The 57486-nt window shown below is 68.0% G+C and carries 49 protein-coding genes; 36 read left to right on the forward strand and 13 right to left on the reverse strand.

Annotated elements, in window-relative coordinates:
* Positions 1–232: 232 nt before the first annotated feature.
* Positions 233–1534, reverse strand: a complete 1302-nt coding sequence (locus ACGF7Y_RS19790; RefSeq protein ID WP_393235756.1) for a lipase family protein — start codon at positions 1532–1534, stop codon at positions 233–235.
* A gap of 191 nt (positions 1535–1725) precedes the next feature.
* Between ACGF7Y_RS19790 and ACGF7Y_RS19795 the strand changes: the two genes are divergently transcribed.
* The 3 genes from ACGF7Y_RS19795 to ACGF7Y_RS19805 all read left to right on the forward strand — a co-directional run bounded on the left by ACGF7Y_RS19795 (position 1726) and on the right by ACGF7Y_RS19805 (position 3445).
* A complete protein-coding gene (locus tag ACGF7Y_RS19795; RefSeq protein WP_357117468.1) occupies positions 1726–2265 on the forward strand; it encodes a helix-turn-helix domain-containing protein in 540 nt (179 codons plus the stop codon).
* Positions 2266–2381: 116 nt separating this feature from the next.
* On the forward strand, positions 2382–3038 hold the full coding sequence (locus ACGF7Y_RS19800) for an SRPBCC family protein (RefSeq protein ID WP_393235758.1): 657 nt from the start codon (positions 2382–2384) through the stop codon (positions 3036–3038).
* Complete coding sequence (locus tag ACGF7Y_RS19805; RefSeq protein ID WP_393235760.1) at positions 3038–3445, forward strand: ArsR/SmtB family transcription factor; 408 nt, start codon at positions 3038–3040, stop codon at positions 3443–3445. Before ACGF7Y_RS19800 ends, ACGF7Y_RS19805 begins: the two co-directional genes overlap by 1 nt.
* A gap of 33 nt (positions 3446–3478) precedes the next feature.
* Here the strand turns inward: ACGF7Y_RS19805 and ACGF7Y_RS19810 are convergent, their stop codons facing one another.
* On the reverse strand, positions 3479–4738 hold the full coding sequence (locus ACGF7Y_RS19810; protein WP_062973381.1) for a KasA/KasB family beta-ketoacyl-ACP synthase: 1260 nt from the start codon (positions 4736–4738) through the stop codon (positions 3479–3481).
* Positions 4739–4844: 106 nt separating this feature from the next.
* Here ACGF7Y_RS19810 and ACGF7Y_RS19815 point away from each other — a divergent pair, with 106 nt between their 5' ends.
* The gene (locus ACGF7Y_RS19815; protein ID WP_393235762.1) at positions 4845–5813 is read left to right on the forward strand and encodes a GlxA family transcriptional regulator; all 969 of its coding nucleotides are present in this window, start codon (positions 4845–4847) and stop codon (positions 5811–5813) included.
* Here ACGF7Y_RS19815 and ACGF7Y_RS19820 read toward each other — a convergent pair.
* Both ACGF7Y_RS19820 and ACGF7Y_RS19825 read right to left on the reverse strand, forming a co-directional pair.
* On the reverse strand, positions 5810–6526 hold the full coding sequence (locus ACGF7Y_RS19820; protein ID WP_393235764.1) for an HAD family hydrolase: 717 nt from the start codon (positions 6524–6526) through the stop codon (positions 5810–5812). The genes ACGF7Y_RS19815 and ACGF7Y_RS19820 overlap by 4 nt on opposite strands.
* Positions 6523–7818 (reverse strand): cation:proton antiporter, encoded by a 1296-nt coding sequence (locus tag ACGF7Y_RS19825; protein ID WP_393235766.1) that lies wholly within the window; start codon positions 7816–7818, stop codon positions 6523–6525. Before ACGF7Y_RS19825 ends, ACGF7Y_RS19820 begins: the two co-directional genes overlap by 4 nt.
* Before the next feature lie 279 nt (positions 7819–8097).
* Between ACGF7Y_RS19825 and ACGF7Y_RS19830 the strand changes: the two genes are divergently transcribed.
* The 10 genes from ACGF7Y_RS19830 (at position 8098) to ACGF7Y_RS19875 (ending at position 18975) form a co-directional block, all read left to right on the forward strand.
* Positions 8098–8904: an SDR family oxidoreductase gene (locus tag ACGF7Y_RS19830; RefSeq protein WP_393235767.1), complete on the forward strand. Its 807-nt coding sequence runs from the start codon at positions 8098–8100 to the stop codon at positions 8902–8904.
* Positions 8905–8914: 10 nt separating this feature from the next.
* Positions 8915–10093, forward strand: coding sequence for an acyl-CoA dehydrogenase family protein (locus ACGF7Y_RS19835; RefSeq protein WP_393235769.1), 1179 nt, complete (start codon positions 8915–8917; stop codon positions 10091–10093).
* 5 nt (positions 10094–10098) lie between these two features.
* Positions 10099–11244: an acyltransferase family protein gene (locus ACGF7Y_RS19840; protein ID WP_393235771.1), complete on the forward strand. Its 1146-nt coding sequence runs from the start codon at positions 10099–10101 to the stop codon at positions 11242–11244.
* Between the two features lie 499 nt (positions 11245–11743).
* Positions 11744–12679 carry an L-tyrosine/L-tryptophan isonitrile synthase family protein gene (locus ACGF7Y_RS19845; RefSeq protein WP_393235773.1) on the forward strand — a complete coding sequence of 312 codons (936 nt, stop codon included), beginning with the start codon at positions 11744–11746 and terminating at the stop codon, positions 12677–12679.
* Entirely contained in the window at positions 12676–13479 is an 804-nt protein-coding gene (locus ACGF7Y_RS19850) for a TauD/TfdA dioxygenase family protein (RefSeq protein ID WP_393235775.1), read from the forward strand. Before ACGF7Y_RS19845 ends, ACGF7Y_RS19850 begins: the two co-directional genes overlap by 4 nt.
* Before the next feature lie 27 nt (positions 13480–13506).
* The gene (locus ACGF7Y_RS19855) at positions 13507–15303 is read left to right on the forward strand and encodes an NAD(P)/FAD-dependent oxidoreductase (RefSeq protein ID WP_393235777.1); all 1797 of its coding nucleotides are present in this window, start codon (positions 13507–13509) and stop codon (positions 15301–15303) included.
* A gap of 9 nt (positions 15304–15312) precedes the next feature.
* On the forward strand, positions 15313–16254 hold the full coding sequence (locus ACGF7Y_RS19860; protein WP_393235778.1) for a GlxA family transcriptional regulator: 942 nt from the start codon (positions 15313–15315) through the stop codon (positions 16252–16254).
* Positions 16255–16439: 185 nt separating this feature from the next.
* Complete coding sequence (locus tag ACGF7Y_RS19865; protein ID WP_393235780.1) at positions 16440–18119, forward strand: S8 family serine peptidase; 1680 nt, start codon at positions 16440–16442, stop codon at positions 18117–18119.
* Positions 18120–18123: 4 nt separating this feature from the next.
* Complete coding sequence (locus tag ACGF7Y_RS19870; RefSeq protein WP_393235782.1) at positions 18124–18534, forward strand: NYN domain-containing protein; 411 nt, start codon at positions 18124–18126, stop codon at positions 18532–18534.
* 90 nt (positions 18535–18624) lie between these two features.
* Positions 18625–18975: a hypothetical protein gene (locus tag ACGF7Y_RS19875; protein WP_393235784.1), complete on the forward strand. Its 351-nt coding sequence runs from the start codon at positions 18625–18627 to the stop codon at positions 18973–18975.
* A gap of 69 nt (positions 18976–19044) precedes the next feature.
* Here the strand turns inward: ACGF7Y_RS19875 and ACGF7Y_RS19880 are convergent, their stop codons facing one another.
* Together ACGF7Y_RS19880 and ACGF7Y_RS19885 are read right to left on the reverse strand one after the other, a co-directional pair.
* Positions 19045–20691, reverse strand: a complete 1647-nt coding sequence (locus tag ACGF7Y_RS19880; RefSeq protein WP_393235786.1) for an MDR family MFS transporter — start codon at positions 20689–20691, stop codon at positions 19045–19047.
* Positions 20684–21181, reverse strand: a complete 498-nt coding sequence (locus ACGF7Y_RS19885) for a MarR family winged helix-turn-helix transcriptional regulator (protein ID WP_393235788.1) — start codon at positions 21179–21181, stop codon at positions 20684–20686. The genes ACGF7Y_RS19880 and ACGF7Y_RS19885 overlap by 8 nt, the downstream gene beginning before the upstream one ends.
* 291 nt (positions 21182–21472) lie before the next feature.
* Here ACGF7Y_RS19885 and ACGF7Y_RS19890 point away from each other — a divergent pair, with 291 nt between their 5' ends.
* From ACGF7Y_RS19890 to ACGF7Y_RS19910, 5 genes are all read left to right on the forward strand, one after another.
* Entirely contained in the window at positions 21473–23140 is a 1668-nt protein-coding gene (locus tag ACGF7Y_RS19890; RefSeq protein WP_393235790.1) for a fatty acyl-AMP ligase, read from the forward strand.
* A gap of 30 nt (positions 23141–23170) precedes the next feature.
* The gene (locus ACGF7Y_RS19895; protein WP_393235791.1) at positions 23171–23437 is read left to right on the forward strand and encodes an acyl carrier protein; all 267 of its coding nucleotides are present in this window, start codon (positions 23171–23173) and stop codon (positions 23435–23437) included.
* Positions 23434–27732, forward strand: coding sequence for a type I polyketide synthase (locus ACGF7Y_RS19900; RefSeq protein WP_393235793.1), 4299 nt, complete (start codon positions 23434–23436; stop codon positions 27730–27732). The genes ACGF7Y_RS19895 and ACGF7Y_RS19900 overlap by 4 nt, the downstream gene beginning before the upstream one ends.
* 415 nt (positions 27733–28147) lie before the next feature.
* Positions 28148–29755, forward strand: coding sequence for a carboxylesterase/lipase family protein (locus ACGF7Y_RS19905; RefSeq protein ID WP_393235795.1), 1608 nt, complete (start codon positions 28148–28150; stop codon positions 29753–29755).
* Between the two features lie 349 nt (positions 29756–30104).
* Positions 30105–30791, forward strand: coding sequence for a PAS and ANTAR domain-containing protein (locus tag ACGF7Y_RS19910; RefSeq protein WP_393235797.1), 687 nt, complete (start codon positions 30105–30107; stop codon positions 30789–30791).
* Between the two features lie 13 nt (positions 30792–30804).
* On the opposite strand, the gene ACGF7Y_RS19915 is transcribed toward ACGF7Y_RS19910, so the two are convergent.
* Positions 30805–31881, reverse strand: coding sequence for a hypothetical protein (locus tag ACGF7Y_RS19915; RefSeq protein ID WP_393235799.1), 1077 nt, complete (start codon positions 31879–31881; stop codon positions 30805–30807).
* A gap of 817 nt (positions 31882–32698) precedes the next feature.
* Here ACGF7Y_RS19915 and ACGF7Y_RS19920 point away from each other — a divergent pair.
* Together ACGF7Y_RS19920 and ACGF7Y_RS19925 are read left to right on the forward strand one after the other, a co-directional pair.
* Positions 32699–32857, forward strand: coding sequence for a hypothetical protein (locus tag ACGF7Y_RS19920; RefSeq protein ID WP_157106603.1), 159 nt, complete (start codon positions 32699–32701; stop codon positions 32855–32857).
* A 515-nt stretch (positions 32858–33372) separates the two neighbouring features.
* Positions 33373–36093: a hypothetical protein gene (locus ACGF7Y_RS19925; protein WP_393235801.1), complete on the forward strand. Its 2721-nt coding sequence runs from the start codon at positions 33373–33375 to the stop codon at positions 36091–36093.
* Here ACGF7Y_RS19925 and ACGF7Y_RS19930 read toward each other — a convergent pair.
* Positions 36072–37547 carry an MFS transporter gene (locus tag ACGF7Y_RS19930; RefSeq protein WP_393235803.1) on the reverse strand — a complete coding sequence of 492 codons (1476 nt, stop codon included), beginning with the start codon at positions 37545–37547 and terminating at the stop codon, positions 36072–36074. The genes ACGF7Y_RS19925 and ACGF7Y_RS19930 overlap by 22 nt on opposite strands.
* Before the next feature lie 111 nt (positions 37548–37658).
* Between ACGF7Y_RS19930 and ACGF7Y_RS19935 the strand changes: the two genes are divergently transcribed.
* Positions 37659–38315 carry a hypothetical protein gene (locus ACGF7Y_RS19935; protein WP_393235805.1) on the forward strand — a complete coding sequence of 219 codons (657 nt, stop codon included), beginning with the start codon at positions 37659–37661 and terminating at the stop codon, positions 38313–38315.
* 5 nt (positions 38316–38320) lie between these two features.
* Here the strand turns inward: ACGF7Y_RS19935 and ACGF7Y_RS19940 are convergent, their stop codons facing one another.
* Positions 38321–39199 carry a LysR substrate-binding domain-containing protein gene (locus ACGF7Y_RS19940; RefSeq protein ID WP_393235807.1) on the reverse strand — a complete coding sequence of 293 codons (879 nt, stop codon included), beginning with the start codon at positions 39197–39199 and terminating at the stop codon, positions 38321–38323.
* Between the two features lie 71 nt (positions 39200–39270).
* Between ACGF7Y_RS19940 and dapA the strand changes: the two genes are divergently transcribed.
* Both dapA and ACGF7Y_RS19950 read left to right on the forward strand, forming a co-directional pair.
* The gene (gene dapA, locus ACGF7Y_RS19945) at positions 39271–40200 is read left to right on the forward strand and encodes a 4-hydroxy-tetrahydrodipicolinate synthase (protein ID WP_393235809.1); all 930 of its coding nucleotides are present in this window, start codon (positions 39271–39273) and stop codon (positions 40198–40200) included.
* A gap of 3 nt (positions 40201–40203) precedes the next feature.
* A complete protein-coding gene (locus ACGF7Y_RS19950; RefSeq protein WP_393235811.1) occupies positions 40204–41742 on the forward strand; it encodes a DHA2 family efflux MFS transporter permease subunit in 1539 nt (512 codons plus the stop codon).
* Positions 41743–41956: 214 nt separating this feature from the next.
* On the opposite strand, the gene ACGF7Y_RS19955 is transcribed toward ACGF7Y_RS19950, so the two are convergent.
* Entirely contained in the window at positions 41957–42511 is a 555-nt protein-coding gene (locus ACGF7Y_RS19955) for a TetR/AcrR family transcriptional regulator (protein ID WP_062973436.1), read from the reverse strand.
* 84 nt (positions 42512–42595) lie between these two features.
* On the opposite strand from ACGF7Y_RS19955, the gene ACGF7Y_RS19960 reads away from it, so the two are divergent.
* Complete coding sequence (locus tag ACGF7Y_RS19960) at positions 42596–43312, forward strand: SDR family NAD(P)-dependent oxidoreductase (protein ID WP_393235813.1); 717 nt, start codon at positions 42596–42598, stop codon at positions 43310–43312.
* A gap of 9 nt (positions 43313–43321) precedes the next feature.
* Here the strand turns inward: ACGF7Y_RS19960 and ACGF7Y_RS19965 are convergent, their stop codons facing one another.
* Positions 43322–43753 (reverse strand): SRPBCC family protein, encoded by a 432-nt coding sequence (locus tag ACGF7Y_RS19965; RefSeq protein ID WP_393235815.1) that lies wholly within the window; start codon positions 43751–43753, stop codon positions 43322–43324.
* 564 nt (positions 43754–44317) lie between these two features.
* Here ACGF7Y_RS19965 and ACGF7Y_RS19970 point away from each other — a divergent pair.
* The 11 genes from ACGF7Y_RS19970 to ACGF7Y_RS20020 all read left to right on the forward strand — a co-directional run bounded on the left by ACGF7Y_RS19970 (position 44318) and on the right by ACGF7Y_RS20020 (position 56188).
* Positions 44318–45688 (forward strand): sensor histidine kinase, encoded by a 1371-nt coding sequence (locus tag ACGF7Y_RS19970; protein WP_357039499.1) that lies wholly within the window; start codon positions 44318–44320, stop codon positions 45686–45688.
* Positions 45688–46113 carry a roadblock/LC7 domain-containing protein gene (locus ACGF7Y_RS19975; protein ID WP_357039496.1) on the forward strand — a complete coding sequence of 142 codons (426 nt, stop codon included), beginning with the start codon at positions 45688–45690 and terminating at the stop codon, positions 46111–46113. Before ACGF7Y_RS19970 ends, ACGF7Y_RS19975 begins: the two co-directional genes overlap by 1 nt.
* A gap of 73 nt (positions 46114–46186) precedes the next feature.
* On the forward strand, positions 46187–46537 hold the full coding sequence (locus tag ACGF7Y_RS19980; RefSeq protein WP_039805398.1) for a DUF742 domain-containing protein: 351 nt from the start codon (positions 46187–46189) through the stop codon (positions 46535–46537).
* A complete protein-coding gene (locus ACGF7Y_RS19985; RefSeq protein ID WP_040866287.1) occupies positions 46512–47117 on the forward strand; it encodes an ATP/GTP-binding protein in 606 nt (201 codons plus the stop codon). Before ACGF7Y_RS19980 ends, ACGF7Y_RS19985 begins: the two co-directional genes overlap by 26 nt.
* Positions 47114–48385 carry a cytochrome P450 gene (locus tag ACGF7Y_RS19990; RefSeq protein ID WP_393235818.1) on the forward strand — a complete coding sequence of 424 codons (1272 nt, stop codon included), beginning with the start codon at positions 47114–47116 and terminating at the stop codon, positions 48383–48385. Before ACGF7Y_RS19985 ends, ACGF7Y_RS19990 begins: the two co-directional genes overlap by 4 nt.
* A 14-nt stretch (positions 48386–48399) precedes the next feature.
* Positions 48400–49629, forward strand: a complete 1230-nt coding sequence (locus ACGF7Y_RS19995) for a cytochrome P450 (RefSeq protein WP_393235820.1) — start codon at positions 48400–48402, stop codon at positions 49627–49629.
* Positions 49630–49920: 291 nt separating this feature from the next.
* Positions 49921–51207, forward strand: coding sequence for a cytochrome P450 (locus tag ACGF7Y_RS20000; protein WP_393235822.1), 1287 nt, complete (start codon positions 49921–49923; stop codon positions 51205–51207).
* A gap of 201 nt (positions 51208–51408) precedes the next feature.
* Positions 51409–52671, forward strand: a complete 1263-nt coding sequence (locus ACGF7Y_RS20005) for a cytochrome P450 (RefSeq protein ID WP_393235824.1) — start codon at positions 51409–51411, stop codon at positions 52669–52671.
* 10 nt (positions 52672–52681) lie between these two features.
* A complete protein-coding gene (locus tag ACGF7Y_RS20010) occupies positions 52682–53911 on the forward strand; it encodes a cytochrome P450 (RefSeq protein WP_393235826.1) in 1230 nt (409 codons plus the stop codon).
* Positions 53912–54017: 106 nt separating this feature from the next.
* Positions 54018–55346, forward strand: a complete 1329-nt coding sequence (locus ACGF7Y_RS20015) for an MFS transporter (RefSeq protein ID WP_393235828.1) — start codon at positions 54018–54020, stop codon at positions 55344–55346.
* Positions 55347–55687: 341 nt separating this feature from the next.
* Positions 55688–56188, forward strand: coding sequence for a flavin reductase family protein (locus tag ACGF7Y_RS20020; RefSeq protein ID WP_040866291.1), 501 nt, complete (start codon positions 55688–55690; stop codon positions 56186–56188).
* A gap of 32 nt (positions 56189–56220) precedes the next feature.
* Here the strand turns inward: ACGF7Y_RS20020 and ACGF7Y_RS20025 are convergent, their stop codons facing one another.
* Both ACGF7Y_RS20025 and ACGF7Y_RS20030 read right to left on the reverse strand, forming a co-directional pair.
* Positions 56221–57087, reverse strand: a complete 867-nt coding sequence (locus ACGF7Y_RS20025; RefSeq protein ID WP_393235831.1) for a TIGR03619 family F420-dependent LLM class oxidoreductase — start codon at positions 57085–57087, stop codon at positions 56221–56223.
* Positions 57084–57458: a MerR family transcriptional regulator gene (locus ACGF7Y_RS20030; RefSeq protein WP_393235832.1), complete on the reverse strand. Its 375-nt coding sequence runs from the start codon at positions 57456–57458 to the stop codon at positions 57084–57086. Before ACGF7Y_RS20030 ends, ACGF7Y_RS20025 begins: the two co-directional genes overlap by 4 nt.
* Between the last annotated feature and the right edge of the window lie 28 nt (positions 57459–57486).

Genomic DNA, 57486 nt, shown 5'->3' on the forward strand with positions numbered 1-57486 from the left:
GGGGGGGGGGGGCCGGGGGGCCGGGGGGGGGGGGCCCCCCCCCCCCCCCCCGGGGCGGCGGCGGGGGGGGGGGGGGGGGGGGGGGGGGGGGGGTGGGGGGGGCCCCCCCCCCCCGCCCCCCACCACCGTGCATGGAGATCATGGCACTACGAGCCGAATCGCTACGCGAGGCGCCGTGCCGAGTCCCCGATTGAGATACCGACGGTATCCGAGCGGATCGCGCTTTCGCAAATCAGGGCAGCGCCCCGCAGTTGGTCGGCGCGGGCTGGTTCGCGAGCCGCTCGGTCATCCACTGCTGGGAGGCCACCAGTGACGGGAAGAACGCCAGCACGTGGGTGGCCCGCAATCCGCTGATGACGCTGGGCAGCTCGCCGTTCGCGTTCAGCTGGACAGGAGCGCCGCCGCCGCACCACCCGGCCGCCAGTTCGCGGACGGGCACGTACGGCGCGCCTTCGTCGATCGGGCTGGAGGCGATGAGCACGGGCACTCCCGGAGTGAGCGTCCCGACGCGCTGATCGTTGAACGCCGCCTTCAGGATCGGGGACTGATCGATCACCGCGGTGAGCGGTTGCCCGCTGGTGGTCCACTGCGAGGTGTTCGGGAACTGCTGGGCCAATCCGAGCGGTACGGCGCACTTTTCCAGCGACTCGCGCAGGATCGCCTTGCCGGTGTCGTTGAGTTCGGCGTCGAGCACCGGGCGGGTTTCGGGATAGTTGGCGGCGATGCCGTTGAGAATCCACGCGAAGGCGGGTCCGAGGGCGGGACGGCCGTCGTTGAAGCCGATGAAATATTCGTCGTCCACGACCGGGCCGCCGGCGTAGGCGCCCCGCACGTTCAACTCGGGGGCGTAGCTCGGCTGCAGTTCGGCCGCGGCGGCGGAGGCCATGCCGCCCTGGGAGTATCCGTACAGAATGACGGGCGAGCCGGGATGCAGGCTGGTACCCGGCAATTGCAGCGCCGCTCGCGCCGAGTCGATCAGCGCGTAGGCCTGAGATTTCCGGTTCAGATAGTCGTGCACCGCCGGCGTACCCAGGCCGTGGTAATCGGTCACCATGACCGCCATGCCGCGGGCCAGCAGCGTGTACAACGCCAGCACGTCGTATTCGACGATTACGTCGAACGGAGGCTGGTATTGGATGAATTGCGCCAGCAGTTTCGAAGGCGCGCACTGATCGCCTTGTCCCTTCGTGCCGACCGCGTAGGCGATCAGCGGGCGCTCGCCCGGGCCCGTCCACGGCTGGGCGGGTTCGAGGTACGTCCCCACCACGGCCGCGCGGTCGCCGTGGGTATCGCTGCTGGTGTACATGATGCGCGTGGACGTGGCGGGGACCTGTCCCGGCTGTCCGGGGACCGAAAGCGCCAGTCGCGACGATTCGGTGCGGATGATGGAGCCCGGCGCGCCCTCCGCCGACGCGGGTGGAATGTAGAAATCGTCGCCGGCCACGGCTTCAGCGGCCGGTTCCGTCCATGCATGGGGGGCGGCGACCGCCCCGGCTCCGACGACGATGAGGGTTCCCGTCAAAGCTGTGGCCAATCTGAGTATTCGGCTCCTCACGATGCGATCCTTCCTGCGATTTGGGATACCCATGGCATCTAGAATCGGATACTGAGAGTATCTGTAAGGGGTCGAGATTGTCCGGGAATAGCGATGAGTGTCGGCGGCTTCGGGGAGAACGGCGTTCGCGGCCGACTCGAGCGCAGAGCCAAGCGCGGACGCGCACTGTATTGATCACCACCGCCAAACGGCTTTTCCTGGAGGACGGCTATCAGGCGACAACTCTGGACAAGGTCGCGAAAGCCGCGGGTTTCACCAAAGGGGCGGTGTATTCGAACTTCCGCACCAAAGACGACTTGTGTCTGGCCGTGCTCGATGAAATCCACGCCGAGCGGGCGGCGGAGGTCGCCGAGATCATCGCCGCGCCCACGGCTGCCGCGCGCCTGAAGCGGATGACGGAGTGGGCCGAGCGGGTGGTCGGCGACCCCGACTGGACGCAACTCGAACTCGAGTTCAGCGTTCACGCGCGACGCGACGAGCACCTCCGTGCCGAATTGGCGAGCAGGCTCGCCGACATCGCGGGAATGGTCGGCGCGGCGTTGCGGGCGACGGAGGATCTCGACACCCCGATGCCGAGGGCCGAAGCCGCTGTCGCGGTGCTGGCGCTCGGCGTGGGGCTGGGTTTGTTCCGCTCGATCGATCCCGGCATCCCCGTCGCGGGGATGATCTCCGCATTGCGTGCCATCGCGGGATTGTCCCCGAACGGCTGATATGACGGCGGCCGGCCGCGTCCCGTCCAGGCGGGGAGTGGGTGGAAACGCTGGAGTGGTGTTGCGGCCACCCCGAAGGCGCTAATATAAGTCAAAACTTATTCAAGGAGGTTTCCATGCCACTGTTGACCGATCCCGCAGCCATCGCCGGCCTCGTCACCCGCGAGGTCCGCACCGGATCCCGCGACGGCGCGCCGACGCGGATCGCCGTAGCCCGCCGTCGCTACCCGACGGATCAGGCGGATCTGTGGGACGCGCTCACCGATATCGAGCGGATTCCGCGCTGGTTCCTGCCCGTCAGTGGTGACCTGCGCGTCGGCGGGCGCTACCAGCTGGAGGGCAACGCCAACGGTGTCGTCGAGGAGTGTGATGCGCCGGAACGTTTCGCCGTGACCTGGGAGATGGGACCGCAGGTCTCCTGGCTGACGGTCCGTCTGGCCCCCGCCGAGGACGGCACCGAGCTGGAGTTGGCGCACGAGGCGCCGGTCGCTCCGGAGTTCTGGACGCAATTCGGACCGGGTGCGGTGGGCGTGGGCTGGGATCTCGCCCTGATGGGCCTCGGGCTGCACTTGGCGAGCGGAGATCCGGTCGACCCTGCCGAAGGGATGGCCTTCCCGACGACGCCCGAGGGCATGACGTTTGTACGGACGGCGGCGCTCGACTGGGCGGAGGCGGCGGTCGGCGACGGTGACGACCCGGCCGCCGCGAACGCGGCGGCGCTGCGGACCGTCGACTTCTACACCATCGACCCCGAACACGGCTCCGAGGCCTGATGGACCGTTCTCCCGCGAAGATCTTCGAGGCGCTCGGCGACCCGGTCCGCCGGTTCATCCTCGAAACGGTGGCGACCGATGAACAGCCTGCGGGCGCGCTGGTCGCCGCCGTGCGGCAGCACACGCCGATCTCTCAGCCCGGCGTCTCCCAGCACCTCAAGGTGCTTCGCGACGCCGGGCTGGTGCGGGTCCGCGCCGAAGGCACGCGACGGCTGTACGCCCTCGACTCGGAGGGTATCGATGCCGCCAGGGCATGGCTCACCGGACTGGTCGACCCCCTGCACCAGTTCGCTCAACCGCTGGACGCCCTCGCGACGGAGATCGCCCGCGGGAAACGCGCTCGCCGCAGTGCCGGGACCGGTCGGCCCGGCGAAGAGGATTCCGGTAGTCGCGCCCGCCATGCGTGACCCGCACGGGTGGCGGGCCACGCATGGCTGCGGTCAGCAGCGTCCGAAGACGACGGCCGCGTTGTGGCCGCCGAAACCGTAGGAGTTGTTCAGCGCGTATTCGATGTTCTGGGTGCGCGCGCTGCCGTGCACGATGTCGAGATCGATCTCGGGGTCCTGATTGTCGAGGTTCAGCGTGGGCGGCACCACCCCGTCCCGGACGCTGAGCACGGTCAGGGCGGCTTCCACCGCGCCTACCGCGCCTACCGAGTGTCCCAACGCGGATTTCGGCGCGTAGACCGAGGCGTGGTCGCCTACCGCCGCTCGGATCCCCCTCGCTTCCGCCAGGTCCCCGAACGGAGTGGCAGTGGCGTGCGCGTTGACGTGGTCGATATCGGTGGCGCTCACGCCGGCCGTTTCGATCGCGCGGCGCATCGCTCGAATGTTCCCCGCGCCGTCCGGGTGGGGCAACACCATGTGGTAGCCGTCGGCGGTCAGGCCCGCGCCCATCAGGCGAGCCAGGGGCTTCGCCCCGCGCGCCCGCGCGTGGTCCTCCGACTCCAGCACGAACAGCGCGGCGGCTTCGCCGAACACGAAACCGTCGCGATCCCGGTCGAACGGGCGCGACGCGGCTTCGGGTTCGTCGATCCGTGTGCTCAATGCCCGCATCATCGAGAATCCGGCCACCGCCAGCGGATTGATACGGCCCTCCACGCCGCCCGCGACGACGATGTCGGCCTCGCCGAGGATGATCGAACGCCACGCGTGCACCAGCGCCTCGCATCCCGAAGCGCAAGCCGAGACGGGCGTGATCACGCTGGCTCGCGCGCCGAGTTCCAACCCGACCACCGCGGCGGCGCCGTTCGGCATGGCCATGGGCACCGCGAAGGGAGACACCTTGCGGTAGCCCGCCTCGCGCATCAGGTCGTTGGACTCGATGATCGTGTCGGCGCCGCCGAGACCGGTGCCGATGCAGACGCCGAGACGATCCAGATCGACTTCCGGCCTGCCCGCGGTGTCCCAGATCCGATTGCCCATGACATAGGCGATCTGCTGGACGTAGGACATGCGGCGCTTCTGGACGCGACTGAGTTCGTCGGTCGGATCCAGTTTGAACTGGCCGCCGATGTCGACGGGAACCTGGAAGCGCTCGAAGTCGGGGTCTTGCACCTTCGCGATCCCGGTTTCCCCGGCGAGCAGTCCTTTCCACGTCGCATCGGTGTCGGCGCCGACAGCGGTCGACATCTCGATAGCAGTCACGACCACACTCCGGAACCCTCCGTTGGTGGTGGAGAAGTCCGTGATATCGGACATCAAACCCCTTCTTTCGGCTTGTCGGCTCGGACGCTCAAGCGAGGCTATGTGCGCGCCGGAAGGCTGGGGTAGTAGCCCGAGTGCCGATCACCGCTACGATCGGGCCATGGAAGCGGATGGGGGAGCGCGTCGGGTCACCGTCGTCATTCCTGACGAAGTGGTTGTTCTGGATGCCGCGATTCCGATCGACGTATTCGGCTCCGACCCCAACTACCGGCTCGAGGTGTGCGCGGTCTCGCCGATGGCGACGACCTCGGTGCCGGGGTTGTCCTGCGTGGCGACGGCAGGGCTGGAGGCTCTGCGTCACGCGGGCACGGTGGTGGTGCCCGGTTACGCGTCGTACGGGGAGCCGCCGCCGGAACCGGTGCTGCGAGCGCTGCGCGACGCCCACGGGCGAGGCGCGCGAATGCTGTCGATCTGTACCGGTGCTTTCGCTCTGGCCGCCGCGGGACTGCTGGACGGCCGTCCCGCTACGACGCATTGGCGGGCCGCACCGCTGTTGCAGAGCCGGTATCCGAACGTCGAGGTTCATGCCGATCGCCTGTTCGTGGACGACGGTGACGTGCTGACCTCCGCGGGTGTGACCAGCGGGATCGACCTCTGCCTGCACGTGGTGCGCAAAGACATCGGCGCCGCGGCCGCCAACGAACGCGCCCGCGACCTGGTGGCGCCACCGGTGCGCGAGGGCGGTCAAGCCCAGTACACCCGGCAGTTCCTGGAGCAGACCTCCACCGGCCTGCTCTCCGATACACGGGCGTGGATTCTCGCCAACCTCGACCACCGGCATTCGCTGGAAGATCTCGCCAAGCGATCGAATCTCTCGCGTCGCAGCTTCATCCGGCGATTCCGGGAGGAGACCGGTACCTCCACGCACGTCTGGATCACCAGCGCGCGCCTGAACCAGGCGCGGGAACTGCTCGAGACGACCGAACTCCCCGTCGACCAGATCGGCTATCGCGTCGGCCTCGGAAATCCGGCCAACACCCGCGCGGTGTTCAAGCGTCACCTCGGTGTCAGTCCGGCGCAGTACCGGCGCACGTTCACGATCGGAAACCGGCGGGGGCCGGGGACCTAGCCGGGCAGCCGCTGCGCGGGATAGCCGTGCAGTCGCGGATCGGAGTCGCCGACGACGACGGGATGGCCGACCAGCTCGAACATCGCGGTGTCGGAGTGGTGATCGCCGAACGCCGTGCAGGCCGACAGGTCGACGTCCGCCCGCTCGGCGTAGCGCAGCAGGGCCGCGGACTTGTCGGCCCCGACCATCGTCGCCAGGACCTCGCCGGTGTACTTACCGGCGGCCGTCTCCATCGTCGTACACAGCACCGAGGTAGCGCCGACGGCTTCGGCGATCGGGCGCAGCGCCGGGGTGAACGAGCCCGATACCAGGATGATGCGAGTCCCGGTGCGAGACAGTTCCTCCAGCCTGCGCCGTACCGCGAGATTGAAAAACGCCGGGTCCGCGACGCGGCTCGCGAACCAGTCGTCGCCGACGAGTCGCACGTCCGCGAGGTCGCGGCCGGCCCATAGCCGGTAGAACCACCGATGAGATTCGGCGCGGCTCATCCCCGCCGCCCGCAGCGCCCGGAACTCCTCGACCACGCCATCGGCCTGCGCGCCGCGCCCACGGCGCCGCGCGTCGAACACGAACAAGGACAGGAAAGTGACGCAACGGACCAATGTTTCGTCGACATCCACGAAAGCCGCTGGGACAGCGCATTCCTCGCCACCACCTGGCCTCGCCGGCCGATCCGTGTGGGTGCGGCCCGTGGTTTCTCCGCGTTGCCTCATGGGGCCGTGGCCTCTGCCTCGACGGCGGAATCGCTGTGCCGCTGTTGTTTCGTCGTCCCCGGCGGCCGGTCACCGCGAGGGGTGGTGATACCGCAGAGCTTCAGCAACGGCGCTGTCATCGCGGTGGTGATCAATGCCATCATGACCAGCAACGAGTACAGCCGCTCGTCGATGACGCCGATCGTCAGCCCGATGTTGAGGATCACCAGTTCCGTCAGGCCTCGGGTGTTCATCAGCGCCGCGAGGGCCGCTGCTTCCGCCCTGTCGCTGCGGCCGAGCCGGGCGGCCAGGTAGGTGCCGCCGAGTTTGCCCACGAGGGCGGCGAACATGATCGCGGCGAATTCGGCGATGCCGGCGCGATCGATGGCACCGAGATCGACTTGCAGGCCGGCCACTACGAAGAAGGCGGGCAGGAAGATGCTGCTCAGCAGTTGCGCGCCGCTGTCGACGGCCGCGCGCAGCCGCCGGGGGAACACGACCCCGAACAGGAATGCGCCGAAGATCAGATGCAGTCCGAGCCATTCGGTGGCGGCTCCCAGCAACAGTGCGCCTGCGACGCCGAGGAAGACCATGTTGCTCGTGTTCTTCTCGGAACCGACGCCCGCGAGCCGGTCGAGAGCCGGACGCACCGCCCACCACAACACCACGACCAGCGGGACGAACAGCAGCAGCCGCCAGTGGTGATCGAGGCCGGGCCGGGCGATGCCGATGACCACCGCCAGGACACACCAGGCGAGCACGTCGTCCAGCGCGGCGCAGGTCATGGCCGACTGGCCCAGGCGGGTGCCGAGCAGCTTGCGGTCGTGCAGGATCCGGGCCAGCACCGGAAAGGCCGTGACTGCCAAAGCGCAACCGATGAACAGCGCGAAGTTCAGCCGGTTGCCGCCGTCGTGCCGGGCCAGTGCCCACAGCGCGATGACGGAACCGAGCGCGAAGGGTACGAGGTAGGCCGAGAGCGCGATCCCCGCGACCGACCGCCGCCGTCCGGCGACCGATCGCAGATCCATCTCGAGACCCGCCGAGAACATGAAGATCATCACGCCGACGTTCGCGAATGCCGTGAGATACGAACGAGTGTCGTGCGGAAAGACCGTCTCGGACAAGTGTGCCCCGAGAACTGTCGGCCCCGCGAGTATGCCCGCCACGATCTCGCCGATCACCGCGGGCTGCCCCACCTTCTCGGCCAGCCAGCCCAGCAGGCGTGCCGCGCCCACGATCAATACGAGGTCCAGTAACAAGAAGATCATTTGGTCGCTCGGCAACGGCTCGACTCCGTTCGACATTGAGGACATCGCGGGACCGGATCCGATGTTCGCACGGGACATCGCCGTCACGCATCGACCGCAGCGCGGAACCCCCGAAACATGGACTGCCTGCACTGAGACGATATCTCATCCGCCCGGCGGCCGAGCGTGCAGAGTGATCTACGCCACATCCGCCATGGCGCCGGGACGACTGGCGCAAAGTTGTGCATCTCTGTCGCGAATGGTACTGGCTGGTCGCTCTTTTCGTTCGGAATACTTCGAGCCATGGCTTGCGCCGGTCGAGGGCGCAGCCGAGGGGAGTCGACGTTGTTCGAAGATAAGACGGTACTCGTGACCGGTGCGGCAACCATCATCGGCGCTGAAGTCGCTCGGGTCTTCGCCGAGTATTCCGCGAATGTCGTACTGGGTGACATCGATACGGACGGGGGGAAGGGGGCGGCCGCCGAGATCGGCGACCGAGCTGTCTTCGTACCCGTCGACCTGCGCAGCGATTCGTCGATCGAGTCGTTCGTCGCGGAAGCGGTCGACCGGCACGGACGGATCGACGCGCTGGTCAACATCGCCTGCGTCTACGGTGACGACGGACCGGGCGGGGATGCGCGGGCAGCGTGGCTCGAGGTGCTGAACACGAATGTGGTCGGTACGGCGATGTTGTGTGAAACGGCGCGACCCGCGTTGCGGGACACCTCGGGGTCCATCGTGAATTTCACCTCTCCCAGTGGACGTGTCGCTCAAGCCGGGCGACTTCGATACCCCGTCAGCAAGGCCGGGTTGTTGCAGCTGACCCGCAGTCTCGCCCTGGAGTACGCGGGCGACGGAATCCGGGTGAACAGCGTCTCGCCGGGCTGGACCTGGTCGCGGGTGATGGACGAGATCACCGAGGGGGACCGGGCCCGCACCGACGCGGTCGCATCCCGGTTCCACATGCTGGGCAGGGCGGGTGACGCGCGCGAAATCGGCGAGGTGGCCGCGTTTCTCGCATCGTCCAAGGCGAGCTTCGTCACCGGCGCCGAGTGGACCGTGGACGGCGGCTACTCGGCGCTGGGGCCCGAGCAGACCACTTCGGCGATCGAGCTCCTCCTGCGCGAGTCGCAGGCAAATTCTCTGGCTTAGGACTCAGGACATGACTGCAGCAACAATTTCGGCCACCTCCCTGCTGTCGGCGGTACGTTCGCTGGCGCCCGACCTGGCGGCACGTCGCAGTGAGATCGATGCCGAGCGCAGGCTTCCGATGGACATCGTCGAGCGGCTTCGTGAGATCGGCGTCTACCGAATGGGTTTCAGCGCGGAGATCGGCGGCCCGGGTCTGACCTCGCTCGAGCAGTTCGAGGTCGTCGAGGCGCTGTCCTACGGGGACACGGCCACCGGCTGGTGTGCCATGATCGGCGCGGCGACCGGCATCTACGCAGGCTATCTCGACGAGCGCGCCATCGCGGAGCTGATGCCGTCGCAGGATCTGATCACGGCGGGACTGATCTTCCCGGCCGGCCGCGCCGAGCGGGTGGCCGATGGCTACCGATTGACGGGCCGGTGGAAGTTCGGCAGCGCGATCACGCACGCGGACCTGGTCATGGGCGGCGCTTTCGTGACCTCGGGCGGCCGGATGGAGGAGACCGCGGAAGGCGGGCCGCTGGTGCGGCTGTTCTACATGCGCCGCGATCAGGTCGCGGTCTTCGACACCTGGGACACCACGGGTCTGCGCGGCAGCGGGAGCAATGATTACGCGGTCGAGGATCTCTTCGTGCCCGAGCATCATTCCTTCGCGTTCGGCGAAAGGAAGAGCTGTCGCGGAAAGCTGTCCGAGCCGGAGGCTCTGGCCCGGATCATGCCGGGTGTACCCCTGGGAACGGCTCGTGCGGCCCTGGACTACGTCCGTGGCATCGCGGACGGGAAGACGGTGACCGCCACCGGTCAGAAGTGGGCCGACAACTACCGTGCCCAGTACCTGCTCGGTGAGTGCGAGATGGAGTACATCGTCGCCCGCGGCGCGGTCGTCAACACGCTGACGGAACTGTGGGACGCGCTGGAGGGCAAGCGTTTCGCGGAGCTGCCCGCCGACCTCAGGATCGCGAGCGCGTTGGCCAGGACCAACGCGTTCCGCGCAGCGCAGCGCATCGTCACCCGTCTGTGCGAACTCGTCGGCACCGAATCGATCTACCGGCCGAATCCGCTCGACATCTGGTTGCGTGACACGAACACGATGGCACGGCACATCATCGCGCACGACCAGGTGATCCAGTCCACGGGCGCCTTCGTGCTCGGCGGCAGACCGGAATTCCCCTTCGTCGTCGGACTGGGCTGATCGCGATGGATCTCGACAAGCGCAAACGGCTGCCGTCGTTGACCGGACTGCGGTTCTTCGCGGCATTCTCGGTCTTCGTCTTCCATGTGATGCTGCCCAACTCGCCGATACCTCCGTACAAGCCGGTGAACCTCTTCTCCGATCCGGATATCGCGTACGACGCGGCGTGGGTGGTCGGCAAAGCCGGATTCCTCGGGGTGTCGTTCTTCTTCATCCTGAGCGGCTTCGTGCTGACCTGGTCGTGGAAACCCGGAGCGAGCAAGCTTCAGTTCATCCGGCGGCGAGTGGTCAAGATTTTCCCCAACCACCTGACGCTCTGGGTGGCGTCGATGGTGTTGTTCGCGGCGGCTATAACACCGTGGAAGGCGTGGCTGCCGAACCTTTTTCTGCTGCACGCCTGGTTTCCGCAGAATTATATCAATGCGGGCGTCAACACACCGTCGTGGACATTGTCCTGTGAGCTCCTCTTCTACGTACTCTTTCCATTTCTGATTCCGGCGGTCCTGCGCATCGACGCGAAATATCTGTGGTACGGAGCCGCATCCATGGTGGCCGGCATGGGCGTGATCGTCCTGCTGACCGCGTTCGTCATCCCGAGTTCCGAGAAATCGGAACTCACGCCCATACCGGTGCTGCAACTGTGGTTCGGATATCTCTTTCCGCCGACGCGTCTCTTCGAATTCTTCCTCGGCGTGTTCATCGCCCGGATAGTGGCGGAGGGGCGCTGGCCGCGCATTCCACTCTGGACGGCGGTGGCGGCGGTCGGCGCGGGATATGTGGTGGCGATGTACACGCCGTTCTACGTCGGTTTCGTCCTGGCAACCGCGGTTCCGCTCGCGCTGCTGATCGGTGCTGCGGCCCAGTCCGACATCGAGGGCGCGTCGAAGTTCCTGTCGAGCAGGCTCGCGATCCGGCTCGGCGAGATCTCGTTCGCCTTCTACATCTGTCAAGGCGTGACGGTGTTCTACGTCCGTCGATTGATGAACGCCGCTACGTTCAGTGCACCGGTCGCGGTGCTGCTGATCGTCCTGTTGTTCTGCCTGAATCTCTTCGCCGCATGGTTGTTGTTCACTTTCGTGGAATCTCCGGCGATGCGCCGCTTTGCTCGGCCGAAACGATCGACGGTGGTCGGAGAAAGGGTGGCCGGCTAGGCGATCCGCTGCACGACCGACAAATTCCGAAATGCCTGTTCGGAGGCTCGTGGCGTTGCCACGGGCCTCCGGATTATTTTTTGTCGCGGTGTGTCGGAATGTGGTTGCCCGGCAGTCTGTTCGGAGGTATCCTGGGAGTGTTATAAACCACAGAATCGGTTGTGAACGTGGGGGGTGTTCGATCGAATGGACTACGTGATTCAGATCTGGCTGTGAGCATCGGGGCTCGCCGATACCGGATATCGTATGGAATCCGACGCCTGAATCCGTGTCCTACTACGACGTTCTGATCGCAGCAACCATCGCACGGCTCGATCCGCGCTGATAGCGGAATTTTTGCCGTGCGGTCCGGTTGCGTGCGCTCGTTTGGTGTGCCCGGAAGGTAGTGATGAGTACGACTGTCGACAATGGCTCCGAGCGTGTGCAGGAGCTCGGACAACCACAGCTGAAACCGAAGCCCGCCGATGATGTCGGATCGGTTGCCACTCAGATACTTCGCATGGTCTTCGCACGCCGGCGCAGTGCCGAACCGAAGTCGCTGTGCGACTCGGCCCCGTGCGCGGACTGCTTCGCACCGCACCTGAGCAAGGTGAGCCGGTACATCGAAGCAGGTGTGCCGGTGCATTTCATCATCCCCGCGTTCCCGGCGAAGTCGCGCAACCGCCGCAAGACGCTGGGGCGTCTGCCCGATATGGCGGAGACCCTGGCGATCGAGTCCCTGCAAGGATTCTGCGACCAGATCTCGGCCGTCTACCGGCCGGGCGCCATCGTCACGATCTGTTCCGACGGGCATGTCTTCAGTGACGCGTTGGGCATCCCGGACCCGCACGTCGACCATTACGGTGACGAGCTGCGCCGCATCATCCGGTCGACCGGCGGCGGTTCCATCGGGCTGTACGGGCTGCGCGACGCCATGCCGGAGATGAGCTGGGACGAACGCAGGCTGCGCCTGCTGAAGGAGTACTCCGACGGCATCGACGTGCTGCGCGAGGCGGTCCGGACCGAGGCGGCGGCCCGGCGGATGTTCAACGGAATCCACCGGTTCATGGTCGAGGACAATGCCGTGCTGTTGCCCGGGCTGTCGGCCACCCAGCGGCGGAACCGATCGAAGGAGACGGCTTACGAAGTGGTGCAGCGCAGTCAGGCGTGGAGCCGTCTGATGGTGGAGATCTTCCCGGACGCGGTGCGGCTGTCGATCCATCCGCAGACGAATCACTCCGAGAAGATCGGATTCCATCTCTTGCGGACCCAGGACAGCTGGCTGACTCCGTGGCATGGCGTGGTGCTCGACGACGGAACGAATTACACGCTGGTCAAGCGGATGCATGCCGAGGAACTCGGCGCTCGCTTGGTGTGGCGCAACAGTCGCCCCAGTCATTTCGTCCTCGGGCGGACAGCAGAGACCGAATCAAGGCAAGACCTAGGAAACTCATGACGAAAAGCTTGAACGAGGTACTGCTCGAAGGTGAGCCGCTGCGGCCGTTCGGCCGTCTGGTGGCCTCCGATGTACCGGGGCGGACGCTCGCCGACGTGCCGATCGAGGAACTGCTCGCACTGACGCTCGGCGCGAAAGTGTCGGTACTGCGCGGATTCGGCCTCCTCGGCAAGGCGGAACTCGAAAACTATTGCCGCGCGGCCGGAGAGATCCTGCAATGGAACTTCGGCTCGATCCTCGATCTGGTGGTTCGTGACACCGCCGAGAACTACCTCTTCGACAAAGGCGATGTCCCGTTCCACTGGGATGGCGCGTTCGCCGAGCACGTACCGCGGTTCTTCCTGTTCCAATGCGTGCAGGGCGAGGGCACGGGCGGCGAGACCGTGTTCTGTGACAGCGTCCAGGTCTATCGGGACGCGCCGGAAGACCTGAAAGAGCTGTGGGCCCGCACCACGATCACCTACCGGACCGACAAACTCGCGCACTACGGCGGCCTGGCCGAATGGCCACTGCTGGGCACTCATCCGGCCACCGGCGAGACGACGATCAGATATGCCGAACCCTTGGACCCCGCGCGTTACGCCAATCCGCTGTTCTTGACGGTCGACGGCATATCGGCCGAGGACGGCGTCCGAGTGATGGAGGACCTGCGCGAGCGGCTGCACGACGCGCGCTACTGCTACGCCCACGAGTGGCGGACCGGCGACATCGTCGTGGCCGAGAACCACGCTCTGCTGCACGGCCGGAATGCGTTCACCGAATCGGTTTCCCGGCACCTCCAGCGCATTCAGATCATCTGAGCAATGGGCCATCAGAGAGGAATATCAATGGCTGCACCGATCTCTCGACCAGCAACCGAGTACGACGTCGTCATCATGGGCGGTGGTCCCGCGGGATCCACGCTCGCCGCGATGCTCTGCCGCGAAACCGATCTGCGCGTGGCGATCTTCGATCGCGAGGTGTTCCCGCGTGAGCACATCGGTGAATCGGGTGCGCATCCCCTCGTCCCCGTCCTGCAAGCGAGCGGGGCGCTGGAGAAGGTGCTCGCGAGCGAGTGCTGGATCCAGAAGTACGGCGGCATCTACCAGTGGGACACCGACCGGCCGTTCGTCGGCTTCTTCGAGCACGCGGACTACCTGGCCGACGGCGTGTACCGCTGGTCCGTTCACGTCAATCGCGCGGAATTCGACACCGTGCTGCTCGAGCACGCCGAGTCCTGCGGCGCCCACGTCTTCCAGGGCGTGCGGGTGGCGAGCTTCCTCCTCGACGGGGGTGCGGCCACGGTGGTCCTGGAAGACGGAACCGAGGTCAAGGCAGGCTATTTCGTCGATGCGTCCGGGCGGGCGAATCAGGTGGCCGCCCGCGGGTCGCAGCGCGACAAGCAATGGCTCTCGGACTACCGCAACGTGGCCGTCTGGTCGCACTACCGCAACTGCGTGCCCGCACAACGCGCGGCCGGTGACTGGAACGTTTTCCGGGACGAGAACTTGTCGCCGATCTACGCGGTGGCCTTCGAGCACGGATGGGTGTGGTACATCCCGACGCCTCGGCTGGTCGACGGCACTCGGGAAACCGTGTGGTCGATCGGCATCGTGACCAATCCGGAGTCGATCGCTCGCGTGGATCTGCGAGATCCGGACATCTTCCTGAAGACGATCAAGTCGATCCCGGTGCTGCAGGACCTGGTGGCGAACGCGGAACCGATTCGTCGGGAAATGCTGACCGCGACCAACTATTCGCGGGTCAGCGATTGTTTCGGTTCGTACGCGGATCGCTGGATGGCGGTCGGGGACGCGTCGTACTTCGTCGATCCGCTGTTCTCCTCCGGGATGTCCTTCGCCGTCACGCAAGCGTGGGCGGCCGCATTGGTGCTGCGCAAGACCTTCGACAAGGACTTGGACGAGCAATCGAAGGAAGACCTCTGGCGTGACTACGACGTCGAGTGGCGCGGGATGGCGGAGACATGGGCGCTGAGCATCGACCAGTGGTATCACGAGATCTCGCGCTCGCATCCGGACAGCCCGTACTGGAGCGCGGAAGGCCGGCGGGTGGAGGTCGACAACGCCACCGAGGGCACCTTCCAGGCGCTGCTCAACACCGCCTTGGTGCCCGACCTGCTGAACATCATGACGAAGGGCACCCGCGACCCGCGTGACCTGGCCACCGAGGGGCCCTATCTGCGGGCCTACACCGCCGCCGACGCGGTCGAGCTGGCACCGGAGGACATCGTGACGCTGTCCCCGGACGCACGCATCCGCACCGGTGTGGCGGCCGACATCCCAGGCTTCAAAGGGATGTCGCCGCCGTTCGAGATTCCGCAGGCAGCTCGCGAAGGACTGGCCGCGTACTGGCGAGACCCCATCGCCAACAGCGAGGCGGCGCCGTCGCCGCTCGCCGATACCGTGGACTGCCATCGGATCTACTCCGCGTCCGATCCGGGCAACGAGGTGCGATGCCTGGATCGAGACGGGGGCAAGGAGCTGTGGGAAACGCTGAACCGCGGTCCGGCACGGTGGTCGGAGCTGGCGCCACGGTTGACGGTGCTGCAGGGACGCGCCTTGAAGCGCTTGCTCCGCGCCGGGTTGGTGGTGGCCGGGCCGGAAGCGCTACAGCAGGCCGACTAGGTCGAAGGCATGAGATCATTGGCTGTTCTGGCCGTCGACGACGTGATTCCGTTCGATCTCTCGGTGCCGCTGGAAATCTTCGGGCGGGCCCAGCAGGAGGACGGAACTCCGGCGTACGAGGTCCATGTATGCGGGGTGAACTCCGACGTCCCGTCGAAGTTCTTCGAAATCTCGTGTCTCGGTGACATCGAATATCTCGAGGAGGAGGCTGGAACCATCATCGTTCCGGGAGCGATGAGTTACCGGTCTCGGCCGTCGGAGCGGTTGCGAAAGGCATTGGTGCGGGCGCACGAGCGGGGTGCGCGGGTGGCATCGATCTGTCTCGGCGCGTTCACCCTCGCCTCGGTCGGGTTGCTCGACGGAAGGCGGGCGACGACGCACTGGATGGCTGCCACCGAATTGTCGAGGAGCTACCCGCGGGTGCGCGTGGATCCCACGGTGCTGTATGTCGACAACGGGAGCATCCTGACTTCGGCGGGGGCAGCGGCAGGGCTGGATCTGTGCCTCCACATGGTCCGGATGGATTACGGGACCGCCGTGGCGGCGGATACCGCCCGGCTCTCGGTGATGCCACTGACCCGCGACGGGGGACAGGCGCAGTTCATCGCGGAACGTCCGCGCTCGGAGGCGGGCAGCATGTCGCTCAATCCCACCTTGGAGTGGGCGGAAGCGATGCTCGGTGAGAAGATCACCGTGCTGGATCTCGCGGAGCGAGCCGGCGTCAGCAAGCGCACGCTGATCCGGCGCTTCCACGAGCAGGTCCGGATGACGCCGAACGAGTGGCTCCAGACCGTCCGGGTGCGCAAGGCCCAGGTGCTGCTCGAGACGACCATCCTCACGATGGAGTGCATCACCGACCAAACGGGATTCGCCTCGGTGGCCGCGTTCCGGAAGGTCTTCCGCAAGACCGTGGGGATCACGCCGCAGGCGTACCGGCGGGCCTTCCGCTGATCAATCCGCGCGGGCCGCTCTCTCGCCGTGGATTCGCGAATCCACGGCGAGACCCCTGGTCGCCGGTCATCCCGTCGAGGTGGCTCGCAATCCTGCTCGCACAGTTGCCGGTCGGCGGCTCGTATTTCGTCGTTGCCGGAATGTAGTTCATAGTTGGTGCTCGGGTCCCCACGGCTAAGGAGATCATGGTGCCAACCGCCAATTTCGGTACGAAGGACGATCCTGGTTTCGAGCTGGAGCAGAGTCCCGATCTGATCGTGGTGCGCACGCACAGCGGTCGTGGGATCCGGCGGCAATCGGGGTCGGTGCGCACACCGCTGAGCGGTGAACTCGATGACGCGACACTGGTGCAGGCCTACCCGGAGGCAGGAGTCGAGGTCTATCGCCTGCCCCCGGGGTCGAGATCGGTGGAGGAACGCACGCCGGCGCTGGAGGCCGCGCCGGAGGTGCGGTTCGCCGGACATGTGCTGGTGGACCCGGTGACCGGGGAGCCGGTGCTCTATACCGAGAACATCTTCGTGAAGTTCGTCGACCACGTCGACCGCGAACATTGCCTCGCCGTCCTGGCCGCGGCGAATCTTACTGTGAAGCAGGTGGTTTCGTACGCCACCAACGCCTACTTCACGGCGGCGCCCGAGGGCACCGGCCAGCGGGTCTTCGACATCGCCACCGCCCTGCTGAATCGCGACGACGTCGAGTACTGCCATCCGGAGCTGATCCGGCACCGGGCCAGGAAGACGATCTTCCCGCAGCAGTGGCATCTGAAGAAGACCACCATCGGCGGTGTCACGATCGACGCGCACGCGGCGGTGGAAGCCGCGCATGCCCTCACCCGCGGGGCGGGGGTGACGATCGCCGTGATCGACGACGGTGTCGACATCGACCATCCCGAGTTCGCCGGTGCCGCGAAGATCGTCGCGCCACGGGATGTCACGGCGAAGACCGATGATCCGCGCCCGAAAGACTCCTTCGGCACCGGCCCCGACAACGGTGACAACCATGGCACCGCGTGCGCGGGCGTGGCGTGCGCCAACGGCACGGCCGGAGCCTCCGGAGTGGCGCCGGAGGCCGCGCTGATGCCGATCCGGCTCGCCTCAGGCCTCGGATCGCAGGCGGAGGCCGACGCGTTCGGGTGGGCCGCCGACCACGGCGCCGACGTCATCTCGTGCAGCTGGGGCCCGGCCGACGGCAGGTGGTTCCAGCCGAACGATCCGGCGCACAACCGGGTGGTGGCGCTGCCCGCGAGTACCAGGCTGGCGATCGAATACGCCGTCACCAGTGGACGCGGCGGCAAGGGCTGTGTAGTGCTGTTCGCGGCGGGCAACGGCAACGAATCCGTCGACAACGACGGCTACGCCGGTTTCGCGAAGGTGATCGCGGTCGCGGCATGCAACGACACCGGCAAACGCAGTGTCTACAGCGATTTCGGCAAAGCGGTGTGGTGCGCGTTCCCCAGCAGCGACTTCGGGCACCGACCCTTCGGGCATCCCGACGCCCTCACGCCCGGGATCTGGACGGTGGATCGGCACGGGGCGAACGGCTACAACCCCGGCACGGTGGCGGCCGGCGACGCGGCGGGTGACTACACCAACGACTTCGGCGGAACCTCCAGCGCGTGCCCGGGCGCCGCGGGAATAGTGGCCTTGATGCTGTCGGTGAATCCGGACCTGACTTCGGACGAGGTGAAGAACCTGCTGAAAGACGCCTGCGACAAGATCGATCCGCAGGGCGGCGGGTACGGGGCGGACGGGCACAGCGACAAGTACGGATACGGCAGGCTGAACGCGCTCGCCGCCGTGCGGGCGGCTCGGCCCGCCGAGACCGAGTCCGCCGCCGGTGCGGTGGTCACCGTCGCGGGAGACTGAGGCGGTGGCGGCCGGCGATGCTCAGCTGATCGTGGTGGACGCCGCGAACGTCGTCGGTGCACGGCCCGACGGGTGGTGGCGCGATCGGGCCGGCGCAGCCCGGCGATTGCTCGAGCGGATGACCGGAGCGTGGGCGCAGCCGACCGAGCCCGCCGAGGTGATCGTGGTGCTCGAGGGAGCGGCGAAGGCCGCGGTCGACGCGGCGGCGGATCCGGAATTCGGCGGCGTGCGCGTGGTGCGTGCGGAGGATTCGGGCGACGACGCGATCGTCGGCGTGGTCGCGGCGGCTCGGGCGGAAGATAGCAGCCGTTCGATCACGGTGGTGACGGCCGACCGCGGACTGCGTGCCCGCGTGGCGGCCGCGGGTGCGGCGACGGTGGGGCCGAACTGGCTGCTGGACCGCCTGGGGCCGTGATGCGGTCGGCGCCGGTAAGTCGGTCTCGCATTGATACACCTCCGGCGTTTCACCCATCCGTCCAGTCCGTTTTGCGGCACTCTGAGCGGTATGACCGCCTACGACGTCGTGGGGATGCCGTTGCTCTACCTGGTCGAGATCTCCGAGCCAGGTTACTTCAATCGGCCGTGGTGGAAGATCGCGAGCACCGGCGCGCCGGGGCAGGTTCGTGCCGCGCTCAGCGAACTGGCCGTCCGGGTCGAGCGCGACATCCAGCGCGCCGGAGGCGGGGGCCGGTGCTGGTACCGCTACGACGTGCGGTGGCCCGACGGCGCCGTGCTCGAGTGTTTCCAGGGGGCGATCCGATCGGTGTTGATTCCCGGCGAGTTGCGCTGCCTGGCCGTGGCCCTGACCTCGGCGACAACCGTGGATCTGCGCTCCGCCGAGCGTCCGCCGTACTGATCACGCCGTCGCACCCGACAGACGAGCAGAGCCCCGATGGCTTCGGGGCTCTGCGGGTGAATCGGTGGCTCAGTCGAGCAGAGCCGGTTGTCTGGCGCCGTCCTGCTTCGCGGCACCGTCGGACTCGGACCGGGTCGCCGGGTGCGCGCCGGCTTGCATCGGGTCGAGTGCGGGATCGATGTCGATCGTGCGGCGCAGCGGGCGGTTGGGCAGCAGCGCCGCCGCGATGAGCGCGACGACCGTGGCGCCCGCGGCGATGAGGAAGATCCGCCCGGTCGCGTCGCCGTAGGCGGCGCGCACGATGGTCGCGATGGGCGCGGGCAGGGCGCCGAGATCCAGATTGCTGCCGCCGGAGGACTTGGTCTGGATGCCGAGCCGGGCGAAGCCCTCCGCGGACAGCTCGCCGACCCGGGTGGCCAGGACCGAACCGAGCACCGAGACCCCGATGGCGCCACCGAAGGTGCGGAAGAAGGCGACACTGCTCGACGCTGCGCCGATGTTGTGCACGCTCACCGTGTTCTGCACGGCCAGGACCAGGTTCTGCATCATCATGCCGACGCCGAACCCCACGACGGTGATGTACCCGCCGACCAGCCACAGGCTCGTCGCGTGGTCGATCGTCGACAGCAGCGCGAATCCGACAACCAGCAGTGCGGCGCCCGCGACCACGAAACCCTTCCACTTGCCGCGCCGGGTGATCAACTGGCCGGAGCCGACGGAGGCGATCAGCATGCCCGCGACGAGCGGGATGGTCAGCACGCCGGCCGCGGTGGGGGAGTAGCCGCGTGCGGTCTGGAAGTACTGGCCCAGGAAGGTGGTCGCGCCGAACATGCCGACGCCGACGGCGATGGAGGCGATGATCGCCAGGCCCGTGGTGCGTTCGGTGACGATCGGCAGCGGGATGATCGGCGACTTGGCGCGGGACTCGACCCACACGGTCGCGAGCAGCAGCAGCACGCCGGAAGCGACATAGATCGCCGATTCCCGCGAGACCCAGTCGTAGTACCCGGCCTTTCCGGCGAACGACACCCAGATGAGCAGCACCGAGACACCGCCGGTCAGCAATGCGGCGCCGAGCCAGTCGATCGACACCCCCTCTTTGCGGTCGGTGGGCAGTCGCAGGGTCCGCTGCAAGAGCGCCAGCGCGATCACGGCCAGCGGCACGCACACGAAGAAGCACCAACGCCAGCCCAGCGGGCTGTCGACGATGACACCGCCGAGGACGGGGCCGCCGGACATCGAGACCGCCATCACGGCGCCCATGTACCCGGAGTAGCGCCCGCGTTCGCGCGGCGCGACGATGGAGCCGATGATCGCGACGACGAGCGCGGTCAGTCCGCCCATGCCGATGCCCTGGACGACGCGCGCGACCAGCAGCACGGGAACGTTGCCGGCGAATCCGGCGATCACGGAGCCGACGACGAAGATGACGATGGCCGATTGGACCAGCGCCTTCTTGTTGAACAGGTCGGCGAACTTGCCCCAGATCGGCGTGGAGGCCGCGTTCGCCAGCAGTGCCGAGGTGATGACCCAGGCATAGGCGGTCTGCGATCCCTGTAGGTCGCCGATGATGGTGGGCAGCGCGGTGGCGACGATCGTGGTGCTGAGCAGGGCGGTGAACAGCGCCGCGAGCAGCCCGGTCATCGCTTCCAGCACTTCGCGGTGGGTCATCGCGTACGGGTCGCGTCGCGTCACCGACTCGACTGAACTAGACATCTACTTCCTGACTCTCTTTCGAAACCGGCTGATGCGCGTGCACCGCACTGCTTTGTGCGTGCGCGGTCAGTGCGTTGCGGAGCTTTTGCACGGCGACGCACGCGCCCTCGGCGTCGTCTTCGCTCCAGTCCGCGAGGACGTTCTGCAAGCCCCGCGCCCGCGAAGCGCGGACGCGGTACAACAGATCCCGGCCCTCGTCCGTCACCCGGATGAGGGTGGCCCGCCCATCGGTGGGATCCGCGTGCCTGCTGATGTAGCCCGCGCCGACGAGTTCGGTGACGTGCCTGCTCAGTGCGCTCGGGCTGATGCACAAATCCACGGCGAGGTCCACCTGCCTGCACGGACCTTTGGATTCGAGGGTGCCGAGCACCCCGATGCCGCCCGGAAGCAAGTGCCCCTCCTCCGGATGCGCGAGCACGGTACGGATCGCCCGGCCCATCAGATAGAGCTCTTTGATCAGGCTCTGAGCCGTATCGGGTGAGACTGCCATGTCCGCTCCAGACGAGATAAGTTGCTTGCGCTATGCAACTATATAGTAGTTGCTTGCGCTAAGCAAATAGTGTCCACGGACTCCTCCTCCGTGCCGGGCCGGCGACTCGCGGAGGGGCTGACGGATTCGCAGCTATCGGATTGCGGAACAGCGGGCGACCACCGACCCCAGGGTGGGTACGGGCCGACCCCGGGGTTTGCTGGACGGTCCCTAAGGTCTCTGTTCCTGCGGTTACGGACGCCGGAGAGTAGTAGCCGACGCCGATACCGAACCCTATCGAGGAACTACGAGATGCAGCCCACTTTCGTTCACCACGTAAGGCAGCAAATTTTCGAATACGGGGAGACCCGGTCCTACACCTACCTGCGTGAGGCCGGACGAGGGCTCAGCGAGGAAGTCGTCACCTACCGCGAACTCGACCGCGACGCCCGGGCTGTCGCGGCCTGGCTGGCGGCGCGTCCGGAATCGACCGAGCCGGTCGTGCTGCTCTATCAGGACGGGCTGGCGTTCCTGCGGGTGTTCCTCGGTTGCCTGTACGCCGGGGTCGTGGCCGTTCCGGCGCCTGTGCCGCACGATGCGGGCAGCGCCCGGCGTGTGGCGAATGTGATCGCGGATTCCGGCGCCCGACTGGTGCTCACCACAGCGCATTTTCAGCCGCTGGTCGCGGCGGCCACGCACGCGGCCGTGGTCACCACCGACGGTCACCTCGGTGACCCCGACGCGTGGCAGATGCCCGACATCGACTCGGGGACGATCGCGTTCCTGCAGTACACGTCGGGATCGACCGGCACCCCGAAAGGGGTCGTCGTGACGCACGGCAATCTCCTGCACAACGAGGCCGCCATCGCCGAGGGCGGGATGAATGATGCCGGTACCGGCGTCGGTTGGATTCCGCACTTCCACGACATGGGCCTGATCGGAATGCTGCTCGGGGCGGTATACGCCGGTGCGAACCTGGTGCTCATGGCACCGACGACGTTTCTCAAGCGTCCGGTGCGCTGGCTGCAGGCCATCGACAAGTACCGCGCGACATTCACCGGCGCGCCGAATTTCGCCTACGATCTCATCGCGCGCCGGGTGACCGACGAGCAGTTGGCCGACCTCGATCTCAGCACCCTCGAGATCGCGCTGAGCGGCGCGGAGCCGGTCCGCGAGCAGACCATGACGGCGGTGCTGGAACGTTTCGCACTCGCGGGTTGGCGGCCGACGACGTTTCGGCCCGCCTACGGCCTGGCCGAGGTGACACTGCTCGCCAGTGCGGCATCGACGCCCTCGGTACCCGTCTATCTCGACGTGGGACGCGATGCTCGGCTCGTCGGCTGCGGACCGGCGGCCGGTGGTCTCGACATTCGCATCGTCTGCCCGCACACGCTGCAACAACTGGGAGACAACACCGTCGGTGAGATCTGGATTCGCGGCGAAAGCGTCGCCGCCGGCTATTGGAATCGTCCCGAAGAGACCCGCGAAACCTTCGGTGCACACCTCGGCGCCGTGGGGCCGTTCCTGCGTACCGGTGATCTCGGCCTGCTTCGGGACAACGAGCTGTTCGTCGCGGGCCGCCTCAAGGATCTGTTGATCATCAACGGCCGCAACGTCTATCCCCAGGACGTCGAGGAGCTGGTGCGCCGGCTGCATCCGGCGTTCGCCGACAGTGCCGGCGTAGCCGTGTCCGTCGACGCGGGCGGCCGGGAACGACTCGTGGTGCTGCAAGGCGTCAAGACGGCGTTGCAAGGCGACGCCACGCTCGCCGAACTCACCTCGGCGATCAAGGTCGCGGTGTCCCGCGGGTTCGACGTGCCCGCGCCGAACGTCGTTCTCATTCCACCCAGGTCGGTGCACCGCACCACCAGCGGCAAGGTCCAACGCAGCTCGATGCGGGAGGCGTTTGTCCAGGATCGCGTCGTGGGTGTCCTGCACGAGGATCTCGAACCGGCGCTGCGCCGGTCCGTGACCGCCTGATCGATCGAAAAACCGCCGAGGAGCCGAAACATGTTCACCAGCACCATCACTCGTCCGACCACCATCCAGGATTGGCTCGTGGAGCGCGTGGCGGACTACACCGAACGCAAGCCACACGAGGTGGATCCCGTCGTCCCGCTCGCCGAGCTGGGCATGGACTCCGTCTCGGCGGTGAGCCTGTGCGGTGAGATCGAGGACCGCTGGTCACTCGAGGTGGACCCGGTGCTGGTCTTCGAGTACCCCACCATCGCCGACATCGCCGCTTACCTGGCCGCCGAATTCACCCTCGCCGCATGACCGATATCGCCATCGTCGGCCTCGATTGCCGATTTCCCCAAGCACCCGATCCGGCCGCGCTGTGGCGGCTGCTGATCGAGGGACGCGACGCGATCTCCGAGGTGCCGTCGAGCCGCTGGAACGCCGCCGACTTCCACGACCCGGCCGGTGCGCCCGGCACGATCAACACCCGCAGCGGCGGCTTCCTGGACGACGCGGATGCGTTCGACGCCGACTTCTTCGGCATCGCCCCGCGCGAAGCCGAGGCGATGGATCCACAACAGCGGTTGCTGCTGCAAGCCACCTGGCGGGCCTTCGAAGACGCCACCCTCGACCCGCGCGGCGAGGCCGGTTCGCGGACCGGCGTCTTCGTCGGGGTGATGGCCAACGAATGGGCCAACTTGCAGATGAGCGACTACGCCGCGATCACGCCGCAGCACGGCTCCGGCAACGGGTACTTCATGACCGCGAACCGGCTGTCCTACCAGTTCGACCTGAAAGGACCGAGTGTCGCGGTCGACACGGCCTGCTCGTCGTCGCTGGTCGCGGTGCACCTCGCCTGCGGCGCGCTGGCTTCCGGCGAATGCGATCAGGCGGTCGCCGGTGGCGTCAACCTGGTGCTCACGCCCGCCGTCGGGGTGTTCTACACCCAGGCCGGTCTCTCCGCGCCGGACGCTCGGTGCAAGCCGTTCAGCGCCGACGCCGACGGCATCGTGCGCGGCGAGGGCGTCGCGGTACTGGTGCTGCGCCGGCTCGCCGACGCCCAGGCGGCGGGTCTGCCGATCTACGCGGTGATCAAGGGCAGCGCCGTCAATTCCGACGGGCGCAGCAACGGCATCACGGCGCCGAACCGATGGGCGCAGCAGCAGGTGATCGGCGCGGCGTGCGAGCGTGCGGGCGTACGGCCCGAGCAGGTGGATTTTCTCGAGGCGCACGGCACCGGAACTGTGCTCGGCGACATGATCGAGGTCAAAGCGCTGGGCCAACTGCACGGGCGAAACAGGCTTCGCCCCTGCGGGATCGGGTCGATCAAGGGCAATCTCGGCCACACCGAGGGTGCCGCGGGCGTTGCGGGCTTGATCAAGGCCGCCCTCAGCTTGCGGCACGGCGTGGTTCCGCCGTCACGGTTCGCCGACCAGGAGAACCCGCGGCTGCGGATGTCGCAGCAGGGTCTGCGTCTGCTCACCGACCCGATGCCGCTGGAGGGCCCCGGCTACGGCGGAGTCAGCAGTTTCGGCATCGGCGGCACGAACGCCCATGTCGTGCTGGGCAGCGCACCTGCGGCCGAAACGTCGACGGCGTCCGGCGGGGGAGTGCTCACCGTGTCGGCGAACGACGCGGAAGGGTTGCGGCGCAACGCCCGTCGGCTCGCCGATGCCTTGGCTTCCAGCCCGCCGGATCATTTCGCGCAAATGTGCTGGACGAGCAACCAGGTCAAGTCGTCCGGTCGTGCCCGGCTCGCGATCGCCGCGGCGGATCGCGACACCGCGATCGCGCGGCTGCGCGAGGGGGCGGATACCGGGGTGGTGCGACCGCTGAGCGTCGGCTGGATGTTCACCGGGCAGGGTTCGCAATTCCCCGGAATGGCTCGCACGCTGGACGCGGCCAGTCCGCTGTTCCGGCGCGCCTTGGCGGCGGTCGACCAGGTCATGGCCGCCCATCTCGGTCGCTCGGTGCGCGAGCTGATGCTCGACGAGCACACCGCGATCGACCGCACCGATCTGGCGCAACCGGCGATCTTCGCGATGGAGTACGCCTTGGCGAAGTCGCTCGCCGACCTCGGTGTCCGTCCGGCCTGGGTGATCGGGCACAGCATCGGCGAGTTCGCGGCCGCCGCGGTGGCGGGAGTGTTCGATCTGGACGACGCGTGCCGTCTCGTCGTGGCACGCGGCGAGCTGATGCAGCGGTTGCCCGCGGGGGGAGCGATGCTCGCCGTGCGAGCGGACGCGGCCGACGTCGCGGACCTGCTCGCCGACCGGACGGAGATCGCGATCGCCGCCGTCAACGGACCGAAGGAGATCGTGCTGTCCGGCGCCGCCGCGGCGATCACCCGGACACATGAGGCGCTCGCGGCGCGCGGGGTGGGCGCGAAGGCGCTCACCGTGTCCCACGCCTTCCACAGTCCGCTGATGGAACCCATGCTGGAGGGGTTCGCGTCCGTCGCCCGCGAATGCACCTACCGGACACCGGCTCTGCCGCTGTACTCGACCGTGCGCGGTCGCCTGCTCGACGCGACCGAGACGATGGACGCCACGTACTGGACCGAGCACGTCCGCGCCACCGTCCGCTTCGGCGAGGCCATCGAGGCCGCCCTCGGCACCGAACCGAGTCATGTCGTCGAGCTCGGGCCGCGCCGCGTCCTCGCCGCGCAGGCCGGCCGGACCCGCCCGGACCTGGCGGCGCGCTGCCTGACGCCCAGCCCGGGGCCCGGCGCGACCGGGGGCGAACTGGCCGGCACCGTCGCCGCGCTGTATCGCGACGGATTCGATCCCGACTGGGATCGGCTCTACGAACCCGCGCAGCGCGTCCGCCGTCGGCTGCCCGGTTATGAGTTCTGCACCGACCAGCGGTTCTGGCTCGAACCCCGCGCCACCCCCACGCCTTCCGCACCAGCCGAGGAAACCTCCATGGACCAGTTGATCGCCCTCTTCCGTGAACAGAACGCCGTGCTGGCGAGTCTCGCGGGCGTTCCGTCCGCCGGGCGCGCTCCGCAACAGGCGGGCGCCGCGGCGGCGGTCCCGCAGACGGTCACGCCGCAACCGATCGCGACGCAGACGACCACGGACCTGCCGATCGCCCCGGAAGCCGTCGCCGGTGTCGTACGCGCGGAGTTCGCCAGGGTGAGCGGTTTCCCGGCCGATCGGCTCCGCGATGCCCAAACTATCGGCGACGACTTGGGATTCGACTCGCTCATGCTCACCGACCTGATCGCCGCGCTCGTGCGCAAGCTGCCCGGAGCGACCATCGACCCGAGCCGGTTCACCCCCGCCACGACGATCGGTGATGTGATCGCTCAGGTCTCGAATCAGGGGGGCGCGCCCGTCTCGCGGCAAGCCGCCGTACCCATGATGGCCGAGGCGCCCGAACCCCGGCGCGCGGTCATCGAGCCGGAGTACCGGATCTCGGATTTCGCTGAGGTGAAGGCGATTTCCGACCGGGTATCCGGTCTCGAAGCGCTCGGGTTGTCCAATCCCTATTTCTTGATCAACGACGGTGTCACGCGGGACACCTCCGTCATCGACGGTGCGCCGGTGATCAACTTCTCCAGCTACAACTACCTTGGGCTGTCCGGTCATCCGGCGGTCGTCGCCGCCGTGCAGGACGCGGTGGCCCGCTACGGCAGCTCCTGCTCGGCCAGCCGGATCCTGTCCGGTGAGAAGCCGGTGCACCGCGAACTCGAGGCCGAACTCGCTGCCCTGCTCGGCACCGAGGACGCCATCGCGCTGGTGGGCGGCCACTCCACGAACGTCACGATCATCGGACACCTGGTCGGACCGGAGGACCTGGTGATCCACGACAGTCTCGCCCACGACAGCATCATGCAGGGCTGCAAGCTGTCGGGCGCGACCCGCCGTCCGTTCCCGCACAACGACCACGCCGCACTCGACGCGCTGCTCACCGAGATCCGCCACCAGTACCGGCGGGTGCTGATCCTGATCGAGGGCGTCTACAGTCAGGACGGCGACATCCCGGACCTGCCCGCGATCATCGCGGTGAAGAAGAAGCACAAGGCGCTGTTGATGATCGACGAGGCGCACAGCGTCGGGGTGCTCGGCGCGGGCGGCGGTGGGATCGGCGAATACTTCGGCGTGGATCGCGCAGATGTCGAGCTGTGGTCCGGGACGACATCGAAGGCGCTCGCCGGGTGCGGCGGGTACGTCGCGGGCAGCGCGGAGCTGATCCGCTTCCTGAAGTACACGACGCCCGGATTCGTCTACAGCGTCGGCATGACGCCGATGAACGCGGCCGCCTCGGCCGCGGCGATCCGGCAGTTGCGGTCCGAGACCGAACCGCTGGAACGGCTACGTCGCAACTCCCGGCTGTTCCTGCGACTGGCCCGGGAAGCGGGGATCGACACCGGCGACAGCCACGACACTCCGATCGTCCCGTGCATCGTCGGCGACTCGCCGAAGACGCTGAGACTGTCGAACGCATTGCTGCGCCGCGGCATCAATGTCAACCCGATCCTGTACCCGGCGGTGCCGGAGAATCTGGCGCGCCTGCGGTTCTTCGTCACCGCCTGCCATACCGAAGATCAGATCCGCGAGACGATCAAGATCCTCGCCGAAGAAATGACCTTGCTCGCCGAGAGCTGACGCGCGGCTCGGTTGTCGCCGGTCGAACCGAAACAGGCCGGTGGTGACCAGCGCGTGGCCTTCGCAGCGGTTGCGTCGTGTACCGCCACGCGCACCGGACCGCTGTAGCATCAGCCCGAGGTGCCATCGCCGCGGGTCGCAGCGACGACTTGGCGGGGCCGGGCGGACGATGAGGGCCGAGCACGGTGTCCGCTGCCGCGGGTGGGGGTCCGAACGTCGTCGACGGGGTGCCGCGGGCGTGTGATCTGCCGGATGAAGGTTCCAGCGGCGTTTCGGCTCCAGCCGCGTGCGGCCGGTCGGCTCCCGATCCGATCGTGCACCGTGCCGTCGAGCCGATCGATGCCGGCTACCGCGGTGGACGAGGCCGCCTGCCTCGCCGCCGACCGTAGCGACGCATCGGAGGTAGTGGACGGCCATGATTCGCTCGATCGTGCGAACCGCGCTCGCTCTGACGGTCGCCGCCGGTGTGTGCTTCGCGGGTACTCCGCCACCCCCGGCGGCCTCCGCGCCGCTCGGCGTCCTCGTGACCGGTGGTGAGGTCTCCGGCCACGCCGCCGACGGAGTCGTCGAATACCTGGGCATCCCGTTCGCCGCGCCCACCGGGGGCGAAGCGCGGTTCGGGCCGCCGCGCCCCGTTCCGCCGTGGCCCGGTGTGCGCCCCGCGCGCGAGCACGGGCCGCAGTGCGCGCAGAACGGCTACTTGCCCGGCGTGCCGCCGATCGGCCAGATCAGCGAAGATTGCCTGACCATCGACGTATACGCGCCGGACCGCGCCCGCGATCGCCCGCTGCCCGTCATGGTGTTCTTCTACGGTGGCGGCTATATCAACGGCTCCAACAGCGAATACGACGGGCCCACCCGGATGGTCGCCGACGGCGACGTCATCGTGGCCGTTCCCAATTACCGCCTCGGGCCGTTCGGCTTCATGTCGCTGCCCGAACTGACCGCCGAATCCGGCGGCGCCACCGGAACGGTCGGCATCCAGGACCAGCAGGCCGCTCTGCGGTGGGTGCGCGACAACGCCCCCGCCTTCGGTGGCGATCCGGGCAATGTCACGATTTTCGGTGAGTCGGCAGGCGGCGTGAGTGTCTGCACCCACTTCGCCGCACCCGGCTCCGAGGTCCTGTTCGCCAAAGCGATCATCCAGAGCGGAGCCTGCGCACAAGCGCCCCTGGCCCCCGTCGATCCCGGCGACGCCTTCGCGCGCTCGCAGCGCTACGCGGAACGCGTCGGATGCGGGGATCCCGCGACCCGGCTGGCCTGCCTGCGCGCACTGCCCGTAGCGGCACTCCTCGACGCGCCGGACGTCGAAGCCGACGGGCAGACTCCCGTGTGGGTGCCAAGCATCGACGGCGTCGTCATCACTCGGACACTCGACGCGGCCTTGGTGGGGGACGCGAGGAAGACGCCGCTCATCGTCGGGTCCACCAGCGCGGAAGGCGCGCTGAGCGTCGCCGAAACCGACTACGCGCGCGGGCACGTCCCGGACGCGGCGAGCTATGAACGGTACGTGCGCGAATCCTTCGGCGCCGACGCCGAGCGAGTCCTGACCCGCTATCCGCTCGACCGATACCCCTCACCGGCGGCCGCCCAGATCGCGGTGATCACCGACAGCCGGTTCGCCTGTCCCGCGCTGTTCACCAGCCGAACCGCGCGCGAAGCCGGACATCCACTGTGGCAGTACGAAGTCGATCAGGCGCCGCTCGGTGCCGACAATCCTGTTCTGCCCGGGGCCTTTCACTCCTCCGAGCTGTTCTATCTGTTCACCAGATTCATGGGCGTGCCGATTCCCTGGACGGGTGCGTCCGCCGCTTTCGCCGCGCGAATGCAACGCTGGTGGACCACCTTCGCCCACACCGGTGACCCGAACGATCCGGGTCCACCCGAATGGCCTGCCTGGCCGGAGTCGACCGGGCACAGCTCCGATGGACCTGCTCTGATCATGCGGGCGACCGGCAGCGTCGTGACGGAGGATTTCGCCGCCACGCACGACTGTGCGTTCTGGGCGGAACGCGACCGCTGAACCTGTCGTACGCGTGTCGCTGTTGAGCAGGCCCGGCACTCGACGAAGTGAGAACTCGTCCGTTGCTCGATTCGCCGATCCGACGGCCCGGTACGCGCAGGGCGCTGCCGGCCGTCCGTAGGCAGCGAAGCGCTCTCCGATGGGCCCCGCTCTCGAGCGAAGTGACCCTGCGCTTCGGTGCATGACCGCCGGGCTCGCCCGTCGCGCGGTGGCGGCCCATGCGTGGCCGGGAACCCGGCGCCCCGGGATTAGGATGATGATGGTCACCGCGAGGGGTGCGCGGTCGGGACGTCTGCTTCGATCCGCAGGATCCACGGTGAAACACCGCAGGTAGGAGCATACTGACGCGATGAACGAATCGGGCGACCGAATCGTGGACACGGCCGAGGGAGCGGTAGCCCGGGTGGTCGGCGCAGGCACACCGCAGACCACGGGGAGCTTCCGATTCTGGTTCGCCGATCAGCGGTGGGAGTGGTCGGACGAGGTCGCCGCGGTGCACGGTTACCCGCCCGATTCGGTGACGCCGACGACCGAGTTGCTGCTCGCGCACAAGCACCCCGAGGACCGCGATCATGTCGCGGAGGCGATCGAGAAGTCGGTCCGCAACGCCGAACCGTTCTGCAGCCGCCACCGCATCATCGACACCGCCGGAGCGCTGCACCACGTCCTCGTGCTGGGCGACACCATGACCGACAAGGACGGCACCGTCGTCGGCACCGCGGGCTACTACGTCGACCTGACCACCACCATCGCCGAGGAACGCCAGGATCTGCTCGACGGCACGCTGCCGAAACTGTTCCGGGCGCGCGCGCTGATCGAGCAGGCCAAAGGCGTGCTGATGCGGGTCTACCGGATCAACGCCGAGCAGGCGTTCCACGTCTTGCAGTGGCGTTCGCAGGAGACCAACGTCAAGCTACGTGATCTTGCCGCCCAGCTCGTCACCGAGATCGACCACCTGCCCCCGGCTCCCCCCGCGGTGCAGACCGCCTTCGACCACATGCTGCTCACACTGCACGAGCGCATCCCGAAATCGTGAACTCCGCCGCGTCCTAGCGCCCCCGGAGCAGGGCACCGGCTCCATCGCGCAGCGCGGCCACGGAGTCGACCAGGACGATCTGGGCGCCGGTCGCCAACGCGGCCACCGGAAGGGCTTCGTCGGCGCGGCGCATCTCACCGGCCGCGGCGTTCGCCGCCGGGCCGAGCAACGGGTTCGGAGCGGTCCCGGCCAGCACCAAGCGATCGCCCAGCGCCGAACGGTCGAGCAGCAGGCGCTCCACGGTAGCGGCGCGCAACGCCGCTGTGGTCGCGGCCAGCCCGGCCACCGCCAGGCCGTCCGGACGGTCGATCTCGGCGGTGAAGCGGTCGAGCACCCGACGGTGGCGCAGCGCCGCCACCCGGTGCAGGATCTCGCGGACTTCCGCGTCGAGCGCCTTCGGATCCGACCCCGGCATCAGCGTGCCCGCTTCGGCCTCGACCACATCCCGGCCCTTCGCGTCGAACACCGCCCGCAGCTCCGTCCTGGCCCGGGCCTCTCCGGCGAGCACGACGACTTCCGCGTGCACGGTTTCGGCCAGCCGGTCCAGTTCCCCGGCGAACTCGCGGATGTCGCGTCGCGTGGTGTTCTCGACCCGCTCCCGGATCGTGCGATGCGTCCAGTCCTCACGCCGGATCTCCGGCGCCGGATGGCCGACGTCGCGGAGGGTCTCCTCCGCTTCGCCGCCGTGGCCGTCGAGTGCGTAGAGTTCCGAACTCACTCGGTCTACGAACGCCACGACGTGCGGTATCTTCTCGGCCTGCACTTCGATCAGCGGCAGCAGGTAGGGCAGGGGCGACACCCGAACGATCCGGGCGTGCGGCGGGCTCGGCAAGCGTTCGTCGGCGAGCACCTCGGTCTCGTCGGCGATGAGCATCCTGCCGCAGCGCCCGCGCGGCGGGGGATGCAATTCGATCGCCTGGGCAAGCAGCCGCCGGATCCGCGGGCGGGCGCCGCTGCGGTCCAATTCGGCGTCGATCGAGCGCCAGCGCGACTCGGTGCCACGCGCCGCGTCTTCGGTGTCGAATGAGCTATCGAAACAGACCGAGGCGAAGGGGCCGTGTTTTCGAATTATCCGGCGGAGATCGGCCATCGGTATCACCTGGTTTCCCTGGCTGTGGACGCCTGCACCGAGACGGGCGGCGAGAATCGGGCATCCACCCGGTCGGAGGGCGTCGGTGCCCGGGTGACCTCGTCGTGTGTGCCCACAGCTTCGGTTCGGCGAACCATAGTCGGCGGGTACCCGGGTGCCTCGGGCCGAATCAGCCACCACAGACCCTTGCGCGGCCCCTTCCCCGCATCGGCCACACTCATTGCGCGCGAGGGATTTCCGCCCTTTCCGCCGTTGACGGGCTCGGGCCTCGCCGATCCGCGCCTGATCGGCGCCGTTGTCGATGGTCACCGCACGATATCGACCTCCCCGGCCCGTTCGGAATCGCGCAGCGAGCGTAGTCGCGCGTTACGCGATGTCGACGAGAGCGATCCGCCGATCCGAGCCGCCCGCAGGTGCGGGGCGCCGCCACACCGGCACCCGCGGGCACGCGTGCACAGCCACGGCCGTCGGTGAGCGGGATAGGTGATTTTTCGCTCGCTGTCCTTTTTCGGTTTCGTGTAAGAAAGCCGGTCGAACGCATGTTTTCACTGATCAGCGGGTTGAATTGTAACCAAGCGACCGCTTGGTGTCCGAATCGTGAACCGTAAAGATCGGTTTGTTTCAGGTGTGCTGTGGTAAATGTTGGAGGTATCGGTTCGACAGCGCGGTCGTTCCGATAAATGGGGCGAGGAACCCGCGCTGCTCGATGTTCAGCCGATTCGACGCGCTCTGGCGCGAAACCACCGGCGCGCACGAACACGAGGGCTCTCCGCAAGTACGTGTGCGGCAACGTGCACCAGCGCAGAGGAACGTCATCGTGATCGAGAAACCCGAAGCGCCCGTCGCGGACGACGAAGAACGAGATCGGATCGTATGGCCCGACCCCAGCCCACTGAGCGGCTGGTGGGCCGAAGTCATGGCTCATCGCCGGATCACCCGGCCCCACACCTCCACCGCCGACCCGCGGCACAACTGACCGGACCGACGGGGTCGCCCGGCCCTCCGTGACGTGCGGACGGCCGGACCCCGACGATCCCGTAGGCGACGCCGCCGTCGGCAAGCGAGCCGTAATTGCGGGCTGTACGCCGCTTTACGGCGCCTTCGTTCGAATCGCGCCTGTGGAAAGTGTTTTCCCGGCGCGGTGAACGTGTCGGCGGTGTAAATAGCTTGTTGCGGCGGGTGACTCGCGCGCCGCGAAAATTCGCCGAGTTTTTGCGCGACAAGCGCTTCGAACCGCGCGAAATCGAAGGTTCGACCCGAGTTCCGCTGTACCGCCGGATGGAACTCCTCGCCCCGACCTGATCGCCCGCGAATTCCGGGCCGCTTCGGCGTGTCTGCCGCATGGTCGCGTCCCTCCCCGCTGCCGGTTCGCGCGAAGACTCTCTGACTGCCAACGGGTTTGGCGTCTGCTTCAATGGGTGGTCACATTCGGCGGGAGGACACGGGGGCGTGATGTCCGGCACCAGAGCTGTCTCCTTTCGGGGAGTCGATGTGCTCGAAGATCTGCTGCGTTCGTTGGTACGGCGGCCGCCGCGCGGCGAGCGGATGCTGCCGACAGTGGGTCTGTGCGGCGATCTCACCAATGTCGAAGCATGCCTGGACATGTTCGACGCGGCGCTCGGCGGCGCGGTGCACGTGGCCGCGAACGTCGACGCTCTCGACCCCTTGCCCGACGGCAGCTCCCTGGTCGAGGACACCACGCCGGGGCTGACCGCACTGCGCCGACTGCTCTACAACCTCTGCAAGGGTTTGTCGGCGGACCGCTTCGGGCGCTTGCGCCCGTTGCCGTTCCGGCGCTATCGGTTGGCCGAGTGGTTGATGGCTCGCAAGCTGAGTTCCGACAACGAACTGGACGAGCTGGCGACATTGCTGCGCAGGGACTTCGGCCGGTGGGGCGAGGAATTGCTCGGTGAAGCCGAGGCCACGGTGGGCCCGGTGCAGCGAATCGTGCTGGGGCTGTTGCGCATCGTGCTGCCCACGGCCGTGTTCCGGGCGCGCACCGGCGGCAGGATCCCCGGTGTGGGGCGGGAGTTCCGGTGGTTCATGCGCCAGCAATACCTGGCCCCGGAACAGTCCAGCCAGTTCGTCGGATTCGCGCACCGCCTCACCGAGGGCGCCAGGCGCCACGAACACGCCGAGCATCTGGCCAAGCTGCTGGTGCACGCCTTCCTCGAAGACCTGCGCATCGCCTACCGCCGGCGCTGGTGGAGTCTCGGCGCGGCACGGCGCACCACCTATCCGGTCGCGATCCTGCGCGCGCTCGACGGCGAAGCCGGTCCCCGGCTGCTCGACCTGATCAACGACGTGCGCAACGAGACAGGCAAGGACGATCCGCTGCTGGTGGTGGCGGGCACCCGGACGCCACCACCGGGCGTCACCGCGCGCCCGGTGTACCGGGTGCGGCGGCTGTACGAGATCTGGGTGGAGGAGTTGCCCGTCGAGCGGCAGCGGCAGCGCCCCCGGGCCTGGCAGCTGTGGTTCGACGTGCCCGCGACCGGCCCGAACGACGACGAGCCCGACCCGTTCCGGCGCATCCAGCCCCCCGATCCGCCGTGGTGGGCGCGGCGGGCGGTGTCGGCGACCGCGATGTTCCTGGTGGTGGTGCTGGCGATGGCGGCGGCCGGATTCGCGACATGGCGACCGTGGCGCGCGGTCGCGCCCGCGTGCGCGCCCGTCGCGGCCGACCGGTGGGTACGCGTCGTTCCCGGCACGGACGGCAGTTGCGTCGGTTTCAGCGCCTACGATCCGGATGATCCCGCGGTAGGCGGACGGGGCTTCCTGTTCGCGAGCGACGAGCCCGGCAGCGGCCGTCTGGTGGAGGTGCAGCGGCGGGTGTACAAGCAGAATCTGCTGGCCGAGCAGCTGGCCAGGGAGCAGCCGGCGCGGCCGCTGTTCACCCTGGTGTACTTCGGCCAGCTCGCCGGCGTTCCGGGCGATTACCCGGCGCAGAGCGAGGACATCGAGGGCTTGGCGCTGGCGCAGTACGGCGCGCTGGAATCGGTCGCCTCGTCCGACGCCCTCACGCCCGACACCGTCCCGCTGATCCGGCTGCTGCTGGCGAACACCGGTCCGGCCAATCTGCAGGGTCCGCAGGTCGTCGATCTGCTGAGGCCGCTGATCCGCGCCGAGCCGGGCATCGTCGGGGCGATCGGACTCGATCAGAGCCGGACGGCGACGCTGAGCATGATCAATTCGCTCACCGGTCTCGGCATTCCGATGGTGGCGCCCAGTCTGTCGGCCGACGAGATGGTGCTGTCCTCGCCGCTGTACTTCCAGATCGCCCCGCCCAACCATGCGATCGCCGACATGATCGAGCAGTACCTGAATTCGCTTCCAGGGGCGGCCGGGCGCGGCGTACGGATCTTCCACCGGCCCGACCCGACCGATCTCTACACCACGAACATGGCCGCCGACCTGCACATTCTCGCCAGGGGTGGGCGAGCGATCTGGGATGGCTCCTGGGACGTGCGCGAGGCATTCACCGGGGCGGACAACACCGACGCGTGTGACGAGGTGCTGTTCTTCGCGGGCCGGGATTCGGAATTCCCCGACTTCCTGCAGAGCCTCAACCGAGCATGTGGCGACCAGCGGGTGCTGTTGATCGCGGACGATTCGGTCAACCGGTTCATGGCCAGCGCGGACCGGCGCAGGGCGGCCAACAGCGCGCGCCCGCTGGTCTACGTGGCCAAAGCGAGCCTGGTGACCTGCCGGAACAGAGGCCAGGGCCGACGCAGCCGGGTCGAGTTCTACCATCTCGCCACCACCGTGGATCCGGACATCCCGAGCTGGAACGCGTGCGCCGAAGCCGACAAACCGCTCGGCGAGCGCGTCCAGTTGCATCCGCTGGGGGAGCGGGTCGCACTGACCTACGACGCGGTCGGATTGTTCGTGCGCGCCGTGCAGTCGCTGGCCCCGGCCGTCTCGGGCGTGTGGACCGAGCCGATCCCGATCAGCGCGGCCGCGGTATGGGCCGCGCTGCGCGACCTACCGCGGCATCCGGCCATCGAATCCAGCAGCGGCGTGCTGGACTTCTCGGTCAGCCAGGGCGCCCACGCGGGGCGGGTGGCGCACGACAAGTGGGTCGGCATGCTCAGTGTGGAGCAGATCTGGGATCCGTCGAGCACCGCCGAGCCCGTGATGATCTACGGCTGTGGCCGGGCCACCGCCGACGACACCGCGCAGTGCCGTCCCTACCCGCTCGGCGGCGGCTGACCGGCCTCGACACTGCTCGGCTCCGAAGTCGCGCTGAGGGGCTCGGCCAACTCCTCCAGCGAACGGCCCTCGGCCCGCACGCCGTAGGCCAGTTCGACCAACCCGGCCGCGAACATGGCGAGCGCGCCGATGACGAACGCCAAGGCGGTCTTCCCTGGCTCGCCATCCGCGGTCAGTTCGGCGAACACCAACGGCCCCGCGACGCCGCCCGCGACGGTTCCGATCGCGTAGAAGAAGGCGATGGCCATGGCGCGGGTCTCCATCGGGAAGATCTCGCTGACCGTCAGGTAGGCGGCGCTGGCGCCGCACGACGCGACGAACAGCACGGCGGTCCAGCAGGCGGTGAGGGTCGTCGCGGTCAGCTGCCCGCCCGCGAAAAGCCATGCGGTGCCGAGCAACAGCACGGCCGAACCGAGATAGCTGCCCGCGATCATCGGCTTGCGCCCGACCGTGTCGAACAGCTTGCCCAGCAACAGCGGGCCGAGGAAGTTGCCGAAGCAGAGGACCGCGAAGTAGTAGCCGACCCGGTCGACGGGGATATCGAAGGATTTGGACAAGATGAGCGCGTAGTTGAACGTGATGGCGTTATAGAGGAATGCCTGCCCGATGAACAGCGACAAACCGAGCACGCCGCGCCGTGGATAGCGCCGCACGATCACCTCGGCGAGCTCGCGGAAGGAGACGGTCCGCCGCTGCCGGATCCGGATTCGCTGATCGGAGACGTCCGACAGCGCGGCGCCCGCGTCCGCTCGGACGCGCTCCTCGATCGCGGTGACGGTGCGTTCCGCGTCGTCTTCGTGACCGTGGATGAACTGCCAGCGCGGACTCTCCGGGACATGCCTGCGCACCAGCAGGATGACCAGTCCGAACACGGCACCGAGCGCGAAGGTCAAGCGCCAGCCGACATCCGAGGCGAAGAGGTCGGTGTCGAGCGCGACGACGGACAGCAGCGCACCGCCGACGGCGCCGAGCCAGTAGGTGCCGTTGATGACGATGTCGATGCGCCCGCGGTACTGCTTCGGAATCAGCTCGTCGATGGCGGAATTGATGGCCGCGTATTCGCCGCCGATGCCGAATCCGGTGAGGAACCGGAAGAAGACGAACCACCACATCGAGAACGACAGTGCCGTCATCGCGGTCGCGAACAGGTACACCGCCAGGGTGACCAAGAAGAGCTTCTTCCGGCCGAATCTGTCGGTCAGCCAACCGAAGAAGAGCGCGCCGGAGCCCGCGCCCGCGACGTACATCGCCGCGGCGAGACCGGAAACCTGTGCCGCCGTGATGTTCAGGCCACTGCCCGGTTCCGACAGCCGGGCGGCCACGCTGCCGACGACGGTCACTTCGAGCCCGTCGAGGATCCAGACGGAGCCGAGCCCGATCACGATCATCCAGTGCCACCGCGACCAAGGCAGACGATCCAGCCTGGCCGGGATGTCGGTCGATATGGTCCGCACGGATCACCCCTTCGGAAGACTGACGGTCGGATACCCCGAGCCGCCCCGGCCAACCGTGCCGTGGGCTAGGCTCGGATCCCGAGTGAAACGTGTTCTAGAAAGTGGTCCGCGATGAAGACGATCTACGCGCTGTGGGGCGTGCACGACCTGCTCGCGGCGGATCCGGCGCCGCGACGGGCGGGGGCCGCGGCGGTGCAGGCGAACATCGCGGACGCGGCGGTCGAGGCGGCGATGTTGCGCATCACGACCTTCGACGCGCCGGTGCAGGCCGTCGTCAGCGTCTGGTGGGACGGGACGCCGCGCCCGGACGCGGCGGAACGAGCGCTGCGCGGCGTGGCCGAGCGGGTGGCGGGCTGGCACGTCGAGGAGGCGACTCCGATTCCGCCGCCGGTCACCGCCGTGGGCGAGCGGGCGCCGGGCCTGTCGAACATCGCCTTCCTGCGCAAACCGGACGACCTCTCGCAGGCGGACTGGCTGGACCGCTGGCGCAACCATCACACCGCGATCGCCATCGAGACCCAGGCGACGTTCGGCTACGTGCAGAACGTCGTGACCGGTCCCGCCACGGCCGGTGCGCCGGACATCGCCGGAATCGTGGAGGAGCTGTTCCCGATCGAGGCGCTCACCGATCCGCACGCGTTCTACGGCAGCGGCGGCGACGCGGCGGAGCTGGCACGCCGCATCGAGCGGCTGGTGACCAGCGTCGCGACCTTCGGCGGCGACCGCAACCTGGATGTCGTACCCACCAGCCGGTATCGGCTGCGCTGAGCGGTTCAGCGGCCGGGGGAACGTTCTGCCGATTCCCGCAATGCGACTCGGGCGGCGCGCACGGCGGGATGGTCGCCCGCACCGCGCCGATAGGCGAGGCGGGTTCGCCGTCGCGTCGGCAGCGCGCCGAGCGTGACGCCCGGAGGACAATCCCGCGTCCCGAATTCCGGGACGAGGGCGACTCCTTGACCGGCGGCGACGAGTGCGAGGACCGTGCCGAAGTCGTCGGCGTGATGCCGGATCCGGGGCGTGAAGCCCGCCGCCTCGCACGCGCGCACGGTCATCGTGTGGCACAGCGTGCCGGGTGTGCTCGCGATCCAGGCACTTTCGCGGTGCGCGGCGAGTGGTTCGGCCGATCGCGCCGCGAGATAGACGATCTCCTCGAGCAGCGGCTCGCTGTGCAATGCGGGATCGGCGGGGACCGGCACGTAGTCGTACTCCTGGATCAGCGCGACATCGAGGGTCTCGGCGCGCAGTGCGTCGGGCGCCAGCGCCGGATCCAGCTCGGTCACACGCAGTTCCAGCCGGGGGTGCGCACTGCTCAGTGCGACGAGTGCGGGGGAGAGGATGGTCCGCACCGCGGTGGGGAACGCTCCGATGCGCAGCGTTCCGGTGAGTTCGGCGCGGGTCGTGGCCAGCTCGGCGCCGGCCTGTTCGAGCACCGCGAGAATCCGCTCGGTGTGCTGGACCAGCGCTACGGCCGCCGGGGTCAGCGTCACCCGCCGGCCGGTTCGCGTCAGCAGCGCCACACCCGCCTCCCGTTCCAGGGCGGCGAGCTGCTGCGAGACCGCCGACGGCGTGTAGGCGAGGGCTTCCGCGACCGCGGCGATGGTCTCGCGATGCGACAGTTCCCGCAGCAGCCGCAGTTTCCGGACATCGAGCATAAGTCGAGCTTATGGTCTGCGACAGAAACGTGAACTGGATCTGATGGTTCGGCGCGGTCAGGCTGGACATCATGACACTCGCAGGTCTTCTCGTCCCCTTGGTCACGCCGTTCACGGACGACGGCGGGCTCGCCGCAGGCGCGCTGGAGCGGCTCGCGCACGAGGTGCTCGACGACGGAGCGGCCGGCATCGTCGCGCTCGGCACCACCGGGGAGCCCGCGACGCTGACGGCGCGGGAGCGGGCGCGAGTGGTCGACGTGTGCGCGGGCGTCTGCCGGGAACGCGACGCGCCGTTGCTGGTCGGCGTGGGATCGAACTCGACGGCGGCTTCCGTCGAGGCACTCGCCGGTCTCGATCCGGGCAGCACCGCGGCGCTCACCGTGGTCCCGTACTACACGCGACCGTCCGAGGCGGGTGTGCTCGCGCACTTCCGGGAGCTCGCCGCGGCGTCCCCGGTGCCGCTGGTCGTCTACCACATCCCGTATCGGACCGGGCTTTCCCTCGGCACCGACACCTTGCTCGCGCTCGCGGATATTCCCGAGGTCATCGGCCTGAAGCATGCGGTCGGCGCCATCGATGAGGCAACCATCGCGCTGATGAGCGCGCGACCCGACGATTTCGCCGTGCTGGCGGGCGACGATCTGTTCGCCGCGCCGCTGCTGGCTCTCGGCGCCTCCGGTGCGATCGCGGCCACGGCCGCCGTGCACACCTCGTCGTTCGCGGCCCTGGTCGCCGCGTGGCGCACCGGTCCGGTCGACCTGGCGCGGTCGCTCGGTCACCGGCTGGCGGTACTGTCGGCGGCGCTGTTCGCCGAACCCAATCCCGTGGTGATCAAAGCCGTGCTCGCGGCGCAGGGCCGCATACCGAGCGCGGCGGTACGGCTGCCGTTGCTGCCCGCGAGCGAGGCCGCGACCCGGGCCGCCTTGTCCGCGCTCGCGAAATTCCCGACATCAGGAACGGGCGATGGACTGGTATTGCGGCCGCGAAGGTGCCACGCTTAAGCGGTGACACAACCTCCGGATACCCAGGCGGCTGGGCCCGACCCGTCGGCCGACAAACTGGACGCGGCCGTCTTCAAGGTCGCGGGCGTGGTCGTGCTCGGCGCGATCATGTCGATTCTCGACATCACCGTCGTCAGCGTCGCGATCCCGACCTTCCAGCGCGAGTTCGACACGAGTTACGCCATCGCGGCGTGGACGATGACCGGCTACACGCTCGCGCTGGCCACCGTGATCCCGCTGACCGGGTGGGCGGCCGACCGCTTCGGCACCAAGCGGCTGTACATCATGGCTCTCACCTTCTTCGTGCTCGGCTCACTGCTGTGCAGCACGGCGTGGAACATCGAATCGCTGATCGCCTTCCGCGTGATCCAGGGCTTGGGCGGCGGCATGCTGATGCCGCTGGGCATGACGATCATGACCCATGCCGCCGGTCCGCAGCGGGTCGGCAGGGTGATGGCGGTGCTCGGCGTGCCGATGCTGCTCGGCCCGATCGGCGGCCCGATCCTGGGCGGCTGGCTGATCGAGAACTTCAGCTGGCACTGGATCTTCTTGATCAATTTGCCGATCGGCGTGGTCGCCCTGGCGCTCGCGATCATCTTGCTGCCCGGCGACAAGCCGGAGCCGTCGGAGTCGTTCGACTTCATCGGCATGCTGCTGGCCTCGCCCGGCCTCGCGCTGTTCCTGTTCGGCGTCTCCTCGATCCCGGGGGAGGGGACCGTGCTGGCGGCAAAGGTGCTGATTCCGGCCGCCGTGGGCGCGCTGCTGATGGCCGCGTTCGTGTTCCACGCGTTGCGCACCGAGCACCCGCTGATCGATCTGCACCTGTTCCGCAACCGGTCGCTGACCTTCGCGGTGCTCACGATGGTGCTGTTCGCCATCGCGTTCTTCGGAGCGGGCCTGCTGCTGCCGACCTACCTGCAACAGGTGCGCGGCGAGTCGGCGCTGCAAGCCGGTCTGCTGATCGCGCCACAGGGCATCGGCGCGATGCTCAGCATGCCGATCGCGGGCCGTTTCGTGGACAAGATCGGCCCGGGCAAGATCGTGCTCGTCGGTATCGCGCTGATCTCGATCGGGACGGCGTACTTCATCCAGCTCGACGCCGACAGCTCGTACCTCCCCATGATCGGCGCCCTGGTCGTGATGGGCCTCGGCATGGGCTGCACCATGATGCCGATCATGACCGCGGCGATCCAGACCCTGACCCACCAGCAGGTGGCTCGCGGGTCGACGCTGATGAACATCGTCAACCAGACCGCCGGTTCGATCGGCACGGCGACGATGTCGGTGGTGCTGACCAACCTGCTGAACAACCAGCCGCTCGCGCGTCCGGCGATCGCGTCGAACTTCGATCCCGGCCTGGCGAGCCAGCTTCCGCCGGGGGCCGTCGAGACCGGTCTACAGCAGGCCGCGGAAGCGTTCAGCCACACCTATGTGGTGGCGCTGGTGCTGATCGTGCTCACCTTGATCCCGGCATCCTTCCTGCCACGCACGAAGCCGAAGAACCCGGAGGCGGTCGACGCCGCCACGGTGGTACACGCCTAGGTGTACGCGTCCCGAGATCGCCTGTCCGTCAGGCGATCTCGGGACAATGTCGGCCAGTTTTCGCCCGATCGCCCCGTGCATCCACGCCGGGGACGCGTTTGGAGCAGCCGGTCGGGTCCGGTCCAGGACGATCCGGACGACCGGGGCCCGCCACCTGATGGGCGAGGCGAATCCCGTCCGCTGCCGCTGCGTGCGGCACCTGTGCGCGTTCCGCTCACCGACGGCTTCGAAGGCCGTCGAACACGATCTCCGCGGCACGCCGCCACGACGGCGAGCCGGTGGTCTCCCCGAGCAGCGACAGCGCCCACACCAAGTTGACGACGTCCTCGTCCGTCGCGTCGGCGCGCAGCGCACCGTCTTCCCGGACGCGCGCGAGAACGGCGGACAGCTGCGACATTCCGCGGTGGCAGGCTTCCGCCAGCCGAGCCGCCGCCGGATGATCCCCGGTGAACGCCTCGAGCAACCCGCGATCGGCGGTCAGCCGGATGAGCAGGTCTTCCACGAATCCGGTGAACGCCGTCCACGCGTCCGGCTCGGCCGCGGCGCGGGCGGCGATCTCGTCCACGGCCGCCAGGCGTGGGGGCAGGAGGGCGTCGATCAACGTGTCGCGGGTCGGGAAATGGTTGTACAGCGTTCCGATGCTGACGCCCGCCCGCCGCGCGATCTCCTCCAGAGAGCCCTCGAGGCCCTGCTCGGTGAACACATCGGCCGCGTGCCGCAGCAATTTCTCGCGATTGCGGGCGGCGTCCCGGCGCAGCGGTTTGGTCACGCGGCCATTCTACAAAACTGAGGGAAGCCTCGATTTCATGCTACGGTGATAAATCGAGGGGGTCCTCAGATTCAAGGAGAGTGTATGGCCGAGCAAGCAACCGCAGTGATCGTCGGCGTCGGGCCCGGCCTCGGGATGTCGATGGCCCGCCGTTTCGGTCGGGAAGGATTTCGTGTCGCGCTGGTCTCGCGCAGCGACGCGAGGCACGCGGCATACCTGGCCGACCTGGCGGCGCGCGGTATCGACGCCACCGCCCACGTCGCGGACGTCACCGATCGCCCGCGGCTCGGTGCGGTACTCCACGACATCCGCCGCGACGGCCCGATCGGAATGGTCTATTACGGGCCGGGGCCGACGCAGCAGCCGGTGCCGATCACCGATATCGACGCCGAGACGGCGCGATCGGCCTTCGAGTGGGTATGGCCGGCGGTGGACGTGGTGAGCGATGTGCTGCCCGGCATGCTCGACCGCGGCGACGGTGCGTTGCTCTTCGCCGGTGGCCTTTCCAGCGTCCGCCCCATGCCCATGCTCGGTCACACCGCCCTCGCGACCGCCGCGCTGCGCAACTACGCGCTCACCCTCAACGCGGCCCTGGCCGGGCGCAACCTCTACGCGGGCACCCTCACCATCGGCGGTCTCGTGGAGCGCGGGGACATCCACGCCATGGTCACCGCCGACCCCGCGCGCTTCGGCAGCGCGGAAGGCCACACCCTCGATCCGGACGACTTGGCCGAGACCGCGTGGAACATGTATCGCACCCGCGACCGGGCCGAGGAGATCTTCGACGCCCTCGGCGGATGACGCTGTGGCTCAGCCGTAGAGCGCGATGAAGCGGTCCAGGGAGCGCTCGATATCGCCCTTGACCGCGCGGGCCACACCGGATCCGATCGGACCGAACAGCGGCGCGCCGCCGAGTTCGATGTCGACGGTGACCTCCGAACCGGAGCCTTTCGGCGCGACGAGCAGCTGCAGGCCCAGTTTGGTGCCGCCCTTCCCCGTGCCGGTCAGTTGCAGGCGGCGCGGGGGCTCGGCGGCGCGCACCGTCCAGGTGACCCGGTTGCGCAGGCCTTTCACCGAGGCGATGCCGACCAGTTGGGTGCCGACGGTCAACTCGGCGGGAACCTCACCGCGCCATGCTTCGTGCATGGTCAGCCATTTGTCGAGTTCGGCGAGGTTGGAGGTGTGCGTCCAGGCCTCCTCGGGCGAGATCGGGACGTCGACCGAGACCTTCAGCTTTGCCATGGGCGCATGGTATCCGGCCGGTGGCCCACCCGGTCGAATTCGAACACCCGCCAATACGTTTGTGGACAGGCCGGTGAACACCCATTCCGCCTGCTGAGTTCCAGCGTCCGGCCGCACCGGCCGCTGCGCCTCCGGTGCCGTTTCCGGTGCTCATCCCGGGTGCGGGCCCGTACGCAGGGCGAACGTCCGCGGGTTGCACCGCAGCCCAACATTATTGCGCAGCTATGTCGCGATCCCCGGCAGGTATCGTCCCAGCTCCGGGAAAACGGAAAGTGTCGATGGGATCGGCAGAGACTTCGTTGGAATGCTGCTAATGTGCGTTTGGTCGGGTTCTGGTTACCGTTCGGATACGATCCGGGCGGTCGGCGATTGACGTGTAATCGCCTGTCCTGCGGGCACTGTGCGGTAGGCACTCTCGGTGAGTGCCGGTGCCGTCGCGGGGTTCCGGTACTCCGACGCGGACCCCACCGACCGGTCCGTTCATGGTCGGCAGGCGAGGGAAGGCGAGCGAAGCAGGATGGCAGTGGGCCGATTCCTCGAGACCAGTCAACGACGAAAGAACTGATGAATCAAGATATCGCCGTGGTGCTTTCATGGATCCTCGCCGCCGCTTTGGTGATCGCCGTAGCGGGGGCGTTGTACGCAGTGCAGTATGCCAGGGCTCAACGGGCCAAGCTCGAGGCTGTGAGCAGGGAACAGCGCGCGACGGAGGACACGCTCGAGCGGTTCGCCGCCACCACGCTGCCCGCGGTGGCCGAATCGATCCGCCGGTTCGAGTCGCAGGTGCCCCCGGTCGAAGTCCAGGCGGGCATGGAGAATTCACGGCTCGCGCAGATCCTGCGGTGGATCTCCGAGCGGTACGCCGACGATCTGAGCCTGATGCGCTCGGAGACCAGGGACCTGACCAACAACGAGGCGCAGCAGGCGATCAAGGCCGCCGAGGAGTCCGCGCGCACCGAGGTCGCCTCGGCGTCGCGCCAGGCGACCAGCGCCGCGGTGCGCTCGTTCGGTACCTCCGTGGTCAGCCTCGGCGCGGATGTCAGCCAGGTGGTGAGCGCCGCGCTGCGTGAGCATCGCGACGACGCGGTGTACGAAACCCTCACCCGCATCGACCACACCGTGCAGCAGATGATCCGTCAGGCGCAGTCCTATGTGATCGTCTGCGGTGGTCTGCCCGGCCGTCGCTGGCCCGCGCAGACGCTGACCGACGTGGTCGGCGGCGCCATCGGCCGCGTCCGCGAATACCTGCGGGTGCGGCCCAACCAGCTCGATCGCGTCGTGATCAGCCGCGCGGTGGAACCGCTCGTGCACACGCTGGCGACCCTGCTGGACAACGCGTTGCGGTACTCCCCGCCGACTTCCTACGTGGACGTCAACTTCCAGGAGGGCCATCACGGCGTCACCGTCATCATCGATGACGCGGGCGTGCGGATGAACGCCGAGCAGATGGAAGAGGCCCGCCAGGTGCTCGCGCACGAGCGGCCCGTCGACATCCACCAGCTCGGCCCCTCGCCGAAGGTCGGCTTCCCGGGTATCGCCGCGCTGGCCCGTCGCTACGGTTTCACCGTCTACATCGACGGCCCGAACGTCTACGGCGGCATGCGCGCGATGGTCTACATCCCGGAGTCGCTGCTGGTCACCCCGCAGAACGTCCAGGAGGTCGCGCCCGTGGCCGAGGCCAAACCGGAGCCGGTGACGGTTCCCGCGCAGGACGCGCCGAGCGAGCAGCCCGGCGAGGACGAGCACTCGCTGACGGTGAGTGAGATCACCAGCGGTGGGTTACCCAAGCGACGACGCAGGACGGTCGCGCTCGCCCCGGTCGGGCCGCGCACCGAACCGGGCCTCGCTCGCCCCGAGGTCGCAGCAGCTTGGCATACCGGCTCCAAGAGCGGCCGCGCCGCCGCATCTGATGACACGGAAGGGATGACATCCTGATGGCCACACCCGTGACCGACAGCAGCAACAAACTGGGCTGGCTACTCGAAGATCTCAGCATCACGGGTGTGCGGTTCGCGGTGTTGCTGTCCGACGACGGCCTGCGGATCGCGCACTCCACGGGGATCGCGCGCGACGAGGCGGAGCGCTTCGCCGCGGCGGCCTCCGGCCTGCGCTCGCTCGGCAAGGCGCTCGGCGAGTTCTGTGGCGATTCCGCGAATGGCGTCCGGCAGAACATGACCGAGTACGACCAGGGGATGATCCTCATCACCGCGGCGGGCGAGGGCGCGTTACTCGGCGTCGCGACCACCAACGAGATCGACGTGGGCCTCGTCGCCCACCGGATGAACGAGCTGGCCGGTCGGGTCGGACGCGAGCTCGGCAGCCAGCCGCGTAGGCGCGTAGACGGCAGCGAAATGCCATGATCGAGCGCAGCGAGCGAGTCAAAGGTACTGCGCCGCTGCGCATCACGGAGCCGAGCGAAAGCGAGGCGACGTCATGAGCAAGCCGCGGCGCGATCCGGACCTGGTCCGGGCCTATGTGCGCACCGGAGGGCGTACGCGTCCCACTCGCGAGCTGGACCTGGTTACTTTGGTCCTGACCGCCAAAGATCCACTCCCCGGCGCGTCGCCCGATGCGCGCCGGGTCATGGCCCTGTGCAGCCGTCGCGGCGCGCTGTCGATCGCCGAGATCGCGGCGTATCTCGACCTCCCGCCGTCCGTCGTGAAGATCGTCGCGTCCGATCTCATGGACGGCGGGCACCTGGTCACTCCCACCCCGGCCGAGTCCCTGCCGGAGATCGCTCTGCTGGAGGAGGTACTCAATGGGCTCCGTGCTCTCGCCGTCTGATCGCGCCGTCGACTACGTGCCGGAGACCGTGACCCGCTCGGTGAAACTGCTGGTGGCCGGCAATTTCGGCGTCGGCAAGACCACGTTCGTGAGCAGCGTCTCGGAGATCAAGCCGCTGCGCACCGAGGAGACCATCACCGAAGCCAGCGTCGGGGTGGACGACATGGCCGGACTGCCCGGCAAATCGCAGACCACGGTCGCGATGGACTTCGGCCGCATCACCCTCAGTCCCAAACTCGCGCTCTACCTGTTCGGTACTCCGGGCCAGCAGCGTTTCGTCCCCTTGTGGGAGGAGCTGGCCCGCGGTGCCCTCGGCGCGCTCGTGCTGGTGGACACCCGCCGCATCGAGAAGTCCGACGAGGTCCTCTCGGTGCTCGAGGAACGAGGCGTTCCCTATTCCGTGGCGGTGAATCAGTTCGAAGGCGCGCGGCCCTATCCGTTGGAAGAGGTGCGCGATGCCCTCGACCTGGAACCCGGCACACCGCTGACGTTACTGGACGCGCGTGATCGAGGCACGTGCCTGCGTTCACTGATCACGCTTGTCGAATTCTTGTTCCACCGTTTGGAGTCTCGCATTTGACCACGCCACAGTCCTCGACCTTCCCCGCACACCTAGCCACCGGCGCCTGCCCGGTCGCGCACGGATCGCCGATCGACAGCGACGGTCCCAGGATTCCGCTCTACGCGGAGGAATTCGCGGCCGACCCGCACGGGATCTACCGGGAGATGCGCAGGCGCCACGGATCGCTGGTCCCGATCGAGCTGTCGCCCGGTGTGCCCGCCACGCTGGTGATCGGCTATCAGGAAGCCGTGCGGATCCTCAACGATCCCGAGCACTTTCCCGCCGATCCCCGCATGTGGCAGAAGAACATCCCCGAGGACTCGCCCATCCGTCCGATGATGGAGTGGTACCCCAACGCGCTGCGCAACAGCGGCGCCGCGCATGCCCGCTACCGGGGCGCCTACACCACGAGCATCGATGCCATCGACCTGCACGAGGTGCACTCGATGGTCGAGCGCATCGCGATTCCGCTGATCAACACCTTCTGCGAGGTCGGATCCGCCGATCTGGTGACGCAGTACGCGTTCCCGCTCGTCTTCGAAGTGTTGAACCGGATCGTCGGCTGCTCGACGGAACTGGGTCAGCGGGTCGCCACCGGCATGGCGATGCTCTTCGACACCGTCGAGGCGGCCAAGGGCATGCAGATGCTCTCCGAGGCATTGATGGAGTTGATCCACCAGCGCCGCGCGGAGCCGGGCGACGACGTCACGTCCCGGCTGGCGCATCACCCGGCCAATCTGAACGACGAGGAGATGCTCTCCAACCTGATCAGTCTCTACGGCGCCGGCATCGAGCCGCAGCAGAACCTGATCACCAACACCCTGCTGCTGATGCTCACCGACGACCGCTTCGGCGGCGACGTCCTCGGCGGCAGCCTGTCGACGCGCGACGCGCTGGACGAGGTGTTGTTCAACGACCCGCCGATGGCGAACTTCTGCATCACCTATCCGCGCCAGCCCATTCTGATCGACAACACCTGGTTGCCCGCGCATCAGCCCGTCATGGTCAGCCTGGCCGCCTGCAACAACGACCCGGCGATCCGCGGAGGTGAAACCGCGGGCAACCGGTCGCATCTCGCGTGGGCTGTCGGACCGCATGCCTGCCCGGCGAAGTCGGTGGCGTCCGTGGTCGTCCAAGAAGCCATCGACCAGCTCCTCGACGCGCTTCCCGAAATGCGGTTGGCCGTGCCCGCGGATCAAGTGGTCTGGCGGCCCGGCCCGTTCCACCGGGCGTTGGCGGCTTTGCCGGTCGTCTTCCCGAAGTCCCCTCCCTTGAACATGGCGTAAGGAGAAGCGTCCCGATGTCGCAAGAGCCGATAGTCTTGGATCTGACCGGGTCCGATATCCAAGGCGAGGCCGCGCGGCTGCGCGAGCGTGGGCCGGTGGCCCTGGTGGAACTGCCCGGCGGGGTGCCCGCGTGGTCGATCACCGATGCCGTGGTGCTCAAGACCCTGTTGGCCGACGCGCGCGTGTCGAAGGATCCCCGGCAGCACTGGGCGGCGTTCATGAACGGCGAGATCACCCAGGAGTGGCCGCTGCACCCGTGGGTGGCGGTCGACAACATGTTCACCGCCTACGGCACCGAACATCGGCGGCTGCGCAAGCTGGTCGCGCCGGCGTTCACGCACCGCCGCACCGTGGCGCTTCGACCGCGCATCGAAGCGATCACCGCGGACCTGCTCGACGGGCTGGCGGCGACCCCGCGCGGTGCGGCCGTCGACCTGCGGGAGGGCTACGCCTATCCGGTGCCGATCCAGGTCATCACCGAGCTGATGGGCGTACCCGACCATTTGGGCCCCGGCGTGCGGAAATGTGTCGACGGATTCTTCGACACCTCCTTCGGGCCGGAGGAGGCCCAGGCCAACTATCTCGAGATGTACCGGCTGATCAGCGAACTCGTGGCCTATCGGCGGGAGACGCCTGGCGATGACATCACCAGCGTGCTGATCGCCAGCCGGGACGAGGAGGACGGCTCACAGCTGACCGAGAAGGAACTCGTCGACACCCTGATGCTGGTCATCAACGCCGGGCACGAGACAACGGTGAACCTGCTCGACCAGGCCATCTTCGCGTTGCTCACCCACGCCGACCAGCGCACCGACGTGATGGCGGGCCGGATTCCGTGGTCGGACGTGGTAGAGGAGTCGCTGCGCTTCGAGGCGCCGGTAGCGCACCTGCCGCTGCGCTACGCCGTCGAGGACATCGATATCGCCGGTGTCCGCATCCCCAAGGGCGAGGCGATCCTGGCCTCCTATGTGGCCGCCAACCGCGATCCGAAACTGCACGGCGCCACCGCGGGTGAGTTCGACCCGCGGCGATCGACCAAGGATCATCTGGCCTTCGGTTACGGCGCCCATCACTGCCTGGGCGCGCCGCTGGCCCGGCTGGAAGCCGAGATCGCCCTGCCTGCCATCTTCCGGCGCTTCCCCGACATGCGCCTCGCGACCGATCCGTCCGAGCTGGGCACCGTGCTCAGCTTCATCTCCAACGGTCACTCGGAGCTGCCGGTATTCCTGGAGGCAACGGAGTAGTCCGGTCCGCACCGATATCTCGATCACACTCGCCGGCATCGGGGCAGGCCGTCCCGTATCCGGACGCGGCGACCCGCGTATCCCCCGGGGATACGCGGGCGGAGCTGTTTCGGCGCAGGCGAGTGCGGGACGCGATCGCGCCGACGTGGCGCACGAGATATGCTCTGCCCCGGCGAGATTCGGCGTAGTGTCGAATTCGCCACGCTTGCACGGCAATTCGCATCCCGCGACCCGGGGCACGTGTCGTGCGCCCGCCCTGCTCGTCGAACGTTCCGACTTTGGAGTCACGGTTTGACCCACCCACAGTCCTCGTCCTCCTCCAGCGGCTGCCCGGTCCGGCACGGTTCACCGGTCGGCGCCGACGGCCCCCGGGTCACGCTGTACTCGGACGATTTCGCGGCGGACCCACATCACGCCTACCGGGAAATGCGCCCGCGGTACGGTTCGCTCGTTCCGATAGAACTGTCCCCCGGTGTGCCCGCGACGCTGGTGATCGGGTATCACACCGCGCTGCGCATCCTGAACGATCCCGACCATTTTCCCGCTGATTCGCGGACGTGGCAGAAGACCGTGCCCAGTGACTGCCCGGTCCTGCCGCTGCTCGAGTGGCGCCCGGCCGCGATCCGCAATTCCGGCCTCGAGCATGCCAGGTACCGGCAGGCCACGGTCGCGGCCATCGATGAGATCGACCAATTCGCACTGCACAACACGGTGGAGCAGATCGCCGTTCCCCTGATCAACACCTTCTGCGGCGACGGCTCCGCCGACCTGATCGCGCAGTACGCGTTTCCGCTGGCGTTCGCGGTGATCAACGCGATGCTCGGCTGCCCACCGGATATCGGGCAGCGGGCCGCGATGGGACTGGCCGCGATGTTCGAAGGCGTGGAGGCGGAAAAGGGCAACGCGATGTTCAACGACGCGATGGCGGATCTGGTGGCGCTGAAACGGTCTCAGCCCGGCGACGACATCGTCACCCGCATATTGCAGCACCCCGTCGACTTCGACGACACCGAGATGGTCCAGCAGGTGCTGATGCTCTACGGCGCGGGCATCGAGCCGCAGCAGAACCTGATCATCAACACCCTGCGTCTGATGCTCACCGACCAGCGGTTCGCGGGCGGCATCCTCGGTGGCAGCCTGTCGACCCGGGACGCGCTGGACGAGGTGTTGTTCACCGACCCCCCGTTGTCGAATTACTGCGTCACCTTCCCGCGTCAGCCGATTCTGATCGACGGCGTCTGGCTACCGGCGCACCAGCCGGTGGTGATCAGCATGGCCGGATGCAACAACGACCCGGCGATCAGCACGGGGAAGTACACCGACAACCGGGCTCATCTGGCGTGGAGTGTCGGACCGCACGCCTGCCCGGCCCGGTCGGTGGCCTATATGATCGCCCAGGATGCCATCGACCAGCTGCTCGATGCGCTGCCCGAGATGCGGCTGGCCGTTCCCGCCGAGGAGCTGACCTGGCGACCGGGTCCGTTCCATCGATCGCTGACCGCCCTGCCGGTCCTCTTCCCGGAATCCCCGCCGCTCCCGGTCTTTTCGCATCAGCCGGAGGGAAGTTCGGCGTCGTAGCCGCGCTCCGTTCGGCGAGTTGACCCTGCCGCGTTCCGTTCCGAAGGAGGTTGCCGTTCAGAGGTCGTCGTGCACACAGCTGATGAGGGTGTGCGCCGGCCTGTCACCGATTCCCCGCATCACGTCGACCTACGCCGTCGCGGCGCGCACGCGCCGGGCGATCGCGTTCGTCGGAATGTTCGTTCCTCTGGAGTTTCGTCTTTGACCACGCCACATTTCCCGCCGTCCACATTCGCGAACGGGTGCCCCGTCACGCACAGCTCGCCGATCGATAGCAGCGGCCCTCGCTACCCGTTGTATTCGCAGGAATACGCCGAGGATCCGCATCAGGCCTACCGCGAGATGCGCCGGCAGTACGGTCCGCTCGTCCCGGTCGAACTGTCGCCGAACCTGCCCGCCACGCTGGTGATCGGCTACCACACCGCGCTGCGTATCTTGAACGATCCCGACCACTTCCCGGCCGATCCGCGCACCTGGCAGAAGGACGTTCCTGGCGAGTGTCCGGTCCTGCCGATGCTGGAGTGGCGGCCGAACGCGCTGCGCAGTTCCGGCCTGGAACATCTGCGCTACCGGCAGGCGAACGTCGCGAGCATCGCCGGGGTCGATCTGCACGCGCTGCATGGAACCATCGAGCAGATCGCCATCCCGTTGATCAACGCGTTCTGCGAGGACGGTGCGGCCGATCTGATCAGCCAGTACGCGTTCCCGCTCAGCTTCGCGGTGCTCAACGCCATGATCGGTTGTCCGGCGGACATCGGCCAGCAGGTCGCGACCGGCATGGCCGCCATCTTCGAGGGCGTGAACGCGGACAAGGGCAACGCGATGCTCACCGACGCGCTGTTCGAACTCGTGCAGATGAAGCGCAAAGACCCCGGTGACGACATCACCTCGCGGCTGTTGCGGCACGAGGCGGGCCTGGACGACGTGGAGATGATCCACCAACTGGTCACGCTCTACGGCGCCGGTATCGAACCGATGCAGAACCTGATCGTCAACACGCTGCTGCTGATGCTCACCGACGAACGGTTCGCGGGAGACTTTCTCGGCGGGAGCCTTTCGACCCGCGACGCCCTCGACGAGGTGTTGTTCAACGACCCGCCGATGGCGAACTACTGCGTCAGCTATCCCAAGCAGCCGATCCTCATCGATGATGTCTGGCTGCCTGCGCACCAGCCGGTCGTGATCAGCATGGCGGGCTGCAACAACGATCCCGCGATCGGTGTCGGTCAGCGCACCGACAGCCGCGCGCATCTGGCGTGGAGCGTGGGGCCGCATGCCTGCCCTGCCCGATCGGCCGCGTACCTCGTGGTCCAGGACGCGATCGATCAGATCCTCGACGCGTTGCCCGAGTTGCGCTTGGCCGTGTCGCCCAGCCAGTTGAACTGGCGGCCGGGCCCGTTCCACCGCGCACTGGTGTCGCTGCCCGTGGTCTTTCCGAAATCCCCTCCGCTGACCGTCTTCTAAGGAGTTCTCGATGGACACACAGCCTCTAGTTCTCGACCCGACAGGCGCCGACATCCAGGGTGAATCCGCGCGAATCCGCGCGCGCGGGCCGGTGGCCCTCGTCGAATTGCCGGGCGGTGTGCGGGCGTGGTCGGTCACCGACGCCGATCTGCTCAAGCGGTTGCTGGCCGATCCCAGGGTGTCGAAAGACGGCAAGCAGCACTGGCCCGCGCTCGTCAACGGCGAGATACCCCAGGACTGGCCGCTGTTGCCGTGGGTCGCGGTGGACAACATGTTCACCGCCTACGGCGCGAACCACCGCAGACTGCGCAAACTCGTCGCGCCCGCGTTCACCCACCGCCGCACCCAGGCGATGCGCGCCATGATCGAGCAGATCACCGGTTACCTGCTGAGCGAACTGGCGGCCACACCCGCGGGCGAAGCGGTGGACCTCAGGGAAGGCTTCGCCTACCCGCTGCCGATCCAGGTGATCAGCGCGCTGATGGGCGTCCCGGAGTCCCTGAACGCCGGTCTGCGTACGTGCGTCGACGGTATCTTCGACACTTCGCTCGGGCCCGAACAGTCGCAGGCGAACTATCTGGAGATGTACCGGATCCTCGGTGAGCTCGTCGCCTTTCGGCGTGAAACGCCGGGTGACGACATGACCAGCCTGCTGATCTCGCACCGGGACGAGGACGACGGTTCGCAGCTGACCGAGCAGGAGTTGATCGACACGCTGCTGCTCGTCATCAGCGCCGGGCACGAGACCACGGTGAACCTGTTGGATCAGGCTGTTTTCGCCTTGCTGACCCACCCCGACCAGCTCTCCGAGGTGACCGACGGGCGGGCGACCTGGACCGACCTGATCGAGGAGGCGTTGCGCTACGAGGCGCCCGTGGCGCATCTTCCGCTGCGCTTCGCCACCGACGACATCGAGATCGACGGACTGCGCATCGCCAAGGGCGAGCCGATTCTCGCGTCCTACGCCGGGGCCAACCGCGATCCGAAGCTGCACGGCGCCACCGCGGGCGAGTTCGACGTGCGGCGAGCGACCAAGGAGCACATGTCCTTCGGGTACGGGGCGCATCACTGCCTGGGTGCGCCGCTGGCCCGGTTGGAAGCCGAAATCGCCCTGCCCGCGCTCTTCCAGCGCTTCCCGAACATGCGCTTGGCGGCCGGACCCGATGAACTCGGTACCGTGTCCAGCTTCATCTCCAACGGACACGCCAGGCTTCCGGTGTACCTGGAGCCGGCCGAGTAGCGGCGGACACGCGCCCCCGGTCGCGGCCGGGGGCGCGTGCTCGCGCGAGAGAGGTTCTCCTGCGGCGCACTTGACGAAGCGGTGGTCCGGGGCCGAGAGTGCGCTGATGGTTTCCACCACCGAGGTGGCCGGCGCTACGCTGCGCAAGGTCACGATTCGCCTGGTGCCCTTTCTCGGGCTGCTGTACTTCGTCAACTACCTGGACCGGGTCAACATCGGGTTCGCCGGACCCAGCGGTATGAAGGCCGACCTCGGTCTCACCGAGACCGCCTTCGGATTCGCCTCGGGCATCTTCTTCGTCGGATACCTCCTGCTCGAGGTGCCGAGCAACTTGGCGCTGCACCGGTTCGGCGCCCGGCGCTGGATCGCCCGGATCATGGTCACCTGGGGTCTGGTGGCCACGGCGATGGCGTTCGTGCCCGACGCCACCGTGCTGTACATCCTGCGGTTTCTGCTGGGTGTGGTGGAGGCGGGCTTCTTTCCCGGCATCCTGCTCTATCTGACCTACTGGTTCCCGCAGGCGCAACGGGCGCGGATCGTGGCGTTGTTCATGACCGCGGTACCCATCTCCACCGCGCTGGGCGCGACGGTGTCGAGCCTGATAATCCAGTACGGCGACGGGGTCTTCGGGCTCAGCGGCTGGCGGTTCATGTTCTTGGTCGAGGGGCTGCCCGCCATCGCGCTGGCGGTGGTGACGTGGTTCTACCTGACCGACCGTCCCGAGCGGGCGACCTGGCTGGCCCCCGCGGAAAGGGAATGGCTCGCGGGCGAACTCGCCGCCGAGCAGGCCGCGCTGCGGAGCGCCGAGCACTGGACTCTGCGTCGTGCGCTGACCCATCCGCGGGTGCTCGGGCTCGCCTTGGTCTACGGCGGCATCGTCTACGGCCTCTACGCGCTCGGCTTCTTCCTGCCGACGATCATCGACGGCTTCCAGCAGCAGTACGGCACCCGGTATTCGGTGGTGCAGCGCGGGCTGATCAACGCGGTGCCCTACCTGATCGGGGCGATGGTGATGGTGTGGTGGGGGCGGCACGCCGACCGGACCGGCGAGCGCGTCTGGCACGTCGCGCTGCCCGCGCTGCTCGGCGGCCTCGCCATTCCGGCGGCCCTGTATCTCGGCGATCCGTTCGCCGCGATGATCGCGGTCACCGTCTGCGCGGTGGGCGTGCTCGCGGCGCTGCCGACGTTCTGGGCCCTGCCCGGCACCTTCCTGACCGGTGCCGCCGCGGCGGGCGGCATCGCGCTGATCAACTCGATCGGCAACGTCAGTGGTTTCGTGGCGCCGTACGTCACCGGTGGGCTGAGGGACGCGACGGGAAGCCAGCGCGCCGGGCTCTGGGTGGTGGGGCTGTGCATGATCGCCGCCGCCGCAGGCGTACTGACACTGCGAGGGCGCGCAGGCGACGTTCCGGTGCGCCGGAAGCCGGAGCCGTGATCTGCCGACAGCGGTGCTCACTGCCGGGTCCGGCACTGCTGAACCGGTGGCGACGGGGCAGATCGACCCACGAGTGCACCGGTGCGCTCGCAATGTGGCGACCGCCACCATGCGTTTTCAGTGTCGGCGCGTAAGTCGTTGTGGTGGACTATCATCCACGGGATGTAGACCGGAATGAGCCGATCTACACGGGCCGTCACCCGGGCTTCCCACCCTTCCGGCTTCGCCGTCTCAGACGACCGGCCGCCTCGGTTGTAGGGTGAGCGCCGCCCGGTCCGGCATGTTTGCGCGACGGTCGCGCGGGCATCCGGGGAAGACGTTGCATCACGCTGGGAGGACCGATGGCTACCGAAGACCGGACCGCAGTGTTCGACGCGGTGGTCGCGGCGGCAGACTATCCCGTGCTGCTGGTCACCGCGCAGGCGGATGGCCGGCGCGCCGGTTGTCTCGTCGGATTCGCGACGCAGGTCAGCATCGAGCCGCGCCGGTTCTTGATCGGCCTGTCCAAGAAGAATCACACCTACCGGGTCGCGCAGCGCGCCGAGCGGCTCGCGGTACATTTGCTCGGCAGTGAACAGCTGTCGCTGGCGCGGCTTTTCGGCGGTGAGACCGGCGACGACATCGACAAGTTCGTGCACTGCGACTGGCACGCGGGTCCCGATGGCATTCCGGTGCTCAGCACGGTGCCCAGTTGGTTCAGCGCCCGCATCCGCGAGCGCTACGACTTCGGCGATCACGTCGGAATGCTGCTGGAACCCGAGGACGGCGACGTGCGGCGACCCGCCGCCGAGACTCTGCATTATCACTCGGTGGCGGATCTGGTTGCGGGCCACGCCGTCTGAGGAGGTTTCCGGCGCCGACGAGTGCTCGGTCGCTACGTCCGTGCGTTCGCAAGATCGAAGCGCGCTGCGAAGGCGGACAACTCATCGCGGGCGCGCTCCGGGTCGCCCGTACTCGCGCTCACGACGATCCGCGTGACGCCCTGTTCGGCCATTCCCTCGACCCGCTCGGCGGGCATGTCGATCGATCCCCAGCGGGTGTATTCGAACGCGCTGGGATCCCGGCCCGCCGTATCGGCCGCGGCATGGGCGATCTCCAGCTGGGTGGCGCGTTCGACCGGCCCGAGCACCCCGCCCGGGAAGTAGCCGTCGCCGCGGGATCCGGCCCGGCGCGCGGCGGCGCGGCTCGATCCGCCGACGTGGATCGGCAAAGTTCCGCCCCCGGTGGGTTTCGGATAACTGCACAGGTTCTCGAACCGGAAGAACTCGCCTTCGAAGCTCACCCCGTCCGCGCCGCCGGACCACAGGAGCCGGAGCACGTCGATGGCCTCGTCGGCACGGCGGCCCCGGGTGGCGAAATCGACGCCCACGGCCCGCGCCTCGCCGGGCAGCGTGCCCAGGCCCACCGTGAGCAGGCGCATCCGTCCTTCGGACAGGACGTCGATCGTCGCCAGGCGTTTGGCGAGCACCACCGGATGGTGATAGGGCAGCAGCAGCACCGCGGTGCCGAGCAGAATCCGATCCGTTGCGGCGGCCACGAAACTCAGCGCGTCGAGCGGGTCGGCGAACGGCACCGTCGGCGTGAGCTCCATCGGCCCGATCGTCGCACCCGGGTACAGCGCGACGTGCTCGGGCAGGTAGATCGCCTCGAATCCACAGCGTTCGGCGTGCTGGGCGTAGGCGATCAGTCGATCCGGGTCGACGCCGAAGAAGGGGGTGCTGTAGCTGACCGCGAATCTCACCTCGGCTGCTCGATCCGGTCGAACTCACAGGCCGCCGCGAGCCGGTCGTTCAAATGACCACGCACCTGCGCCAGCCGTTCCATATACGAATCGACCTCGGCCAGCTTGCGCCGCAACGTGGAGACCGAGTCCGGGCAGACGTCTCCGGAGCCGTTGCCCGCCCGCAAGCAGGTGACGAACGGACGGATGTCGTCGAGGTCGAACCCGGCGCCGAGCAGTTCACGGATCTTCGCCACGATCCGCACCTCCGCGTCGTCGTAGGAGCGGTACCCGTTGGCCGCGCGGCGCGGCCGCACCAAACCGTGTTCCTCGTAGTACCGCAGGGCCCGGGTACTCGTGCCCGCCCGCTGCGCCAGTTCGCCGATGCGCATCCGTCCTCCTTCGCCGCCGTCACCGCCA

Source organism: Nocardia sp. NPDC047654 (genome assembly GCF_043205035.1).
Classification (GTDB): domain Bacteria; phylum Actinomycetota; class Actinomycetes; order Mycobacteriales; family Mycobacteriaceae; genus Nocardia.

What these genes read in the sequence shown, in the direction of transcription:
- ACGF7Y_RS19800 (WP_393235758.1), top strand. Translation starts at nt 2,382, where the DNA reads ATGCCACTGTTGACCGATCCCGCAGCCATCGCCGGCCTCGTCACCCGC.
- ACGF7Y_RS19805 (WP_393235760.1), top strand. Translation starts at nt 3,038, where the DNA reads ATGGACCGTTCTCCCGCGAAGATCTTCGAGGCGCTCGGCGACCCGGTC.
- ACGF7Y_RS19810 (WP_062973381.1), bottom strand. Translation starts at nt 4,738, where the DNA reads ATGTCCGATATCACGGACTTCTCCACCACCAACGGAGGGTTCCGGAGT.
- ACGF7Y_RS19815 (WP_393235762.1), top strand. Translation starts at nt 4,845, where the DNA reads ATGGAAGCGGATGGGGGAGCGCGTCGGGTCACCGTCGTCATTCCTGAC.
- ACGF7Y_RS19820 (WP_393235764.1), bottom strand. Translation starts at nt 6,526, where the DNA reads ATGAGGCAACGCGGAGAAACCACGGGCCGCACCCACACGGATCGGCCG.
- ACGF7Y_RS19825 (WP_393235766.1), bottom strand. Translation starts at nt 7,818, where the DNA reads ATGTCCTCAATGTCGAACGGAGTCGAGCCGTTGCCGAGCGACCAAATG.
- ACGF7Y_RS19835 (WP_393235769.1), top strand. Translation starts at nt 8,915, where the DNA reads ATGACTGCAGCAACAATTTCGGCCACCTCCCTGCTGTCGGCGGTACGT.
- ACGF7Y_RS19840 (WP_393235771.1), top strand. Translation starts at nt 10,099, where the DNA reads ATGGATCTCGACAAGCGCAAACGGCTGCCGTCGTTGACCGGACTGCGG.
- ACGF7Y_RS19845 (WP_393235773.1), top strand. Translation starts at nt 11,744, where the DNA reads ATGGTCTTCGCACGCCGGCGCAGTGCCGAACCGAAGTCGCTGTGCGAC.
- ACGF7Y_RS19850 (WP_393235775.1), top strand. Translation starts at nt 12,676, where the DNA reads ATGACGAAAAGCTTGAACGAGGTACTGCTCGAAGGTGAGCCGCTGCGG.
- ACGF7Y_RS19855 (WP_393235777.1), top strand. Translation starts at nt 13,507, where the DNA reads ATGGCTGCACCGATCTCTCGACCAGCAACCGAGTACGACGTCGTCATC.
- ACGF7Y_RS19860 (WP_393235778.1), top strand. Translation starts at nt 15,313, where the DNA reads ATGAGATCATTGGCTGTTCTGGCCGTCGACGACGTGATTCCGTTCGAT.
- ACGF7Y_RS19865 (WP_393235780.1), top strand. Translation starts at nt 16,440, where the DNA reads ATGGTGCCAACCGCCAATTTCGGTACGAAGGACGATCCTGGTTTCGAG.
- ACGF7Y_RS19875 (WP_393235784.1), top strand. Translation starts at nt 18,625, where the DNA reads ATGACCGCCTACGACGTCGTGGGGATGCCGTTGCTCTACCTGGTCGAG.
- ACGF7Y_RS19880 (WP_393235786.1), bottom strand. Translation starts at nt 20,691, where the DNA reads ATGTCTAGTTCAGTCGAGTCGGTGACGCGACGCGACCCGTACGCGATG.
- ACGF7Y_RS19885 (WP_393235788.1), bottom strand. Translation starts at nt 21,181, where the DNA reads ATGGCAGTCTCACCCGATACGGCTCAGAGCCTGATCAAAGAGCTCTAT.
- ACGF7Y_RS19890 (WP_393235790.1), top strand. Translation starts at nt 21,473, where the DNA reads ATGCAGCCCACTTTCGTTCACCACGTAAGGCAGCAAATTTTCGAATAC.
- ACGF7Y_RS19895 (WP_393235791.1), top strand. Translation starts at nt 23,171, where the DNA reads ATGTTCACCAGCACCATCACTCGTCCGACCACCATCCAGGATTGGCTC.
- ACGF7Y_RS19900 (WP_393235793.1), top strand. Translation starts at nt 23,434, where the DNA reads ATGACCGATATCGCCATCGTCGGCCTCGATTGCCGATTTCCCCAAGCA.
- ACGF7Y_RS19905 (WP_393235795.1), top strand. Translation starts at nt 28,148, where the DNA reads ATGATTCGCTCGATCGTGCGAACCGCGCTCGCTCTGACGGTCGCCGCC.
- ACGF7Y_RS19910 (WP_393235797.1), top strand. Translation starts at nt 30,105, where the DNA reads ATGAACGAATCGGGCGACCGAATCGTGGACACGGCCGAGGGAGCGGTA.
- ACGF7Y_RS19915 (WP_393235799.1), bottom strand. Translation starts at nt 31,881, where the DNA reads ATGGCCGATCTCCGCCGGATAATTCGAAAACACGGCCCCTTCGCCTCG.
- ACGF7Y_RS19935 (WP_393235805.1), top strand. Translation starts at nt 37,659, where the DNA reads ATGAAGACGATCTACGCGCTGTGGGGCGTGCACGACCTGCTCGCGGCG.
- ACGF7Y_RS19940 (WP_393235807.1), bottom strand. Translation starts at nt 39,199, where the DNA reads ATGCTCGATGTCCGGAAACTGCGGCTGCTGCGGGAACTGTCGCATCGC.
- dapA (WP_393235809.1), top strand. Translation starts at nt 39,271, where the DNA reads ATGACACTCGCAGGTCTTCTCGTCCCCTTGGTCACGCCGTTCACGGAC.
- ACGF7Y_RS19960 (WP_393235813.1), top strand. Translation starts at nt 42,596, where the DNA reads ATGGCCGAGCAAGCAACCGCAGTGATCGTCGGCGTCGGGCCCGGCCTC.
- ACGF7Y_RS19965 (WP_393235815.1), bottom strand. Translation starts at nt 43,753, where the DNA reads ATGGCAAAGCTGAAGGTCTCGGTCGACGTCCCGATCTCGCCCGAGGAG.
- ACGF7Y_RS19970 (WP_357039499.1), top strand. Translation starts at nt 44,318, where the DNA reads ATGAATCAAGATATCGCCGTGGTGCTTTCATGGATCCTCGCCGCCGCT.
- ACGF7Y_RS19975 (WP_357039496.1), top strand. Translation starts at nt 45,688, where the DNA reads ATGGCCACACCCGTGACCGACAGCAGCAACAAACTGGGCTGGCTACTC.
- ACGF7Y_RS19980 (WP_039805398.1), top strand. Translation starts at nt 46,187, where the DNA reads ATGAGCAAGCCGCGGCGCGATCCGGACCTGGTCCGGGCCTATGTGCGC.
- ACGF7Y_RS19985 (WP_040866287.1), top strand. Translation starts at nt 46,512, where the DNA reads ATGGGCTCCGTGCTCTCGCCGTCTGATCGCGCCGTCGACTACGTGCCG.
- ACGF7Y_RS19995 (WP_393235820.1), top strand. Translation starts at nt 48,400, where the DNA reads ATGTCGCAAGAGCCGATAGTCTTGGATCTGACCGGGTCCGATATCCAA.
- ACGF7Y_RS20010 (WP_393235826.1), top strand. Translation starts at nt 52,682, where the DNA reads ATGGACACACAGCCTCTAGTTCTCGACCCGACAGGCGCCGACATCCAG.
- ACGF7Y_RS20015 (WP_393235828.1), top strand. Translation starts at nt 54,018, where the DNA reads ATGGTTTCCACCACCGAGGTGGCCGGCGCTACGCTGCGCAAGGTCACG.
- ACGF7Y_RS20020 (WP_040866291.1), top strand. Translation starts at nt 55,688, where the DNA reads ATGGCTACCGAAGACCGGACCGCAGTGTTCGACGCGGTGGTCGCGGCG.
- ACGF7Y_RS20030 (WP_393235832.1), bottom strand. Translation starts at nt 57,458, where the DNA reads ATGCGCATCGGCGAACTGGCGCAGCGGGCGGGCACGAGTACCCGGGCC.